The organism is Gilliamella sp. BG7, from assembly GCF_046635565.1.
GTDB classification, from domain to species: domain Bacteria; phylum Pseudomonadota; class Gammaproteobacteria; order Enterobacterales; family Orbaceae; genus Gilliamella; species Gilliamella apicola_P.
The window spans coordinates 57,672-115,342 of the sequence record NZ_JBIDFB010000006.1 but is presented as its reverse complement, the minus strand read 5'-3'; the positions used below and the strand labels follow the sequence as shown (position 1 = coordinate 115,342).

The following is a 57,671-nucleotide window of genomic DNA, read 5'->3' as shown; positions in this document are numbered from 1 at the left end:
GATGGTGTAATGCCACAAACTATAGAAGCAATCCAACATGCTAAAGCGGCAAATGTACCAATTGTTGTTGCTGTTAACAAAATTGATAAACCTGAAGCTGATCCAGAGCGTGTAAAAGGCGAACTTGCACAATATGGCGTGATGTCAGAAGATTGGGGTGGTGATACTCAGTTTGTTCATGTGTCTGCTAAAGCAGGTACTGGTATTGATCAACTACTTGAAGCCATCTTACTACAAGCTGAAGTGCTTGAATTAACCGCGTACGAAACAGGTATGGCAAGCGGCGTTGTGATTGAATCATTCCTTGATAAAGGTCGTGGTTCAGTTGCAACAGTACTTGTTCAATCAGGTACGTTGCGTAAAGGTGATATCGTACTTTGTGGATTTGAATACGGTCGTATCCGAGCGATGCGTAATGAACTAGGTAAAGAAGTGACTGAAGCTGGTCCATCAATACCAGTTGAAATTCTTGGCTTGTCTGGAGTGCCATCAGCTGGTGACGAAGCTACTGTTGTACGTGATGAAAAGAAAGCTCGTGAAGTTGCGCTTTATCGACAAGGTAAATTCCGTGATGTAAAACTTGCTCGTCAACAAAAAGCGAAGCTTGAAAACATGTTTACCAACATGACAGAAGGCGATGTTTCTGAACTCAATATTGTTCTAAAAGCAGATGTTCAAGGTTCTGCTGAGGCGATTTCTGATTCATTACTTAAACTATCAACAGATGAAGTTAAAGTTAAAATTATTGGATCAGGTGTGGGCGGTATAACCGAAACTGACGCATCGCTGGCTGCTGCATCAAATGCGATCATTTTAGGCTTTAACGTTCGTGCCGATGCTTCAGCACGTAAAGTGATTGAATCAGAAAATTTAGATCTACGTTATTACTCTGTTATTTATGATCTAATTGACGAAGTTAAACAAGCTATGAGCGGTATGCTTGCACCAGAATACAAACAAGAAATTATTGGTCTTGCTCAAGTGCGTGATGTGTTTAAATCACCTAAATTTGGTGCAATTGCAGGTTGTATGGTAACCGAAGGTGTTGTTAAACGTCACAACCCAATTCGTGTATTGCGTGATAACGTTGTTATCTATGAAGGCGAACTTGAATCATTACGTCGCTTTAAAGATGATGTTAACGAAGTACGTAATGGAACCGAATGTGGTATTGGTGTGCGTAACTACAACGATGTTCGTGTTGGCGACACGATTGAAGTTTTTGAAACTATCGAAATCAAACGTACGATCTAATTACAACGTATTTGATGTTATAAGCAAGGTATAGTCCTTGCTTATTCATTTATAAGGAAAATAGATATGGCAAAAGCATTTAATCGTTCATCTCGAGTTGGGCATGAATTACAAAAAGAAATTGCAATTATCTTACAACGAGAAATCAAAGACCCTCGTCTTGGTATGGTAACTGTTTCAGGCGTTGATATCTCGCGTGATCTTTCGTATGCCAAAGTTTTTGTGACTTTTTTGAATGACGATGATCCACAAGTTATTGAACAAGGATTAACGGTACTTAATGATGCTAAAGGTTACATTCGAACCTTAATTGGCAAAGCGATGCGTTTGCGAATCATTCCAGAGATAAAATTCTTTTACGATGAGTCGCTAGTTAAAGGTATGCAAATGTCGAGTTTGGTGGCGGATGTTATCAAACAAGATAATGAGCGTCATAAAGATTAATATTAAAAAATAGTCCTGAACTCTGTAAAAAAGTTTCCGGTAACTATGTGTTTCAGTATAAAAAATGATGAATATAAAAAAAACTCGCCGTGATCTTCACGGCGTTTTGTTGCTAGACAAAACGCAAGGCATGACATCAAACGATGCGTTGCAAAAAGTAAAATGGTTATTTAATGCTAAAAAGGCAGGGCATACGGGAGCTCTTGATCCACTAGCGACAGGGATGCTTCCTATCTGTTTTGGTGAAGCAACCAAATTTTCACAATATTTATTGGATTCAGATAAGCGTTATCGTGTGATCGCCAAACTAGGAGAACGAACCGATACATCTGATGCTGATGGTCAAATTATATGTACCAAACCTGTTAAAGTGACTGAATCACAAATCAACCAAGCTTTAACACATTTTCGCGGTGATATTTTACAAGTGCCAACTATGTTTTCGGCATTAAAATATCAAGGAAAACCGCTTTACCAATATGCTCGCCAAGGTATTGTGGTTGAACGTGAAGCTAGACCAATTACCGTTTACGAAAATCAATTTATCCAATTTGATGCCATAAAAAACGAATTAACGTTAGAAATACACTGCTCAAAAGGCACCTACATCCGAACCATTATTGATGATTTAGGTGAATTATTGGGTTGCGGAGCACATGTTATTTATTTAAGGCGTTTACAAGTTTCCAACTACCCGATTGAAAACATGGTCACCTTAGAACAGCTACAAAATATCGAACTTAAAGATGATCTACTAATGCCCGTTGACAGCCCATTGCAAGATCGCCCAAAAGTTACCCTTAGCGATACGCAAGGTAAAGATATATTATTAGGACGAACCATTGAACTTGAAAGCTCCACGCAAGTTGAAACCTTAGTGCGAATTTATCAAGGCAAGCAATTTATTGGCGCTGGTATAATGCATAATAATAAATTATTGCCAAAGCGTTTAATATCAACATTCATCAACTAGTTTTGCTTAGTTTAAACCCCACTGTAAAAAACAAGCAAATAGTACAGCAGAAGTTGTGATTCTAAATTAGGTTCAGAAAATCCTTGCCTGAATTATCTTTTAATATAAAGACGATTTGGTACTCTGTTATTTTTACCAAAGCGAATTTACTACTTTTTGCTGTACTATTTTAGAGGATAGTTACAAAAGAAATTCGATCATTGTTAGAATCTTCTTATAGCGAGAAAGAACTACAAAAGATTATATTAGATGACATTGATTGTAATTATTTTTATCCAAATGAATGGTCATCTTGTCGAAATTGGTTGTTAAATATGCTTTTAAAATTAAAAAATTCATGATACCAATTTAGATGCGAAAACGACGTATCAAGGAGAGTATGAACGCAAAAAATCAGGGTTAACCGTGGCGGTGATATCATGAGAAGCGAAAGACAAGAGTAAAAACAAAATGGAAAAATGTATTTTGGGATAGTATAAGTATTAGTAAAATATTGATTCAACATTGATAATTTTATTATGTTTAATAGACCTTGTTGTGTCTTTAATAATATCACATAGTAAAGTTGCTGATTTTTGCCCCATTTTAAATAATGGTTTATTAATTCTACATAAATTATCTAATTCATTATATTTAAGTTCTTTAGAAGCGCTAAAATACGAGATAGTGAGCGGTTTAGTTAGTTTGGATTTACTTTCATTGGCTTGATGTAACGCCCCTAAAACCATGCTATCAGGTGATTGATGGTGTAGGTCTTTGTAATAAATTTCATCTAAATAAGATAAGCTAAAATTGTCGGCGCAAATTACGGCTGATGGTGTTTTTCTGCCATTTATTAATTTTTTAATAGCTGATTTAGCATGCTGATAGGTAAAACATCCTTGAATAATATATCGAGGTTCAACAGTAATATTTGCGCGTAACAAAGCTTGCTTATAACCTTTTAACAAAAGTGCGGAATCCATTGATTGGTCATTATTAAGTAAAATAGCAACTTGGGTATGAGAATTGTCAGTTAAATATTTTGTCATTTGATATCCGATCAATAAATGATCAAAGTGAACACAGATAAAATCAAGCGAAAAGTGATTAACTAAAACAATGGGTGGTAATGTATTTTTATAAGAAATTAGTGTTTTTAAATACGGGGCGTCATTGATAATAATAATTCCGTCAAATGCATTTTGGGCTACATAACGAATAATATGATGGATATCGCTTTTATTGTTATAAGGAAACTGTAAATAAAACAGTTGATACTGCTCTTTTTTTAAAAATTGCTCTAAACCAAGGTTGATTAAACTTTTTGAAAAAAGTTGATTATCAATAATTAATATCTTTTTACTGTTGTGTATTGGTTGAAAGGATTTAAAATTTTTTGATGTATCCATGTTTAATTCCTCAATAGCTCGATAAACGCGTAGTTGAGTTTGAGGGGATGTTAAATGTGGTTTTTTTAATACTCTTGAAACCGAAGCAACTGAAATATTAGCTTTTGTAGCAATATCCGATAGAGTGATTTTTGTCATATTAACGAATAAATTTTGATTAAAGTGGCTTATTACTTTACGGATATTAAGCTAATTTGTAAGGGATCAGATTTTGTTTTGTCGATCTATGTTCCAAAATATTTATCAAAGATATTAAAATCAGCTTAGATAAATATGAGTTCTCAAAAAAATACTGAAACAAAAAAGTTGATTACTAGAAAATCAGGTAAAAATTTGTGTTTTATTATTAATAAAAAAGATAGAATTGAGTCCTTATGAGATAAGGAAAGAAAAAGGAACCTTATATGATAAAGAAATTTTTACTTAGTACAATTTTGTTTACATTTAGTTATTGTGCTTATGGTCAATTACTTGATATCAACCCTAAATATCGTGGTGATCCTTTTTTTATTAGTGTTAATATGCAGCAATTGAAGCAAGATTGTGCAAAAAATGAAGATGAATATAATCAATTAAATAAGCAAGACAAGTTAAGATATGATAATCGTTGTCCGTTGAATAATTTAAAATTTGATTTTAAACAGTTAGATAAATTGATTAATGATGATCCTTTTGTCTATAATGGTAATGATTTTCAACTAAAATTGAGCATTAACCCAATTAATCCTAAGATCAAAAATGAGGACAATTTACCTAATTTGGGGCGAGATATTACGTTATCTTTAATTAGCAAAAATCAGGTAATAGATAAACTTTTTTTAGCAAATAATTCTTTTTCTAATAATCCTAATCTTTGGAATGGCTATCAGCATTACTATATTGCTCCAAGTGGCGATATTTACACATTATTGACAATAAAAGCAGAACCTATTGAGGATGAGTCTGGGACTTTTTCTACATTATGGAAGCATTATAATATTGACGCTAGTAATATGAAATTTGAGCTTAAAGAGATGCTAATTGAAATGCCAGAAGCATCTTATCAAATTATCTATCCTAATCAATTTAATACTAATTCTCACGAAGGCGCTGTTGAATATGGTTTAACATTAGAAGAGTCCATTGCACTGTTTAATCAATCAGTTAAAAATGGCCTTTCTGATTATAGTCTTGATTTTAGAGTCTATCGTTATTATCAAGATCAACTAAAGGAAAAAATAAAATTATTTGATAATAAAAAACAACAGCAAGATTCATTGTTGTCATTACAACAAAATATAAATACAACGTGTTTAATTACATCCGCGCCGATTTATGAAAGTGATATTGAACCTTATTTAGACAAAGTTTTGACTTGCTTAATTGATCAATATCGACAGGCGATCAAACACGTGGAAGATGAGTTAGCCAATTAGTATTATTTGGAAATCAATATAATAAGCGAGAATAAATTTTATTAGTAAAAGAGAATTAATTATTGGTGAAAACTAAAAAATCATCTTATTAGTTGAATAGTCAAATAACCGGTGAAAATGTAAACTGATAAATTCATTTTCGAGTATTATCAAAAACTCAGTATCAAGCCATCTTAATGATGGCTTATCGTTTTAATGTTCAGAGTCACAGCCAAATAAAATCTATTCATCTAATGCTATTGTTATATATCTTTTTCCGCTATCTTTGACAATATAGTGATATAATTACCGTTAAATTTTTTATTTGGGTTTATAAATATGTCTGCATGGAATATTGCTATTGTGGGGGCGACAGGGCAAGTGGGTTCTGCGCTAGTTGAATTATTACAACAACGTAGTTTACAAGACAATAGTCTAAAAATTGAAAATCTCTATTTGGTCGGTAGTGACAATAGTGCTGGTGAAGTTGTTCGTTTTGCTGGTAAAAATTTAACTGTTACCGATAGTGCACAAATGGATTGGAGCCAGTGCCATTTTGCCTTTTTTGTTGCTGGTTATGAAACAAGTGAAAAATATGCACAAATTGCGGCAGAATCAGGTTGTGTAGTGATTGATGCAAGTGGCTATTTTGCTCAGCAGGATCATATTCCATTAGTAGTACCTAAAGTTAATAACAGTGTATTAACTGAATACCGTAATGAAAACATTATAGCTGTAGCTAGTGCCACAGTGTGCCAATTATTGCGTTGTGTTGCGTCTTTAACTGATATTGAGTTATTAACCAATTTACATGTCACCAGTTTTATTCCGGCCTCATTGTATGGTAAGCCAGGAGTAGATGAGCTGGCTGGACAGAGCGCTCGCTTATTAAATGGTATGCCAGTTGATAATCAGTTATTTGACAAGCAATTGGCATTTAACTTATTACCCGTATCGCACGAACATGATGATTCAATATTAGGTGAAAAGTCACAAGTTAATCAAATTCGTAAAATATTAAGTAATTATGAACTTCCTGTCTCTATTGAGTCAGTGATTGTGCCTGTGTTTTATGGGGTGTCACAAGCTATTAATGTATCAAGTAGCTTACCGATTGAGTTAGATATGACACGTTTTAGCGAGTTTGGGGTTGAAGTGCAAAGCGATAATATGCCAACTCCAGTGACCGAAGTTAGTATAGAGTCTGAAGGTCAGCTAACTATTAAATTGGCTAATTTGAGACACAGTTACGGCCATTATGAACAAATTCAATTTTGGTCAGTTGCTGATAATATTCGTTATTTAGGTGCATTAATGTTAATTGAGACACTTGAGATCCTCATTAATGACTATATATAAAATTGCCCTTGGTATTGAATATGATGGTAGTAATTACTTTGGCTGGCAACGACAGCAGCATGTTGATTCTATTCAAGAAAGACTAGAATCCGCACTATCGACAATTGCTAATTCACCAATAAACGTCTTTTGTGCTGGTCGCACAGATGCTGGTGTACACGCAACTGGTCAAGTTATTCATTTTGAAACCCAAGTCATGCGTTCAGCTAGTGCTTGGACAATGGGAGTGAATTCTCATTTACCTGATAATATTGCGGTGCGTTGGTCACAAGTAGTTGATGATAGTTTTCATGCGCGGTTTAGTGCGACTGCTCGGCGTTATCGTTATGTGATTTATAATCATCGTTATCGGACAGCAATTTTAGCTAAAGGAGTATCGCATTATTATTTACCTTTGGATGAAACCTTAATGCATCAAGCTGCACAGTATTTATTAGGTGAGAATGATTTTTCATCCTTTAGAGCAGCGCAGTGCCAATCAAGAACACCTTGGCGTAATATTCATCATATCGAAGTTTGGCGACAAGGTGAATTTATTATTGTTGATATTAAAGCTAACGCGTTTGTTCACCATATGGTACGTAACATTGTGGGCAGTTTACTTGAAGTTGGTGCGGGTAATCGACATCCAGAATGGATTAGCGAACTTTTGCAGGCTAAAGACAGAACGAAAGCTGCTGCAACAGCAAAACCTGAAGGATTATATTTAGTTCAGGTGGATTATCCATCAGAATATCAAATACCAACCCAAGCATTAGGCCCATTATTTTTAAAATAAGTTGGATAATAAGCAAACAATAAAAAGTTAATTAAATTAGAAAGATAAATGTAATGAAAACTGATCGAACAAGCACAAATAAAGATTCTAGAAATCAAGAAGCGAAAAAATCAAACTTGCATAATATCAAGCTTCCACCACACTCAATTGAAGCTGAACAAGCAGTACTTGGTAGCTTGATGCTTGATAATCAACGTTGGGATGCTGTATCTGAAATGATCACTGATCGCGATTTTTATTCGCGCCATCATCAACTAATTTTTTCTGAAATGCATACATTGGTCAGTAAAGGTACACCAATTGATTTAATTACCCTTTCTGAAAGCCTTGAAAGTAAAGATGTTTTAGCTGATGTCGGTGGTTTTGCTTATTTGGCTGAACTTTCAAAAAACACACCAAGTGCGATTAATGTTGTTGCTTATAGTGATATTATTCGCCAACAAGCGATTTTACGTGAATTAATTAGTGCATCAAATGATATTGCTGATAACTGTTATGCAACAGAAGGGCGAGATAGTACCGAAATTTTAGATTTGGCGGAAAGTAAAATATTTCAAATCGCTGAAAGCCGAACTAAACAAGGTGAAGGTCCAAAAAGTATTACCGAAGTGCTAGAAGCAACGGTAGCTAAAATCGAAGAGTTGTTTCAACGTCCACATGATGGTGTGACAGGAGTTTCAACAGGTTATATCGATTTAGATAAAAAAACGGCTGGTTTGCAGCGTTCCGATTTAATTATCATTGCGGCAAGGCCATCAATGGGTAAAACCACTTTTGCTATGAATTTGTGCGAAAATGCTGCGCTAGAACAAGAAAAACCAGTATTAATATTCAGTTTAGAAATGCCTTCAGAACAAATCATGATGCGTATGCTAGCTTCGCTTTCACGTGTTGACCAAACAAAAATTCGAACAGGACAACTGCAAGACGATGATTGGGCAAGAATCTCAAGCACAATGGGGCTATTGCTCGAAAAGAAAAACATCTATATCGATGACTCATCAGGTTTAACGCCAATGGAATTACGCTCAAGAGCAAGACGCATTTATCGGGAACATAAAGGCTTAAGTATGATAATGGTTGATTACTTACAGCTTATGCGTGTACCGAATATTTCTGAAAATCGTACTTTAGAAATTGCCGAAATATCGCGTTCACTAAAAGCCTTGGCTAAAGAATTACAAGTTCCTGTTGTTGCACTATCTCAGCTTAATCGTAGTTTGGAGCAACGAGCCGATAAAAGGCCAGTTAACTCTGATTTACGTGAATCAGGCTCTATCGAACAAGATGCTGATGTGATTATGTTTATCTATCGTGATGAGGTTTATAACGAAGCCTCAGAACATAAAGGCATTGCTGAAATTATTCTAGGAAAACAGCGAAACGGACCAATTGGGAAAGTTCGATTAAAATTCCAAGGTCAGTTTTCACGTTTTGATAATTATGCAGATAATAGTAAATATTTGGATGATGAATAACAATTAAATTAATAATAACAGCGTAAAATGGCTTAAAAATATCATTACGCTGTTTTTTTATAGCTGTAAAAAAGTATTTCTAAAAACGGCTTCTTTGCAATAGTTACAAGAATAATTTTAGTGGCGTAATTTTTTGCTAGTAATAAACTGATAAACCTGAGCAAATAAAAATATGGTTGCCTGCAAAATAACAATACAAGCACTGGTTGATGCATCTGCATAATAACTTATCAAGGTGCCCGCCACCGTTGAAATTGTGGAAACCAACACAGCAATTACTAACATCCATTCAAAACGTTTAGTTAACGAAAAAGCAGTTATACCTGGAGCTATCAGCATAGCAATAACTAAAATCATACCCGCTATTTTTAACGAACCTACAATGGTTAAAGCTAACACACTTAATAAACCATAATGTAATAGTTTAATTGGTAGTCCAACCACTTTGGCTTGCAGCGGATCAAAGCAGTAAAGCATAAGATCGCGGCGTTTTATAATAACTAAGATTGATACAATTGTAGCAATAAATATGATCTTTTTAAGCTCGTCATAACTAGTGCCAAGTACACTACCAAATAGGATATGATTTAAATGCTGTGAAGTATCTACTTTTGAAAATAATACTAAACCAAAAGCAAACATACCCGAAAATACAATCCCCATTACGGTATCTTCTTTCAATCGGCTGTTTTCTTTGATGTAACCTGTTGCAACCGAGCAAAATAGGCCTGAAGCAAAAGCACCAATTATAATGGGAATACCTGCTAAATAGGCCAGCACAATTCCAGGTAAAACCGCATGCGAAATTGCATCCCCCATTAATGACCAGCCTTTTAAAACTAAAAAGCAAGAAAGCAAAGCACAAACTATACCAGTTGCTAGTGCAGCTAAAATTGCTCGCTGAATAAGAGGAAGGGTCAGAGGATAGTAGATAAATTCCCAAAACTCTGTCATACCTTTCTCCCTTTATTTAAACGGCTTTTACGGATCTGAAGATGATTGGCAATAAGTCCTTGCTTTGGAGCAAATAAAAATGCGGCAATAAAAATTAGCGTTTGTAGCGTTACAATAACGCCACCAGTTTCTCCATTTAAAAAGTAGCTAATCCAAGCACCTACAGCACTAGTTACAGTGCCAATAAGAACCGAGATAATCAATAGCCGAGAAAATCGATTAGTAAGTAAGTAAGCGGTTGCCCCAGGGGTAACAACCATAGCTATTACTAAAATAGCCCCAACTGTTTGTAATGCTGCAACGGTACATGCGCTTAAAATAGTAAAAAATAGGATTTTTAGTTTTAATGGTTTTAATCCAATCGATCTGGCATGAGTTTCATCAAAAAAGACAACTAACAAATCCTTCCAAAAAAAGAAAAGTAGTATAAATGATACCAAAATAATGATTTGCACTTGCCACATATCGCTATCATCAATTCCAAGAATATTACCAAATATAATAGTTTGTGCGTTAACAGATGTTGGATTGAGCGAAATAATTAACAAACCGACGGCAAAAAAAGTTGAAAAAATAAAACCGATAGTGGCGTCTTCTTTTAAGCGTGTAAAGGCACGAACCAACGTAATTGCGAGTGCCGCCAGTAATCCAGTAAAAAATGCTCCAATTGAATAAGGTAGTCCAAGTGCATACGCACCAGCAACGCCAGGTACAACAGAGTGCGATAGCGCATCGCCCATTAGTGACCAACCTTTTAACATTAAAAAAGCCGATAAAAAAGCACAAGCAGCGCCAACAATACTACTTACCCAAATTGCTTTAAGCATAAAATCGTAGGTAAATGGTTCAAGTAAAAGTTCCATTTATTGTTACTCCTTGGGTTTATTATCGTGATGGTCAATCAATAAATCTCGATGGGGGGAATCATGCTTACCTTCGCCATAAAAAATAGCCGCACGCTCATCGTCAGTTAATATGGATACTTTACGAGGATCTTGGTCATCATGCAGTTTCTCGCCTGATAAACTAAGGTAACGTAGTGCACCACCAAAGGTGGTCATTAAATTTTGCGGTGTAAAAGTTGTTTTAGTTGGACCAAAGGCCAGTACGGTTTGATTAATTAATACCACTTGATCACAAAATTCAGGAACACTACCTAAGTTATGGGTTGAAACTAAAATTAAATGGCCTTCTTCACGCAGATCTTTCAATAAATCAATAATGGCATTTTCGGTTTTAACATCAACTCCAGTAAAGGGCTCATCTAGCAACAACACTTTACCTTGTTGAGCTAATGCTCGAGCTAAAAATACTCGTTTTTTTTGCCCACCAGAAAGTTCGCCAATTTGACGATGCTTAAAATCAAGCATGTTCACACGTTCAAGAGCAATATCAACTTGTTTTTTGTCTTCTTTGCTTGGAATACGTAAAAAAGACATATGCCCGTATCGTCCCATCATTACTACATCCGACACCAGAACAGGAAAATCCCAATCGACTTCTTCGGTTTGTGGCACATAGGCAATGATATTTTGCTTTAAAGCTTGCTTTACTGAGAGATTATTAAAAGTTACACGTCCACGGGTTGGACGAACCATTCCCATAATGCTTTTAAATAACGTTGACTTGCCACTACCATTAATACCAACTAAAGCACAAATAGTACCACCGTTTAAGTTAAAGCTAGCATCATAAATTGCAGTATGGCCATTATTATAAGTCACCGTGATATCATCAACTTTCAAGCAAATTTGAGTCATTATTTTTCAAATCCTTTAGCAATAGTTTCAACGGTCACTTTTAACAAATCAATATAAGTTGGAACAGGACCATTTTTAGTTGAAAGCGAATCGACATACAAAACGCCACCATATTTAATATCGGTTTCTTTGCTCACTTGTTTAGCGGGTTTATCTGAAATAGTACTCTCACTAAAAATGACAGGAATATCATTTGCTCGCACTAAATCAATTAATTGCCTAACTTGCTGAGGTGTGCCTTGTTGTTCAGCGTTTATTGGCCATAAGTAAGCTTCTTTCAAATTATAGTCGCGAGCTAGATAACTAAAAGCTCCTTCGCTGGTCACAAGCCAACGTTTTGCCTCAGGGATTTTGGCCAACCGTTCGCGTAATGGTGCATCAAGCGCTTTAATTTTAGCAATATAATCAGCAGCATTTTTATTATAAGTAGCCGTATTTTTAGGATCATATTTGACAAATGCCGCGCGAATATTTTCAATATAAATTAAGGCTAGTGTTGGCGACATCCAAGCATGTGGATTAGGGTTACCTTTATAGCTTCCTTCGCGGATTGGCATCGGCTCAATACCTTCAGTCACAACAACGGATGGGACATCTTTTACATCTTCAAAAAAGCGTTTAAACCAAAGTTCTAAATTAAGGCCATTCCATAACACTAAATCTGCTGAAAGCACTTTGGTAATATCTTGCGGGGTGGGGTCGTATTCATGAATTTCCGCACCGACCTTGGTGATTGACTCTACTATAGCAGCATCACCAGCTACATTTTGCGCAATATCTTGAATAACCGTAAAGGTAGTAACGACTTTAAATTTCTTTTCTGAAGCTTGTGCAGATTTGTGCATACCTGTCAAAATAATTAACGAAGTTAAAATAACCTTTAATAATATTTTACGATTTTTCAAAAAATTGAACTTCATTAGCGACTCCTAGCGTTTGACTCATAAACAAATAGCAAAATTCAGTGATTGTTCCTAACAAATCTAACAAATATCTTTCAATTTAATTACTTGTAGTAGTGAAACTGCATTGCCAATTATTTATAGCAATAAAATAAATTTAAATGTTAATGAGAATTATTATCACTTAAAGTGTAAAAGTCAATTTTTTTTAAAGTGCACGGTTTCAATTAACTCATGACTTAACTTATGACATAGCTATGCTAATCATTCATTGTATATAAAACTAAATTAAATAGTAGCTAATTTCGTCTATTTAAATAATAGCTAAAGTAGAAAAGATAATATATTAAATCACACTGATCACGTTTTATACTATAGAAAACATTTGTTGTTTATCTTTATTTTTAATAAAGCGAGGTTTAATATGAAACTGCGAAAAGTGATGATTATCGGCGTGGGTAATGTGGGATCAACAACCGCTTATACACTGGTTAATCGAGGAATTTGCGAAGAAATTGCACTTGTTGATCTTAATAAAGAATTAGCCTATGGGCATGCACAAGATTTACTAGATGCGGCGGCCTATCGGCAAAATATGGTTAAAGTCAGTTTACGCGAATCGACCGATTGCGCCGATATTGATATTGCGATTATCACTGTAACTTCAGGCATAGCTCAAAAAAGCCGTGCAGAAGAGCTTGCAGGAACCTCTAAAATCATTACCAACATAGTGCCTGATATGATTAACAATGGTTTTAAAGGCATATTTTTAATTGCCACCAATCCTTGCGATGCCATTACATATCAAGTCTGGAAATTATCTGGCTTGCCTCGTCATCGAGTGATTGGTACAGGGGTATGGCTTGATACGGTACGTTTGCGTCGATTATTGGGCGAAAAAATGGATATTGGTCCACAAAGCATTGATGCCTTTATTGTAGGTGAACATGGTGATTCACAGTTTCCAGTTTGGTCTCATTCATCGGTTTATGGGATTAATCTCAATAATTTAGAAAAAAATAGAATCGATTTTGAAGAAATTGGCACCCAAGCTCGAGAGATGGGCTTTGAAATTGCTAACCGTAAGCACTGTACTGAATATGGAATAGCTAGCACCATAACCGAAATTTGCCAACATATATTTACTAATAGCCACCGAGCATTAGCGCTTAGTTGTATTTTAGACGGAGAGTATGGCTATAAAAATGTTGCAATTGGTGTTCCTGCAATATTAGATCAACATGGTATTAAAAAAGTGATCAAGCTCGACTTTAACGAAAATGAAAAACAACTCTTTGAAAAAAGTATCAATATTGTAAAAGGATATATCAATCAAATTAGATGATTTTTAGTAAAAACGTTTCATACTTTCTATTAGAAGGTACCAAATAGTTTAGGAGTTGGTTTGTTTTCATATTTTAGTCTTTTGACACCAAAATTCCTTTCCGTCAAAAGGCTAAAATACGAAACCATCACAACCTGACTAAATCTATCCACCTTATAGGCGGATAGTAATTACTAATTTTAACCTTAATTAGTTAAAAACAGTTTAAGCGAAGGATTATGTGTTTCGTTGTGGAAACCATAATCGAGTTCAGTTAGGTGTTGATTAAACTGGTTAAGGGTTGATTCGTCGATTTCAAACGCGGCAAGTACACGACCATAATCGGTACCGTGGCTACGATAGTGGAACATTGATATATTCCAATTAGTCCCTAACGTTTGTAAGAATTTAAGCAACGCTCCTTGCGATTCAGGGAACTCAAAACTGTATACTTGTTCTTGAAGCGGTTTGCAAGGTTTGCCACCAATCATGTAGCGTACATGTAGTTTTGCCATTTCGTCTTCGGTTAGATCCACGACAGGGTATTTTGCAGCAGCAAATTCTTGTATAATTTCATCTTTTTCTTCACTTTTCGAAATTTTTATTCCCACAAAAATACAAGCAGATTTTTCATCATGATAGCGGTAATTAAATTCGGTTACTGCGCGTCCACCTAATAGCTGACAGAAACTTAAAAAACTGCCTTTCTTCTCTGGGATGGTGACTGCTAATAGCGCTTCACGTTTTTCGCCTAATTCACAGCGTTCTGATACATAGCGCAAGCTGTGGAAGTTTAAATTAGCGCCTGACAGTATATGAGCAAGTTTTTCACCACAGATGTTATGCTGATCGACATATTTTTTTAGTCCAGCTAATGCTACTGCGCCAGATGGTTCAGCTATTGCACGTACATCGTCAAATAAGTCTTTCACTGCAGAGCAAATTTCGTCGCTATTCACGGTAATAATATCATCAATATATTGTCGGCAAAGTCTGAATGTTTCATCGCCAATTCGTTTGACAGCAACGCCTTCAGCAAAGAGTCCGACACGCTCTAAATCAACAGGGTGACCTGCATCTAATGCAGCTTTTAAGCAAGCTGAGTCTTTAGGCTCAACAGCAATAACTTTGATTGATGGCATGATTTGTTTGATTAACACTGCAATGCCTGCGGCAAGCCCACCACCACCAACAGGTACAAAGATTCGGTCAAGTTTTGCATTTTGTTGTAATAGTTCCATAGCAATACTACCTTGCCCAGCAATTACTAGCGGATGATCAAATGGTGGAATAAAGATGCGATTTTGTTCTTTAGCTAGTTCCATTGCTTTGGTTTTGGCTTCGTCAAAGTTAGCGCCATAAAGCAATACTTCACCACCAAAACTTTTTACAGCTTCAACTTTGATATCGGCAGTTGTTAGTGGCATAACGATTAAAGAACTGATGCCTAATTTTGTAGCCGAAAAAGCCACTCCTTGCGCATGGTTGCCAGCCGACGCGGCAATAACGCCGCATTTGCGTTCTTCTTCACTTAAGCTGGCTATCATGGCTTGTGCTCCACGGATTTTGAAACTGTGGACGAGTTGGCGGTCTTCGCGTTTGACAAAAACTTGATTGTGTATTCTTGCTGAGATCTTTTCCATTTTTTCAAGTGGAGTTACTTCTGCCACATCGTATACGGCGCTACAAAGCGTTGCTTTTAAATAATCTGCACCGGTAAGTTGAGTATTTTCTTGTTTCACAATTAGCCACCTAATTTACTTTTATCTCGTACGGCACCTTTGTCTGCGCTTGTTGCTAAACTGGCGTAAGCTTTAAGCGCAAATGAGACGTAACGAACTCGATTATGAGGCGTAAATGCTTTTTCACCTCGTTCTAGTTCTGCAACTCGTCGACGTTCAAGTTCAGAAGTTGGTACATCTAGTACTAATTTACGATTTGGGATATCAATATCAATAATATCACCATCACGAACAAGGCTTATAATGCCGCCATTTGCTGCTTCTGGAGAAATATGACCAATCGATAAGCCAGAGGAACCACCAGAAAATCGTCCATCTGTTATCAATGCACATTTTTTGCCTAGACCCATGGATTTTAAATAACTGGTTGGGTAGAGCATCTCTTGCATACCCGGTCCGCCTTTTGGTCCTTCATAAATGATGACAACGACATCACCTTCAACCACCTTGCCTCCTAATATGCCATCAACAGCATCTTCTTGGCTTTCAAATACTTTTGCTGGGCCTCGGAAAATTAAATTTTCAGCAGCAACGCCTGCGGTCTTAACAATTGCGCCATCTTGTGCAACATTACCATAAAGTATTGCAAGTCCACCGTCTTGACTATAGGCGTGAGCTTTATCACGAATACAACCATTTACACGGTCATCGTCAAGTGAATCCCAATAGCAATCTTGTGAAAAAGCTTTAGTGGTGCGAATGCCTGCAGGTCCACTACGATACATTTTTTTTACTGCTTCGTCGGTAGTTTGAGTTATGTCGTATTTGGTGAAAGTTTCTTGTAATGTTAGTCCTAGAACGTTGTGTACATTGCGATTTAGTAATCCTGCTTTATCTAGTTCTGACATAATTGACACAACCCCACCAGCTCGGTGAACATCTTCCATATGATATTGCGCTGTACTTGGCGCTACTTTACATAAATGTGGGACTTTTCGCGATAATCTATCTATATCTGACATGGTAAAGTCGATTTCACCTTCTTGTGCAGTAGCTAACAAATGTAATACGGTGTTGGTCGAGCCACCCATAGCAATGTCTAATGACATAGCATTTTCATATGCCGCTTTTGTTGCAATTGAACGAGGCAGGTAAGATACATCATCATGTTCATAATAACGTTTGGTGATTTCAACAATGCGTTTAGCTGCGTTTAAAAAGAGTTGTTCACGTTGTTTGTGAGTGGCAATAAGTGAACCATTGCCCGGTAATGAAAGTCCTAATGCTTCAGTTAAGCAGTTCATGGAGTTAGCCGTAAACATACCTGAGCAAGAACCACAAGTAGGGCAAGCTGATTCTTCGATGGCTTTGCTATCTGCGTCGCTAACATTTGGGTTAGCGCTTTGAATCATTGCGTCAACTAAGTCTAATTTAATGATTTGGTCAGATAGTTTTGTTTTGCCTGCTTCCATCGGTCCACCTGAAACAAAAATGGTTGGGATATTTAAACGAAGCGAAGCCATTAACATTCCTGGTGTGATTTTGTCGCAGTTAGAAATACAGATCATGGCGTCGGCACAGTGTGCATTAACCATATACTCGACAGAATCAGCAATGAGTTCTCTTGAAGGAAGTGAGTAAAGCATTCCACCATGTCCCATAGCAATACCATCATCAACTGCGATTGTATTGAACTCTTTGGCAATGCCACCCGATGCTTCAATTTGTTTGGCGACTAGCTGTCCAATGTTTTTTAGGTGGACATGTCCTGGTACAAATTGTGTGAATGAGTTAACCACCGCAATGATGGGTTTACCAAAGTCTTCATTTTTAACGCCAGTTGCACGCCATAGTGCGCGGGCTCCAGCCATATTTCGGCCCTCGACCGAGGTTGCTGAACGATATTTCGGCATTTCCTGCTCCCAATTTTTATGCAAGTAACCGTGTTTAACGGTTTGTAGTTTTTAAAATTAATCACAAGTTAAAAAGTCATCCGCCAGCACACTTGGCGGATTTTTGATTTTGTTTGTTATTTAACAGGATCTAACCAACCATATTTATCTTCAGTTTTACCATTAAATAAACCAAAGAATGTTTGTTGGATTTGTTTGGTAATTGGACCACAACGGCCAATGCCAACTTGGATGCGGTCAACACTACGAACTGGTGTAATTTCCGCTGCTGTACCTGTCATAAAGACTTCATCTGCCAGATAAAGTGATTCGCGTGATAGTGTTTGTTCTCGCACTTCAATATCAATATCACGTGCTAGCGTTAATACTGCATCACGTGTAATACCGGGTAGTGCCGATGACGATAAAACCGGAGTGTATAAAATGCCATCTTTAATAATAAAGAGATTTTCACCAGCACCTTCAGATAAGTGTCCATGAACATCTAACGCAATACCTTCTTGGAAGCCATTTGCTCTCGCTTCAGAACCAATTAATAATGATGATAAATAGTTACCACCTGCTTTAGCAGCGGCTGGAATTGTATTTGATGCAACGCGATGCCAAGATGAGACCATTGCATCAATACCTTCGTCTAATGCTTCTTCGCCTAGATAAGCCCCCCATGGAAATGCCGCTATCATGACATCAGTTTTATAACCAGCAGGTGGGTTTACTCCCATACCCACATCACCCACAAAAACTAACGGACGTATATAAGCACTTTTTAAATTATTTTTTTTGATGATTTGTCGTGTAGCTTCCATGATTTCATCAAGAGAATAAGGTACTGGGAAACGATAAATTTTTGCTGAATTTAACAGCCGTTGTGCATGTTCTTTATGGCGAAAAATGGCAGGACCTTTATGGGTATCGTAACAACGTACACCTTCAAATACCGAAGTTCCATAATGTAAAGCATGTGACATTACATGAACTTTTGCATCTGCCCATGGAACCATTTCACCATTAAACCAAATATAATCAGATTTCGCTGTAGAGCCCATTTTGTTTTCCTCTTTAATTTTAATTTTAATTTGTTAAATATGTACCTTGCTTTAGATGTTTTTGATTTAACGGTCAAACATTGTACTATACTTAATTGCTAATTTAGCTGTTAAAAAAGTTTACTATTTTGAATTTAATATGTTATTTAATAATAAGTTGTTTACTATTGTTATTATTCAATCACTATTACATCTTCTAATTTTGCTACTTGATTTTGTAGTGTCGAAAACGATCTTTCAGTGGTTAATATTAATGTCATAATTAGTATGTTGTTTTCAATTGTTTGCGTTTGCATTGATTCAATATGTCCACCCCGATGACGGATAACCCGTAATATACGTTCAAGTGCTCCCAATTTGTCATAAGCTTTTATGACTATTTGGTATTGAGTTTGTTCTTTCATTGCTTACTCCCTACAACTTCTATCTAGCATGTTTTCGTTTGCGGCTCCGGGTGGTACCAGTGGCCATACGTTTGCTAATTCATCTATGCATACATGTAAAAGATAAGCTCCTTTTGTATTGAATAGGTTATCGAGCGCAGTATCGATTTGTGATTTTTTGTTGATAGTTTGCCCAGGTATATCAAATGCTTTAGCTAGCATTAAAAAGTCGGGATTATCTGATAAATTTGTTTCGCTGTATCTTTCGTTAAAAAATAATTCTTGCCATTGGCGAACCATACCTAGGCGTTGGTTATCAATTAATACGATTTTTATTGGCAATTTTTTACGTTTTATAGTGGCTAATTCTTGGACATTCATCATGAAAGATCCATCACCTGATACACAAATTACACAGTCATTGGGTCTTGCCATCTGTGCGCCAACGGCCGATGGTAAACCAAATCCCATTGTGCCAAGTCCACTTGATGTAATAAAGTTTTGAGGGTGGTTAAAGCGCATATGTTGTGCTGTCCACATTTGATGTTGTCCAACATCAGTAGTGACAATAGTATTGGCTGATTTTCGCTCAGAGATAGTTTTTAATAAAGTTGGCGCATAAATAGCTTCACCGGGGTGATCATAACGAGTTGGATGTTGTGCTTTTAATTGATTAATTTTTTTATGCCATTTATCAATTGAAACTGATTGATTTATTCGTGGTAAAACTTGCTTTATATCGCCTTGTAATCCTAAATGGCTTTGGCGTAATTTGTTGATTTCAGCTTGATCGATATCAATATGAAGTACTTTAGCATGTCGTGCAAATTCATTAAGATTGCCGGTAACCCTGTCATCAAATCGTACTCCTAGGGCAATTAGTAGGTCACACTCTTGCACTGCTAAATTGGCTGCTTTTGCTCCATGCATGCCCACTAATCCTAAATAATAGGGATTATTAATATCGGCAACACCAAGCCCTTTTAATGTTGATACACTTGGAATTTGTGTTAATTCCATAAAGTTTCTAAGTTCGGATATTGCGCCTGAAAGCCCAACACCTCCACCAATGTAAAGCATTGGTTTTTGGGCTTGGGTGATCATTTGTTTGGCTTGTTTTATATCATCAGGCAAGATTGGGTATAGTTGAGTTTTATTCTGTGTAATTTTTAATGAGGATGGTGTTAAATAGTTATGATAATCTAGGTTTGCAAGCTGTATATCTTTGGGAACATCAATTAATATTGGTCCAGGTCTTCCCGAATTAGCTAAGTTAAACGCCTCTTCTAATATATTGGGTAAATCGTGTGCATCATCGATTAAATAACTGTGTTTGGTGCAAGCTAGAGATAATCCCAAAACATCAACTTCTTGAAAAGCATCTGTACCAATAAGCTTGGTTGGTACTTGACCAGTTATAGCAACAATCGGCACTGAATCAATCAAAGCATCAGCAAGACCTGTAATGATATTTGTTGCACCAGGACCCGAGGTGGCAATGCAAACACCAGTTTTTCCTGTTGCACGAGCATAACCAATAGCCGCTATGGCAGCACCTTGTTCATGACGACATAGTACATGTTCAATACCCCCGTCATAAAGTGCATCGTATAGAGGCATAATTTGTCCACCAGGATATCCAAAAACGATGGTTACGCCTTTTTCTTTTAAGGTTTTTACTATCCACTGTGTTCCTAACATTTATTCCTCGCTTGTACTTTACCTATCCATTAACCATAAAAAAAACCCCGCTTTTTGGGAGCGGGGGTTTTCTAATTTATGTATAAACATATTTTTTATTCAAAAACGCCCCCGCGCAGGAATAATGACCACGCTGACAATAATATTGATGAGGACGATTTTGAGTGAAAATTTCATAATGTTGGATGATTAACTTTTTATCATTTTTTAAAATATTTTTAACAAAATACTCGTTTTTTAAAAAAGTGCAATAGTTTTTTATTGATTTTGTTATTTTGGTATAAGTAACTTGTAAAAAAGTTTCAGGAAACGCTATGTTTTAGTATAAAATATTGTAATTAATTATTTTTTGTTTTAAATATAGCTTTAATTAATCGCGATAATGTTAAAAAGCTTTGCAAGATGAGTATGTCGGAATTGGAAAATAGTGATCTTAATGATTCTCAAAATTCGGTTATTTAACCAATAAAAATGAGTCACTAATTGATATTGATGAGTTCACTATCTTATTCAATATATCGAAAAATCATAATACTATTAGTTATAGCGTTAAAAACATGACTGTGAACATGCTTTAATTATTGTCGAGAAAAATAATTCTATCCTTTAAGTTTTTTATAACTAGCTTCGTATATGTTAATTTGATACACTTAAACAGGTGCAAATTTATGCAGCATTCAATGTTTTGACTTTACAAATTTTGAGTATCTCACCGAGCCAATCATGGAAAGTCATCTTTGTTAATTATTAGCCTCAGTTTGTTGTTTTTTATTTTGGGGATGATATTGAGCAATACTATTAAGTTTTAAAAAAGATTATTCTAATTTTTTGTCAGTAAAATATAATTTATTGAATTAGTTAGTTATTTTAAAGATTAAAATATGTTGATCAATAGGATTTTGTGATTATTAATTGATTTCATTTAAGTTATATTGAATTTGTTTTCAAATACATGTTTAACTTAGGAGAAAATTATGAGCAAACAGATCTACAATCCACTTACTAAATATCATCACGATAAGTTCCCAAAACAAACACAAATTGCACCAGCTTTACAGTGCGAAATGAAACCAATTCCTGATTGTGGCGAAAAAAGCTATCAAGGGCATGGTCGCTTAGAAGGGCGTAAAATGCTTGTTACTGGTGGCGATTCAGGTATCGGTAGGGCAGCAGCAATAGCTTATGCTAAAGAAGGTGCTGATGTGGCAATAAATTATCTTCCTTTCGAACAAAAAGATGCTGAGGAAGTGGCTAAGGTTATTCAAGCTGTAGGGCGCAAAGCTGTATTGATCCCAGGTGATTTGAGTGACGAGGCTTTTTGTAAAAAATTAGTTGAAGAAGCGCACCATCAATTAGGTGGATTAGACAATTTGACATTGGTTGCTGGCAAGCAAGTTGCCGTTGAAGATATTATGAAACTTACTACCAAGCAAATTAAAGAAACTTTTGAAGTTAATGTATTTTCGCTTTTTTGGGTCACTAAAGCGGCTTTGGGTTATTTAAAACCAGGTTCAACAATTATTACAACTTCATCTCTCCAAGCATATCAACCTAGCAGTAATTTATTAGATTACGCCGCAACCAAAACAGCTATCATTGCATTTACGCGTGGATTAGCTAAACAATTAGGACATAAAGGTATTCGCGTAAACTCAGTAGCACCAGGTCCAGTTTGGACTCCATTACAAATTTGTGGTGGTCAGCCAAGTGATGCCATTCCTGATTTTGGTAAACAAACTCCATTGCAACGCGCTGGTCAACCAGTTGAACTTGCTAGTGTTTATGTGCACTTAGCGTCTGAAGAATCAAGTTATACAACTGGCGAAACTTATGGTGTTACAGGAGGTATGCATATTAACTAGTTGATATTTGTTATAGTAAAAGAGCTTATTTAAGCTCTTTTACTATTTATGTTATATAGAATTAATTTTTTAAACCAATAGACTATTATGAGTTAATTTATAATGGCCAAAAATTCAGTAGAAACAGAAAGGAAAAAAAATGAAACTTTTTAAAGTGATCACTATGATCGTGTTAGGGCTTTTTTTAATCAATTGTGATAATTCGAAATCAAAAACTGATGATATGAAACAGCAGGTCGAGCAAACAAGTTCAGATATAAGTGACAAAGCTAATCAATTAGGCTCAGAAATTGGAGATAAGGCTAGTCAATTAGGCGCAGATATAAGTGACAAGGCTAGTCAGTTAGGTTCAAAAATTGAAGACCAAGTTAAGCAAGTAAGTTCAGCAGTTAGTGATAAAGCTAAAGATTTGTATGAACAAACAAAATCGGAAAAAGAATATATGCTTAATAAGGTAGAAGAAGGTAATTATAGTGTGGCTCAAGATATGATGATTAAGGCGATTAAAACAAAATTGCCTGTAACCATTGATCCGAGCACCACTTTAGTTGATGTATCGACAAATAGCAATGAAATTAATTATAAATATATAGTGAATAATCTGACTAAAGATGCATTACAGGCTGAAAGCAATCAAAAAAATTTAAAAAACAAATTGGTTGCGTTTTATTGTGGTGATGACTCTAGTATGAAGACACTAAGATTAGTATTCCCTAGAGGAGCTAATTATAATTATTATATCAATGATGATAAAGTCTTTTCAGTGGACGTAAAACCGAGTGATTGTGATAATAATGATTAAATATATTTTAGTTTAATCTGAATAAAATAAATAAGTTAAAATTTATTGGTAAAAAAGGGCTTATCAAAGCCCTTTTTTATTGTTTCTTTAGTTTGAAACTGTAAAATATTATATTGTTCTGACGTCAGTATTTTAAATAATTGGTAAAAATGAAACTTGCAGAATCAATAAAAAGGAATAGCGATGCGAGACTAAAAACCAGTATTTGCAAGTTTAGTGAGTTTAGTCCTTTTCAGTTGCGTTAATTTAAAATTCAATGCCAATTTAAAAAGTTGTGATTTTTTTAAAATATAGGCATCAATTTTTTGCAAAATACCATTATTAATAAAGAATAAAAAATGTTTCCAGTTAAAATTGATGTAAAAACTAATTTAGTTGAAATAGCAAAAGATAATAGATTACTTAATTATAAATATGTTATTAATGCTTCAATAGATAACGGAAATATCGAAAAAATCTTTACCGTAGTAATAACCCACAACTTAAACGGTATAGGGACGTGCTTCTAAATGATGTCAGTTATAATTACTATATCAATGATGAAAAGTTTTTAGTGTGCAATTGGCGCCAGCTTCCTGTACTGCTAATTAAAATAATTTAATTTTTTGATATAATTTTAATCAAAATAATATAAAAACAGGGCGTTCACCCTGTTTTAGTTATTTTATTCTAGTTCTTTACCTTTTGTTTCAGGTATTAAAAATACGAATGCAGCTGCTGATAATAAATAAGCAGCTGACAGTAAAGCTAATGCGTAGCTAATTGAGTAAACAGTAGCTAAATATGCAATTAGAACTTGCGATACTCCAGCAATTCCTCGACCCACATTAAAAATAATATTTTCAGCACTTGAGCGAGCATCTGTCGGGTAGTGTTCAGCAAGTAATGCTCCGTAGCCACCCATCATCCCATTGACAAAAAAGCCAATTGCTGAACCAAATATGATTAATATAAACATATCAGTTTGATGAAAATAAAACCAAATTGAAACTGCTGAAACGAATAAAAATAGGATATAAGAAGGGCGGCGACCAAATTTATCACATAACCAACCAAAAATTAAGATCCCTAGTGACATACCAATTGTTGTTGAAATGGTCCAGAACATTGTATTTTTAAATGGTAATTTGAGTTCAGTTGCAATCATATTGGGCATCCAAACCATGAGTCCATAAAAACCAAAATTTTGTACTGCACAAGCAATAGTTAACCCTGTTGTAGTTGCTATAGTTCGAGGATTTTTAAATAATTTGCCAATGGCTATTTTATTTTTGTTTTGATCTTTTAAATTTTGCCAGATTTCTGGTTCTTTTAGACCTTTACGTGTCCAAGCAACAAATAGAGCTGGCAGCACCCCTATGGCAAAAGCCCAACGCCAACCATAAATTTCACCAATAAAATTGACGGTTAATGCAGCTAAAATGATACCAGCTTGAAAGCCTAATGCAACAATGGATGTTGCTCTTGAACGTTTATTTTTAGGCCAGCTTTCAGAAACTAGAGTCATACCAATTCCAAATTCACCACCAAGACCAAGTCCACTTAAAAAGCGAAAAATTAAAAAGCATTCATAGTTAGGTGAAATTGCACATAACCCAGTGAAAAGGGAAAATATTAAAATAGTCCATGAAAAGACTCTTACTCGACCATATTTATCGGCAAGGATACCAAATAAAATACCGCCTAATACGGCACCAAGTAAGGTTACTGATGTTAAGGTTCCTAAATCAGCTTTAGTTAGGTTAAAGCTGGTCGAGATTAGACTAAAACATACACCTAAAATCATCATATCCATGCCATCAAGTGCGTAACCGACAGTGGATGCAAAAAGGGTTCTTTTTTGATACGGGGTTGTGTGTTCGTTTTCACTTTCTGCTTGCAAGGCTGTGTTTGCTTCAGTTTTCATGCATACCTCTAGTTTTTAAAAATAGATGTCACTTAAAATTTGCGTTTTATGATGTTTAATTTGTGATTAAACGGAGGGTAAATTAAAGCGGGGGCAAGTATATACTTAAAACTAATAAAAAGCCAAGCTTAATGCCCTAAACAGTCGTTTTATCTGTCGATTTTATTATCGGTAGTTGATTTATTTAATCTTCAGCAAAGTACCAATAACCTTTGTTGACAAGATCAAGCATAACTTTAAGCGTGTTTTTATCCTGTAACTGTTCGTAATATAGTGTTTCAGTTTCACAAAGTAGATCAATGATAGGCATTGGTAAGTCAATTTTTTCACCATGAATATAGCCAAAATCACCTACTTTAAAGATTCGAATACTTTGTACACGGCGTAGCTCTGCACTCGTTTTTAGTAATGATTCAAATTCTTCATAATTGTATGGTGGTTCAACTGGTACAATATTTAGATCGTGCATTGGTAAAGTAATGTGTCTACCGAACCAATCGTTAAATAATGAAGGTGTTTTGATTAGGTCAATAATTTGATCTTGTACCTTTTTTAATTCATAAGGTTGAACGCGGTGAGAATCGTTAGGTAGCTTTAAATCTGGATCTTGATAATAAACACTAATTGGTAGGTTATCAATGACATAATCAGCAAAACTACTTAGTAGTTGTTGTGATGTTTGTGTCATAAAACCGACAGAATAACTTAATGATTCTCCAATTGATGTACCATTATGCGGACAACCTGTAGGGATATATAGAATATCGCCTGTGGCGATATCTTCGTCAATGATTGGTTGATATTCTTTTACATGCAATAATGCTTTGTGTGCATTAAATTGTTTATAATTTGGATCGCGATCGCCAACTTGCCAGCGCCTGCTCCCCATCCCTTGGATAATAAATACATCATAATTATCAATATGAGGTCCAACTCCGGCGCCTTGTGTTGCGTAAGAAACCATTAGATCATCAAATTGCCATTGTGGAAGGCATTTAAACGGCTTAAGTAAAGTCGCTGCTTGTTCATGCCAATGGTCAACAGCTTGTACTAGCAAACTCCAATGATCTACGCCTAAATTATTATATTGAGTAAATGGCCCAAATTTAGCATCCCAAACACCATCTTTATTAGAAACAATTCGGCTATCAATTTCTTCTTCCATCGCTAAACCAGCTAGTTCGTCTGGAGTTATGGGATCAATAAAATTAACAAATGCTTTGCGTAAGATTACCGGTTTTTTTTGCCAATAGTTTGTTAAAAAATCATCCCAATCAATAGTTAATTTATAATTCATTTAATTTTCCTTGAAGATTGAATAACTGGCAAAAATTATGGGTGGTTTTTTGGGCTATATCCTCTAAAGAAACACCTTTTAAAGCAGATAAATATTGCGCAACTACACGAACATACGCGGGTTTGTTTTCTTTCCCTCGATATGGTACGGGAGCAAGATAGGGTGAGTCTGTTTCGACCAAGATACGATCAAGCGGAACATATTTAGCAACTTCGCGTAGGGTCTCGGCATTTTTAAAGGTGATAATCCCTGAAAAGGAAATATAAAAACCAAGATCCAATAGTTGTTTTGCTGTTTCGATATCTTCTGTAAAACAGTGCAAAACACCAGAGTGGACATGCTCATCTTTTAAAATTCTTAAAGTGTCTTCTTTAGCATTACGTGTATGGACAATAACGGGTTTGCTTAGTTTTCGTCCTAATCGAATATGTTCTTTAAATATAGTTTGCTGTAGTTCTAGATTATCTTGTTGGTAGTAATAATCAAGCCCCGTTTCACCAAGTGCAATGACGTTGTCTTCTTGTGCTAAAGTTTGAAAGCGTTTGGCATCGTAGGTTTCTTCATCAAGATTAAGTGGATGAATCCCACACGAGAAAGAGCATTGAGTTTGATAAGGCGTAAGTCTATGTTTCATCGATTCATAGCCCGACAGAGTTGTTGCCACGCTTAGGCAATGTTTAACGTCATTGTTGGTAGCTTCTTGTAAAATATCTTTTATAGATTTAGTACTAAAGTCTAAACTATCTAAATGGCAGTGTGAATCAATTAAAAACATAAAAATCTCTTTTTTATTTATCTTAATGTTGTTCAAAATCACGAACAGGTTTTATTGTTGACCATGAACGGCAAGCAGGGCATAACCAGTAAAGCGAGTTAACTGTGAACCCACATTTTTGGCATCGATAATTGGGTACCGTTTTTATTTGTTCGCCAACCATGTTGCGTAAAAGTAAAAGGCTTTCTCTGGCTTTACCTTTTTCTGCATCAGCAACATGATAATTCATTAGTCGGTAAAATCCTTTTAAATTAGGATGTTTAATTAATTCGCGATACATGTAGTATTGTGCAGCATCTAGGCCTTTTTCTTTTTCTATAATATCAGCAAGCATTAATTCGGCTACATTACCGGTATCTTGATCGACACATAATTGTAAAAATTCTTGAAATTCATGTTGATTATTTAGCTTTAGGTAGCAATCTTTTAATAAAGGTAATGCTTCGCCAATAAAAGTTTTGTCTTGTTGTAATATTTGTTTAAAAGATTTGACAGCTTGCTCTGTTTTGTTTTGTACCATAAGAACTTGCCCCAACATGAGTGAAGTACGAGCACATTTAGTGTCTGCCATTGCTGATTTTTGTAATAGGCTATTGGCTTTATCGAGATCATCATTAGCAATAGCCAGTGATGCCAATTCACAATAAAATTGTGCAATATCGGTTTTATATTTTTCATTGCCAAGTTTGACCAATTTAGTTGCTATGTTGATGGCATTTATCCATTCACTGGTTGATTGATATATTATAATAAGTTGCTGTAATGCATGTTGCTGAAAATCTTCTTCATCAATTAATTGCAAAAACGTCTTTTCAGCACGATCATAAAGACCGGCAACCATATAATCACGACCTAGTTGTTGAATAGCTAATAGTCTCTGTTCGAATGTTAAAGATGAGCTCTCTAATAGTGCTTGATGAATACGGATCGCTCTATCAACTTCACCCCGAGAGCGAAATAAGTTACCTAATGTTAAATGCGCCTCAAGTGTGCCATCGTCTTCTTTTAGCATGTCTAAAAAAAGATCGACAGCTTTATCTTTTTGATTAGATAAAAGAAAATTCAAACCATCAACATATTCACGAGATAGACGGTTAGATTCATTTAGATATTTTTGTTTTGCATTTCTGTCACCCATATACCAACCGTATGCGGCGGCAATAGGGAGCAACAAAAATAACAGTTCAAACATAATAACCTATTCTTAATTAGCTTTAGTTGTGTTTATTTGCTTATTAGTCATGCCTTCATCGTATTTTTTTTGTAATTTATTTAGTTTACGTTTTGTTGATGAGTGCTGTAATTTAGATTTTAGAAAGAAAATACCGGTTAATACCCAACCAAATATAAAGCCTGAACCAAATAAAATTGCTATTAATCCAGATAGGTGAATTTCAGTTTTAGCTACCAAATAATTGAATGTTACTATCTGATTGTTAGCTGAACTCATTGCTATTGAGATGGCAAAAATGATGATTATAAATAAAATTGATATAACAAATTTCATTATGTTGACCTTTCTTTTTGATTTTTAATTAAACTTTTTGTTTTTTCTCGTCTATTTTTGTAAATTCTTTATATGTTTGGCTTGTTAGGCTGTTAATTATAACTTTCTAAAATAAAAGTAGTTCGTTGTAAATGACACTTTATCAAAGTATTTAACAATTATTTGTCTACTATATGCCATTTTTTAGCATAAAAATAGCAGATTAATGAAATAATCCATGAGATTAATATACTTGTTATTATGTCAATTGGGCTGTGCATTCCTAATAATAATCTGCTTAATTCAATAAATATTGTCCAAATAATGATAAATGATATTATCGCATAGTGTTGTTTAAATTTTAGCAATGTTAAAGCTAATAATGCCCAAGTTACAGCTAATAAGGTATGTCCAGAGGGTAAAGCGTATCCAGTTTCATTTTGCCAGTGGTTTGATAGCCAACTTGGAATTGTTAATGAATTTTTAAATAATTGATGGATAAATTCTTTTCTTTCTGATAGAGATTTCGAATAAAATTGTTGATCACTAATATTATATTCCTGAGCCATCCAAAGTACATAAGGCCGTGATTCAGCTATTTGTGATTTTAAAAGGCTTTTAATTATTTGCCCACTTAATATTGCGCTAACAAGAAGTAACCATAATAATATAATTCTTTTTTTTGTTTTTTTTTGTAATAACAGACAAAATGCAATAAATAAGATTGTTGAGGTGATTATTCCCCAGGGGAAACTTGCTGTTTCAGTTATTAAGAATAAATATTTAGATGTATTATTTAAGGACACTGGTTGCCAATGCCAATTTATGGCTATAATAGTAAAAGGAACAGCTAGGAAAATAGCCAATAAGACTATTGTTTTTTTTATTACTAACCTCATTTATAAACTCAATTAAGTATAAATTGCTTTTGCTTAATATTTTAGCATAGAAGATAAATTTATTTTTATAAAATCTTATTTATGCTTATTAAAAATGGAGATAATAATGCAATTAAAACGTGTTGCACAAGCAAAATTACCAACGCCTTGGGGATGTTTTATTATTGTTGGATTTGAAGAAATTGCAACAAAAAAGGATCATGTCGCATTAGTATTTGGTGATATATCTGGCGATACGCCAGTTCTTACAAGAATTCATTCTGAATGCTTAACAGGTGATGCACTTTTTAGTCTACGCTGCGATTGTGGCTTTCAGTTAAAAGCAGCATTAAAACAAATTGCAAAGGAAGGTAAAGGGATTTTAATTTATCACCGGCAAGAGGGCCGCAATATTGGTTTATTGAATAAAATCAGAGCTTATGCGCTACAAGATCAAGGTTTAGATACGGTTGAAGCTAATGAACAATTGGGGTTTGCAGCAGACGAACGCGATTTCACTCTATGCGCAGATATGCTAACTTTATTAGGTGTATCACAAATTCGCCTACTAACTAATAATCCAGAAAAAATACGAGTACTTGAACAGTGTGGCATTAAAATTATGCAACGGGTGCCATTAGAAGTTGGCGAAAATCCAAATAACGAACATTATTTAGAAACAAAAGTAAATAAAATGGGACACTTGCTTCATCTTAATCATTACAATTGTAAGCATTAAAGAGTTAGGTAAATCAAGACAATTTGTTGGTTTGCGATTGAATTTATCTTGAATAATAAAAATAATTTGGTAATAAAAACTCAAAATACAAAATATTATTTTGAGTTTTGTAGTTAATTGGTATAAAAGATGGATTTTAATTTAGGTTTATGTGGTGTTCTGCCAATTATTTAGCCCGTTTCATATCAATCTTTATCAATGTGTAGTACACCACCATTAGCAATTTGATCTTTAGATAATTCGTGCATAATGATTTGAACTGCTTCTGGTTTACAGTTAAGGGTTTCAACGATGGCATTAGTTACCCGTTTTGCCATTTCTCTTTTTTGCTCTACAGTGCGACCTTCTAAAAAGTCTATAACGACATTAGGCATAGATACCTCCTAGTGATTATTAATTTGGGCAAGTTGCTCATCAGTTAATGCGATTTCATCATTATGGCATATGCTAATGCCAGATTTTATAATTTGTTCGGCAATGGTTTGAGCTTCATATAATGAGTGCATTTTATAGGTACCACATTGATACTCGTTTAATTCAGGAATCTGGTTTTGCGATTTAACATTTAATACGTTATGCATTGATTTTAACCATGCATCGACAACTAATGCCTCATTCGGATTACCAATTAAGCTCATATAAAAACCTGTGCGGCATCCCATTGGTGAAATATCGATTATTTCAACTTTATCACTGTTAAGATGATCACGCATAAAACCAGCAAATAAATGTTCTAATGTATGAATTCCTTTTTCTGGAAGGTTGTCTTTGTTTGGAATGGTAAAGCGTAGATCAAACACAGTAATGTTGTCACCTTTTGGGGTTGCCATTGTTTTTGCAATTCTCACAAAGGGCGCTTTCATTTTTTTGTGATCAACTTTAAAACTGTCTAGTAAAGGCATAATGTCCTCCTTGTTATTTGATAATTGTTATTCTAATCAATTTGCTAATAAGTATCAGTAAATTTTATATTTACTGATCAAGTAAATTTATCAATTCTTGCTCGTCAATAACTTTAATTCCTAGTTCTTGAGCCTTATTAAGTTTAGAGCCTGCTGCTCCTCCTGCAATGACTAGATCAGTATTTTTCGAAACACTGCCTGTTACTTTGGCGCCTAGTTGCTTTAATTTATCTTTGGCTTTATCTCGAGTTAAAACCGATAATGTACCAGTTAATACCACGGTTTTTCCTGAAAAAGGTGAATTAGTGGCAATTTCTTGTATTTGTGGAATAACATATTGCCAGTGAATGCCTACATCATTACTTGTTAATTGTTCAATTACATTGCGATTATGTGGTTCTTGGAAAAAGTCGATAATGCTTTCTGCAATCACGGCACCAATTTCGTTTACTGATTGTAGTTTTTCTAGTGAGGCGTTCTCAATTGCTGATAAACTACCAAGTTGGTTAACAAGATTTTCGGCAGTAACTTCACCAACATTCGGGATTCCAAGCGCAAATATAAAGCGGCTTAATGTCGTATTTTTAGATACCTCTAGTGCATTTAATAAGTTATTAGCAGATTTTTCCCCAATTTTATCTAAACTACATAGCGTTGGTAGATTTAGTTTATATAAATCTGCTGGCGTTTTGACATATTCTTTATCAACTAGTTGTTCAATGACTTTATCTCCCATGCCATCTACATTCATTGCTCGCCGTGAAACAAAATGCTTTAAAGCTTCTTTTCGTTGTGCAGGGCAAATTAAACCTCCGGCACAGCGTGATATCGCCGCACCTTCGTCTCGAACTATTTGTGAGCCACAAATAGGGCAGTGTGTCGGAAAGATGATTTCTTTTGTGTTAGCGGGTCTTCTATCTACTATGACGGCTACTATTTTAGGAATAACGTCACCAGCTCGGCGTATTGTTACATAGTCACCCTCACGAATACCTAATCGGATTATTTCATCGCTATTATGTAATGTCGCATTGCTTACAATAACACCAGCAACTGATACAGGTTCAAGCCTTGCTACAGGGGTAATTGCACCTGTTCGCCCAACTTGAAAGTCTACTTTATTTAATTTTGTAACTTCTTCTTGTGCTGGAAATTTAAATGCTATAGCCCATCTCGGCGCTCGAGTAACAAAACCAAGCTCGTTTTGTAGTTCAATACTATTAACTTTAATTACTACACCATCGATATCAAAATCTAATGACATACGTTGTTCGCCAATTAGTTTAAAATAATCCAAAGCGGCCTGCGCTCCTTGGCGTTTTTGTATTTTATTACTAACTGGTAACCCCCAAGCTTTAAATTGCATCAAACGATCGTAATGTGTGTCAGGTAATGTGGCACCTTCGAAAATACCAACACCATAACAAAAGAATGCTAATGGTCTTTTTGCTGTAATTTTAGGATCTAATTGTCTTAATGAACCAGCGGCTGCATTACGTGGATTGGCGAATACTTTTTCGTTTCGCTTTTCTGCATCTACATTGAGTTTTTCAAAGCCTTTATGTGTCATAAATACTTCCCCTCGAACTTCTAATCTAGTTGGGATATTATCGCCTATTAGAATTAGTGGAATGGTTTTGATGGTTTTTACATTGGCTGTTATGTCTTCCCCTGTTGTACCATCTCCTCGTGTTGCAGCTTGTATAAAGCGACCATTTTCATAAAGGAGGCTGACAGCAAGCCCATCAAGTTTTAGCTCACAACAATATTCGACCTGTTCAGAATCACTCAAATGAAGACGATCTTTAACTCGTTTGTTAAATGCAATAAAGCTAACATCATCAAATACATTATCAAGTGATAACATGGGCATTTCATGTTTGATGGATGCAAATTGTGTTAATGGGGAACCACCAACTCGTTGGGTTGGTGAGTCGGGCGTAATAAGATCTGGGTTTTGATGTTCTAATGTTTGTAGTTGTTTTATTAATTTATCATATTCAGCATCGGGAATTTCTGGTGTATCAAGGACATAATAACAGTATTCATGATGTCTGATTAGGCTGCGTAGTGAGGTCAATTGCTTTGCTATGTCTTTATTCTGTTCAGATGAATTTACTGAATTTTCGGTTTCATTAGATAGCGACATGATTATATGCTCTTAAATTAAAATGTAGGTTTTGGAAAAATCATTACAAATAGATTAATTTAACTATAAATCATTCCTAGCTAAATTAACTCATTCAAATGAATAGGTTATATCGATATTAATTTTTAGCCACCAACCTAAGTTGGTGGCATTTTATAAAAGATTTGCTGAAAAGACGACAGTTAAATTTCGTTACAGGCCTTTTTAATGCGTTCTTTATAACTGTCTATTTTTTGTGGAGTTAACATGTGATGTTCGTCATCTAATACTACACCGTTAACATCATCGGCTATGCGTTGCGCTGTTTGCAACATTAATTTGAAGTTATGCTGATTGTTACCTTCTGTAGGAGCAACCATAAAAATAGACACACCAGGTGTGGTAAATTCATGCATTGTTTCAGGATCCAAATATCCAGGTGTAACCATATTGGCTAAACTAAATAATATTGCTCCATTGCCCGCAGGATCTACATGACGGTGAAAAATTCTCATATCACCGAACTGGAAACCCGATTGCATAATGCTAGCGAGTAGCACATCGCCTTGTAATAATTTTCCGTTAAGACCGGTGATATTTAATACAATAATTTCGGTTGTAGATTGTTCATTGTTAATATTTATTTTTTTAGATTTGTTATTATAGTTTACTTCGTCATTACTATTTGATGGCTTTTCTTTTGTTGTTTGAATTAAATCAGATTGTTGCTCATCTTCAAAAAGATCAAGCTCAACATTACCTGCTGCCTCTTTTGGTGTGTCAGCATTATTTTTTGGTTCATCGTCTTTATCAACAAATAATTCTTCTTGTTGTGGCATGTTTTCTTGTTCAGTTGTGAATAAATTAGTAATTATATCGTTTTCAACCGTTTTACTACTTTTTGTTATTTCAGGAATGAGTGAGGTAACATTTTTATCTTCTCCTATGTCATGCATAGAGAAATTTTGATGTTGTTGAGTGTTTTGTTCAAATTGCCTTTTTTTATTTGAACAAAAAAGTGAAGAACGTTCTTTTTTGTTGATCCAAAATCCATGGATAAGCAATGCAATAATGACTAAGGATGCAACAACAATTAGAACAATACGTAAATTATCCATAATAACCATCTCTGTATTAAATTAAATATAGACTTAAATTATTCAATCATATTTTGAAAAAATGATTGCGGAGTACAGTAAAGTAAATTTTTACTTTTTTATTTAGCAATATGAATTAATCTTCATTAGAGCAACTATATTTGATATTCGTAGTATAACATTTTATTTAAGATAGTTTATAGCACAAAAAATCAATTAGCCTATATTACTTTATTTCTAACAATAATCATAATTAACTATGTTATATTTTTATTCTCATAATCTAATCAGCCATTTTTTAGAACTCTGTGCTATTAACCTGTAAAGATACTTACAATTTATGCTTATTTTTTGTAAAATCGCCGATTAATTTTAAATAAGATCTATTATTAAAAAATAAAAGAATTAATAAGTTTATTGAGGTCATTTATATATGAGATTTAACAAGTTATTATTAGCCTTGCCTGTGGTGTGTATCAGCCTACTTTTATTAACAAGCTGTGATAGCGGAAATTCAAAAAAAGTTAATAATCAATTACCTAAGGTAACCGTGTTTAAAGTTGAACCATTAAACTACAGATTAAAAATTAGTCTGCCAGGTAGGGTTGTTGCATCTCAAATTGCTGAAATTAGACCTCAAGTAGGTGGTATTGTTTTAAAACGAGAGTTTGATGAAAGTTCGAATGTTAAAGCTGGACAATCTCTTTATCAAATAGATCCAGCTATTTATCAAGCTAATTATGATAGTGCGGTAGCAAGTGTTGCTAGCGCTAAAGCGAATGCCAATATTGCTCAACTCACTCTTAAACGTTACGCCGGATTATTAAATACTAAATCCATTAGTCAACAAGATTATGATAAAGCAGCTGCAGACGCTAAACAAGCTGAAGCTGCGGTATTAGTTGCACAAGCAGCTAAACATACAGCTAAAGTCAATTTAGATTATACAAAAGTATATTCGCCAATTGATGGATATATTGGTAAATCAAGTGTGACTGAAGGGGCATTAGTGGCGGCAGGTCAATCGACACCACTTGCACTAGTCCAGCAACTGGATCCAATTTATGTCGATATGACTGAAGCGGCTACTCGTTATAATAAGTATCTTCAGGATGAAAATGTAATTTATGAACCAGTAAAAGACAATAATGTTGAATTATATTTTAATGATGGTTCTAAATACCCTTATCCGGGTAGTATTAAATTTTCTGATATGACTGTTAATGAAACAACAGGTACTGTTACTTTGCGGTCGCAGTTTACAAATACTGAAAGCAAAATTTTGCCAGGTATGTTTGTTAAACCGCAAGTCACATTAGGTTATATCAAAAATGCTGTACTTGTTCCACAGCAAGGAATTACCAGTAATAAGTTAGGGCAATACACTGCGAAAATATTAAGACCGGATAGTACTGTGGAATATCGGCAAGATATCCAAGTATACACTGGAATAGGTGGTTATTGGGTTGTAACAAAAGGAATTGATGTTGGTGAAGAGGTTATTATTACAGGATTACTTAATTTAACTTCTGTTGAAAATCCACAAAGAGATGCTCCACCTATGAAAGCAAAAAAAGTTGGAGATCCTAATACACTTTCACAAGAACAATTAGATAGTATCATCAAAAATAGCGTGAAATAAAACAGGGGTAGATTGAATTATGGCTAAGTTTTTTATTGATAGACCTGTTTTCGCTTGGGTAATTGCAATCATGATGATGCTAGGAGGTGCTTTATGCATAAAGCTACTAGCCGTTGAGCAGTATCCTGACATTGCTCCTCCTGCTGTAACTGTTAGTGCTGTTTACCCAGGTGCTGATGCACAGACTATCGAAAATACTGTTACTCAATTGATTGAACAGAATTTAACTGGATTAGATAATTTAATTTATATGAAATCAACCAGTAGTGCACAAGGTGTTGTTCAAACAACGTTAACCTTTGCTCCTGGGACTAATCCTGATTTTGCTCAAGTACAAGTGTTAAATAAAGTTGAAAGTATTAAATCACGGCTACCTGAAAGTGTGCAAAAAAATGGTGTCTCTGTTGCAAAAAATAATACCAACTTTTTAAAGGTTGTAGGCTTTTATTCAACAAATCCTCAAAAAACACAAGCAGATATTGCTGACTTTGTTTATTCAACTGTGCAAGATCAGATTCGACGTGTACAAGGTGTTGGCGATACTCAATTATTTGGTTCTGAATATGCAATGCGTATTTGGCTTGATCCAAATAAATTGACCTATTTTAATTTATCAATTGAAGAAATCATTGCAGCTATTCAAGCGCAAAATGCGCAAGTAACAGCAGGGCAATTAGGTGCCTTACCAGCAACTGATGGACAAGAACTCAATGCGACAATTACTGCTCAATCACGTTTAAAAACACCCGAACAATTCCAAAATATTTTAGTGCGTGTGAATACCGATGGTTCTAATCTTTTATTAAAAGATGTTGCAACAGTTGAAATTGGCGCATCTGATTATAATTTTATTTCTTATTATGATGGTAAAGCATCAGCAGGTCTTGGTATTTATTTGGCAACAGGAGCTAACCAATTAGAAACTTCTGATCAGGTAGATAAAAAATTAACTGAATTATCAAAAATCTTTCCTGAAGATATTCACTATGCTTATCCGTATGACACAACACCATTTGTAAAATTATCAATTAATAACGTAGTACATACATTGATTGAAGCTATTATTTTAGTTGTTATTGTAATGTATGTGTTTTTACAAAATCTTCGTTCAACACTTATACCGACCATTACAGTACCCGTGGTATTGTTAGGTACTTTTGCTGTTTTATATATCTGCGGTTTTACGATTAATACATTATCTATGTTTGCAATGGTGCTTGCTATTGGCTTGTTGGTAGATGATGCAATAGTTGTTATTGAGAACGTTGAACGTATTATGCATGATGAAGGTTTATCACCTTATGATGCAACCGTTAAATCGATGGAACAAATTACTTCAGCGTTGGTTGGTATTGCAGTTGTGTTATCTGCAGTATTCGTTCCTATGGCATTTTATGGTGGTGCAGCGGGTGGAATTTACCGACAGTTTTCAATTACCATTGTAACAGCGATGGCATTATCTGTGTTGATGGCAATTGTATTAACTCCAGCGCTCTGTGTCCAAATTTTAAAAGCACCAACTAAAAGTAAATTAAAAAGGAATTCGTTAGGTGAACAGTTAGAATCTATACCTCCATTTTGTTGGTGTTCTGTTGGTACAAAAAAATTCTTTAAATGGTTTAATGGATTTTATGAAAAGAGTTTACGTCATTATGAAAAAGGTGTAATAAAAGTTGTTCGTTATCCATTAATAGCTTTTGCTTGTTATACTTTAATCTTAGTTGGATTAATCTTTGGTTTTAATCGGTTACCTACTGGTTTTTTACCTAATGAAGATCAGGGTGTGCTTTTAGTTATGGTTGAGCTACCGCCAGGATCAACTTTAGAGCAAACTATGTCAGTTTTAAATAAAACGGCAAAATTTTATACTGAGCAAAAAGCTGATTCAGTTGAGGAAATATTTACTGTAGCTGGATTTAGTATGGTTGGTCGTGGGCAAAATATGGGGCTAGGCTTTGTTCGATTAAAAAATTGGGAACAACGTAAACGCGCTGATCAAAAAGTTAATGCTTTAGTCGCTAGCGGTTGGGGATTTGCTTCTACTATAACCGAGGGGAGGGTAATTGTTACCAACTTACCAGCTGTTCCAGCATTAGGTATGGCTAATGGTTTTTCTTATGTGCTGAAAGATACGGCTAGTTATGGTCATGATGCTTTGGTAGGCGCATTTTTCCAAATGTTGGGTCAAGCTTCTCATCATCCTAAACTGCAACAAGTTAGACCGGGAAGTATGCTAGATGTTCCACAGTACAAAATTAATGTTGATTTTGAAGCCGCACAAGCATTGGGCGTTTCGGTGAATTCAGTAAATACTGTATTGTCGACAGCTTTAGGTTCTGCTTATATTGACGATTTTGTTTATAATAACCGAGTTAAAAAAGTATACTTACAATCTGATGCACCATATCGTATGCTACCAGATGATTTTAGCTATTGGCATGTTAAAAATAAAAATGGTGAGATGGTTCCATATGATGCATTTGCTACTACGACAAAAACTTATGGCTCTCCTTCACTGGTTCGTTATGATGGTGTGGCAGCAATGGAGATAAGCGGTTCAGCCGCTCCAGGTCTAAGCTCTGGACAAGCAATGGCTGTGATGGAAGAGTTGTCCAAAAATTTGCCAAAAGGATTTACTTTTGACTGGACAGGTATATCTTATCAAGAACGTCAGACAGGATCACAAACAACAACACTTTATATTATTTCGATTATTGTTGTGTTTTTATCATTAGCTGCATTGTATGAAAGTTGGACAGTGCCAATTTCGATCTTATTTGTTATTCCTCTTGGGATTTTAGGTACTGTTTTTGCAACTATGTTTAGAGGGCTTGATAACGATATTTACTTTATTGTAGGACTATTAACAACAATGGGGTTATCTGCAAAAAACGCTATATTGATTGTAGAATTTGCCAAAGATGCCTTGGAAAAAGAGGGGAAATCATTGATCGATGCTACACTTGAAGCTTGTCGTTTGCGTTTACGTCCGATTTTAATGACTTCGTTTGCCTTTATTTTAGGGGTATTACCACTAGCATTAAATAGCGGTGCTGGTTCTGCTAGCCAAAATGCGGTAGGTACCGGTGTAATCGGTGGTATGTTAACAGCAACATTTTTAGCAATATTTTATGTTCCCTTATTCTTCATATTTATAACAAAATTATTTACAAAACATAAAAATAAAGTAGTGTTACCTGTTAACCGTTCTTAAAAGCAGTAACTAAATAGCTAGTTTTGGTACATATATGGTCTTGATGTATAGTTCTATAGGTCATATATAACTTAAGCGAGCTATTAAAATAACGAAATGCGCCGTTTTTTGGCGCATTTTTTATTTATATAGATGTGTATACGTAAATTGAATTTTGTTATATTTACTTGCGATGCTTTAGTAACTGCTGACTGGTATGGGCGTGGGTAATTGCTATAGCTAAGGCATCAGCGGCATCAGCTTGAGGGCTAGCTGGTAACTTTAATAATAATTTCACCATATGTTGCACTTGCTTTTTATCAGCTGCGCCGGTTCCTACTACACTTTGCTTAACTAAACGAGCTGCGTATTCAAAAACGGGTAGATTATTATTTACAGCCGCAACAATTGCAGCTCCCCTTGCTTGACCTAACTTTAATGCGGAGTCGGCATTATGAGCCATGAAAACTTGTTCAATAGCAAACATATCAGGTTGGAATTGTAAAATAATTTCACTAACACCAGCGTATACGCGTTTTAAACGAGTAGGCAAATCATCAACAGCAGTACGGATACATCCACTACCAAGGTAGGTAAGTTGTCGTCCCGTTTGATGGATTACGCCGTAACCCGTCAAACGAGATCCAGGATCGATGCCAAGAATAATGGCCATTAGAGCGTTGCAGCAACCTCGTCAGAAACTTCACCATTATGATAAACTTCTTGAACATCATCACAATCTTCAAGCATATCAATTAAACGTAATAATTTTGGCGCAGATTCAATATCAAGATCGACTTTTGTTGCTGGAATCATTGATACTTCAGCGACTTCGGCAACTAGCCCTGCAGCATCAAGCGCATCTTTTACTTCACCAAATGATTCAGGTGTAGTAAATACATCAATTGCTCCATCATCATAAGTCACGACGTCGTCAGCCCCTGCTTCAAGCACTGCATCCATAACTTGGTCTTCATCAGTACCAGTTGGGTATGAAATAACGCCTTTTTTAGTGAACAAATATGAAACTGAACCATCAGTACCTAAGTTACCACCTGTTTTAGTAAACGCATGGCGTACTTCAGACACAGTTCGATTACGATTATCACTCAGACATTCAACCATTACAGCTGTACCAGCAGGACCATAACCTTCATAGATGATCGTTTCCATGTTGCTATCATCTTCCCCACCAACACCCCGCGCAACAGCTCGGTTCATGGTATCACGGGTCATATTATTAGATAACGCTTTATCCATTGCAGCTCGTAATCGAGGATTTGACGCTGGATCGCCACCACCCAATTTTGCCGCAGTTACTAACTCACGAATAATTTTGGTAAAGATTTTACCCCGTTTTGCATCTTGTGCAGCTTTGCGGTGTTTCGTATTGGCCCATTTACTATGACCTGCCATAAAATTCTCCAGATAATAATTTAAAAAATCGCTACATTCTAGCAAATATTTACTTAAAATTCATTACCAATATACTGATAAGTTTTTATGTTCTGTAAAATTATTTTTATCAAAAATGATTTAATTTTTGTTTATATGTAGGAATCGCGTTGTTTACAGTTGTTAGATAAGCTACTGTAATGAATATACATAAAAGAACAAACGTTGTATCACAGATATGTAATATGGGGCCTATATCATAAATAAAATTAATCGTCATCGATTTAGCTAAGCATTTATAATCAGTTGTCTAACTATTCTTATTGCACTAAAAAAAGCAGATTGATTCTATTTATCCTTTTAACTTGTAATAAATTTATAAAGCAATCAGTTATACAATAAGATCTATATGAAATTAAAAATCTATTGAATATAAAGCAGACAGCGTAATTTTCTTCGTGAGTTTTGTCTCTCTGAGGTATTTATACAACTGTTCACGTTTTAACTTATATTTTTGTAAAAAATATTCAGGAGTCTATACCGTTTTGTTATTGATTGAGTCTTCGTAGTATTTATTTGTTAAAACGTCTGATAACCATTGTATATCAATTAAAATGTACGGAACCAAATTACCTTCAAATAAAAGCTTAAACAAAAAGATATATGTACTTTAATAGAGATGTAGCATAATCACTAAATAGTTAGCGATTCAGCAAATAAAATGTCTTATGAGTTTTTATAGGATTATTAATTATGAGTCGTAAAAACTTAGTGTTTTTTTATCTATATCTTAAGGAAAGAGGAGCATTGAATGAATTTTGTAATTGTGTTCTAAAAATAGAAAAAAGCACCTTATATCAAGGCGCCTTTTTATATTATAACATATTAAATAATAGACGATTAACTCATTCCATATTGTTTTAATTTTTTGCGAAGTGTACCGCGGTTGATACCAAGCATATTTGCTGCTCGAGTTTGATTGCCACGTGTATATTGCATAACCATATCAAGGAATGGATGTTCAACTTCAGCTAACACTAATTCATAAAGGTCTGTAGGATCTTCACCATTTAATTGTGATAAATAGTTTTTTAAAGCTTGCTTTACTGAATCACGCAATGGTTTTTGTGTTATTTGGTCTTGAGAATTTACAGTTGTAAATTTAAGTGCTGCAGCTGTAACGCGTTGTTCTGACATAGTATTCTTAACTCTTTGGGTTGTTTCTAATTTTACTAAAAAATGCTTTTAGAGTGTTTACTTGCTCACTTGTATTGCTAAGTACACTAAATAAGCGCCTGAATTGATCGCTATCAGCATAATTCTTGGTGTACCAATTTACATGCTTTCTGGCAATCCTTAATCCTTTGTATTCTCCATAAAATTGATAAAGCTCATCAAGATGTGATAGTACAACTTGTTCTACTTCATCAATGCTTTTATTTTTCTGTAACTGTCCATGTGTTAAATAGAATGCAATTTCTTCAAATATCCAAGGTCGCCCTTGTGCCGCTCGCCCGATCATTATAGCATCAGCCTGCGTATATTGAAAAACATCTTTTGCCTGTTCAGGTGTGCAAATATCTCCATTGGCAATTACAGGAATTGTAACGTTTTCTTTAACTGCTTTAATAGAGTCATATTCAGCAACACCGTTGAATAAGCAAGCACGTGTTCGTCCATGAATAGTAATTGCCTTTATGCCACAATCCTGTGCAATTTGTGCAATTTCTATGCAATTTCTATTTTCTTTATTCCATCCAGTCCGCGTTTTTAATGTTACCGGAACATCAACTGCACCGACAACTTTCTGCAAAATTTTTTTAATAAGTTCTGGATACTGCATTAAGACAGATCCTGCTAATTTTTTATTGACCTTTTTAGCTGGGCATCCCATATTAATATCAATCAACTGAGCTCCGTGTTTGACATTAAATTCAGCAGCTTTTACCATTTCGTCGGGATCAGAACCAACAATTTGTACGGCACGAATACCAACATCATCACTTGCTATCATTCGCAAAGCTGATTTATCGGTATGCCAAACATCAGAATTTGCTAAAAACATTTCTGAAACAGTCATACCAGCACCAAATCGATGACATAGATTACGAAATGGCTTATCACTTATTCCAGCCATTGGCGCAGCAATTAAATTATTCTTTAATTTTAGTTCACCAATGCTAAGTAAATTAAGGTCGGCTATATTACGCATTTTTTTTCAAACTTAAAAGGGGGTAGCGTTAATTTTTTTATTTTTTTTACCAGTGATCCGACACCACTCATCGAGATCAACAACTGGATCTAATTCAAAATTAAGTTGGTAAGCCATGCAAACACTTGATGATTGGGTAGCCAAAATACCGGATAAACCTAGTTTACCTTCGGGTTTTACTAATTTACTTATATGTGGTTCAAGTTCTTTTAACGGTCCAGCTAAAATATTGGCAACAACTATATCTGCTTGTAAATTTTCAGGGATCTCTTTTGATAAATAAAGATCTAGCTTTTCGCTGACATCATTACGCTGTGCATTATCACGGCTAGCTTGAATGGCTTGAGGATCGATATCAATGCCGATTACACGCTTTGCACCTAATTTTAGCGCTGCAATTGCCAAAATACCAGAGCCACAACCATAATCGATAACTAATTTGTCTTTAAGATCTAAACTATCAAGCCAAGTTAAGCATAATACCGTGGTTGGATGAGTACCTGTGCCAAATGCTAATCCAGGATCTAACATAACATTAACTGCATTATCATCGGGCACGTCACACCAACTAGGACAAATCCAAAGTCGCTCACCAAATTTCATAGGATGAAAGTTGTCCATCCATTCACGTTCCCAGTCTTTATCTTCTAATTGTTCAATCTTATAAGAATATTGTTCAAGATTTAGCATTGCTTTTAATTCATCGATATCTGTTTGAGCATCATAAAGCCCAATCACATCGGTATTACCCCAAAGTTTAGTTTCGCCAGGTAATGGTTCAAAAACAGGTGTGTCAAAGGTATCTTGAAAAGTGACTGATACAGCACCAGACTCCTCTAATTGTTCGCTAATTTGTTCAGCAAGATCGTTGGTTGTATTAATTTTGAGTTGAATCCAAGGCATAATTTTTTCCTGTGTTACCAAACATATTGGCAATAATAAATACTACCAATCCAATAATTAAGGATGGGATAATCGGGTTAAAAGCATAAAGCTTTATATTGTAAACAGATAAAAGAGTATAGCTTATCGCACCGGCAAACATAGAACATAAAGCGCCAGTTGAATTTGCTTTTTTCCAATAAAGTCCAAGTACCAATGGCCATAAAAATACGGCTTCAAGCCCACCAAATGCAAGTAAATTTAACCAAATAATCATATCTGGTGGATTCCAAGCCGCTAGGATGAGTAATCCACCAAAACTAAAAGTTATGATAATAGATGTGCGAGTTAATGTTTTATCGCTATAGTTTTTTGCATGATTCATACTTAAAAATAGATCTTTAATAATAACTGATGAAATTTGTAGCAGTTGGGCGTTAATTGTTGACATAATTGCAGCAAGTGGAGCGGCCAAAAAGATACCAGCCACTAATGGTGGCATAATGTTAATTATTAACGTTGGAACAATTTGATCTGGAACAGTTAAATCACTAATAATAGCTCGACCAAGAACGCCAGATAAATGCATGGTTAACATAATGATTGTGACAACAATAGTACCAATTATAATGCCTTTGTGTACAGCCTTGCTGTCTTTGTATGCCATACAGCGAACCGCTGTATGAGGTAAACCAACCACAGCAAAACAGACTAAAACCCAAAATGATGCCATAAACGGAAAGTCCATAAAATTGCTAGGACCTTGTGGTGTTAGTAGTGCAGGATCGATTTCATTCAAACGGTGAATAATAGCTGTTATACCACCACCAGCATAAATAATTGCTGTTAATAGCAAGATAGCGCCAATTATCATTACTAAACCTTGAAAAGCATCATTAAGTATACTTGCTCTAAATCCTCCAAAAGCAGTATATATAACGGTACCAACACCAAAAATTAATAATCCGATATCGTAAGAAATGCCAACTGATGATTCCAATAATCGTGCACCACCAACAAACTGTACCGTCATAGCACCAATAAAAGCCACAACTAATGAAATGCTTGCAAACCAAACTATGACTTTACTTTTATAGTGAGCATAAAGCATATCACTTAAAGTTATAGCATTATATTTACGAGCCAAAATGGCAAATTTTTTGCCTAGAATACCAAGCGAGAGTAATACAGTTGGGACTTGGATCATCGATAATAGCACCCAACCAAGGCCAAATTTATAAGCAGCACCGGGACCACCAATAAATGAGCTAGCACTAATATAAGTTGCGGCTAGTGTCATGGCGAGTAAAAATCCTCCCATGGTTCTATTGCCGATAAAATAATCAGTGAATTGATTTACTTTTTTACGTTTTACATAAGCATAAATTGATAATGCAAACACAAAAATAAGATAGATGACAAGCGGTACAATAATATCTAAATGCATGTTAAATCACTTAGTTTGTTCTAATGAGAAATTTTTAAATTGAAATTTTACAACTACCCAACAAAGCAATATAAAACCGATAGGCACCATAATGCAAGATAGTTCAAACCACAATGGAAGACCTAAAAATCCTATTTTGTCGTTAATACAGTATGCACAAACGATCCATCCAAGAAGATAAATAAAAGTTAGCAATAAAGAAAGTTTAGCCTCTTTATTTGCTTGTTTATATCGAGTATCCATATTGATTTATTCAGAATTGAGGGTGATTTAGATTAAAAGAAAGCATTGAACTTAGCAAGTTTATTGCAATTTATGCAATATTATATTTTAAATATATCAATTTTAGCAATATTAAAAGTATTATATAGTGTTTTATTGTTGATTGTGAATACTTAACTCTTGGAGAGAAAAATGTCAAACTATTTTAATACATTGAATTTGCGTGAAAAATTAGAACAATTAGGTCAATGTCGTTTTATGGCTCGTGATGAATTTGCATCAGAAGCTAATTTTTTGAAAGGTAAAAAAATTGTAATTGTTGGTTGTGGAGCACAAGGCTTTAACCAAGGTCTGAATATGCGAGATTCAGGTTTAGATATATCTTATGCATTACGTAAAGAAGCTATTGCTGAAAAACGTGCATCATGGAAGAAAGCAACTGAAAATGGTTTTAAAGTAGGAAGTTACGAAGAATTAATTCCAACAGCTGATCTTGTTATTAATTTAACTCCTGACAAACAACATTCTGTTGTTGTTCAGGCTATTCAACCGTTGATGAAAGAAGGCTCTGCGCTTGGCTATTCTCACGGATTTAATATTGTTGAAGTAGGAGAAAAGATTCGCTCTGATATTACAGTAGTGATGGTAGCACCTAAATGCCCTGGTACTGAAGTTCGTGAAGAATATAAACGAGGTTTTGGTGTGCCAACATTAATTGCAGTTCATCCTGAAAACGATCCAAAAGGTGAAGGGCTAGCCATCGCTAAAGCATGGGCTGCGGCAACAGGCGGACATCGTGCAGGTGTTTTACAGTCGTCATTTGTTGCCGAAGTTAAGTCAGATTTAATGGGCGAACAAACAATCCTTTGTGGTATGTTACAAACAGGATCATTACTTTGTTTTGATAAGCTAGTGGCAGATGGTGTTGATCCTGCTTATGCATGTAAATTACTCCAATTTGGTTGGGAAACGATCACTGAGGCGCTAAAACAAGGTGGAATTACTTTAATGATGGATCGCTTATCAAATCCAGCAAAATTGAGAGCAAATATTTTAGCAAAAGAATTAAAAGTGATCATGACGGATCTTTATCGTAAACATATGGATGACATTATATCAGGCGAGTTTTCATCAACTATGATGAAAGACTGGGAAAATGATGATGCGAACCTTCTTAAATGGCGTAGAGAAACAGGTGAAACCGCCTTTGAAAAAACTGCTGACTATCAGGGTAAAATTGATGAACAAGCTTATTTTGATCAAGGCGTCGTTATGGTTGCAATGGTTAAAGCTGGTGTTGAACTTGCCTTCGAAACTATGCTTGAATCCGGTATTTTAGCTGAATCAGCTTATTATGAATCATTACATGAGTTACCACTTATTGCTAATACTATTGCGCGTAAACGTTTGTATGAAATGAATGTTGTTATTTCTGATACAGCTGAGTATGGTAACTATCTATTTGCTAATGCCGCTGTACCACTATTGAAAGAAAAATTCATGCCAATGTTACAGGCTGGAGATCTAGGTAAAACGATCCCTGAAGGTAGTGTTGATAATGCACAATTGCGCGATGTGAATGAAGAAATCCGTAATCATCCGATTGAAACAATCGGTCGTAAATTACGTAGTTATATGACTGATATGAAACGTATCAATGTTGCAAGCTAAATAGCTATTTATAGTTATAAATAAGGTGCTGAAAGCACCTTATTTGTATCTAAAAATGTTCATTTATTGTAAAAACTTTTCAGGTAACTATATGTTTCAGTATAAAATATTTTGATTCAAAGGGATCTGATTGTTTATAATTTAGGTTCAGTTTATATTTTTTTGATCCTTTCAATTTATTGCTAAATTTTTTAAAAATTATACAATTAAATGATTTTTATTTTAAGTTTTTATTTATTTTTTATGTAATTTATGTTATCTTTTTGACTAATTTTAAATCAAATAAGAAGGATGACATATTAATGAAAATGGCTTTTCGACCAACAGATTGTTGGCGATGGTATTTTGATAGCGAATATGATAGTTTAATGCTTGAAGTTTCATCTGAAATGTTATTTCGTTCTTGTTATCCAAGTAAAATGTTAGTTCCTGATGTTTTTGGTGAATTTCCATTTTCTGTTAGTGACGCAACGTCTTATTATCAATTTTATAATAGTTGTCAGTTACTTAATTTGACAGATTCACAAAAAATTGAACTATCAATTAATGCTATTGTGGCGGCAAATTTTTTAAAACCTCAAATGCCTAAAAGTTGGTATTTTTCACAACAGCCTATGCTATACTTTCCAAAAATCGCAGATGTTGTCGAGGTGAGTTTGCAAGAAGGTGCTCACAAGGTTTGTTTGATGGTTGTCGAAGCGGGTGAGAATGCTTCTCTTTGTATTATTGCACAACCTTCGTTTAATGCAATGAACAAAACGTTTGTGTTTTCTGAAGCAATTAAAGTAATGAATGACAGATTGGTACCTGTAGAGAAAAATTTAATTGTGCAAACGTCTGCTTTAGATAATTTTGGACTTAAGGCTATTTCTTAAGTAATTTAATTGTAATATCTCCTTTAGGGATACAGCTACAAGCTAAAATTTTATTATTTCGTCTAATAGCAGCTTGTGTTAATGCATCTACTTCACCTTGTTTTAATTCAACTAGGCAACGCCCGCAAATACCAGCATGGCAAGAATAAGGTAATGCTATTTTATGTTGTTCTAGCTGCTCTAAAATAGTTTGCTTATTATTTCCTTTAATTATTTGATTTTCAAAATTTATTGTACAAAATTTTGCTTCAGTTTTTATTTCTGTTGGAAAGGTTTTAATATAGTTTTTAGCTGGTTGCCGTTCCAATACCTCAATTTTATCGTGAACTGAAATAGTTCCATGATTTCGGGCTATCATATTCATACCAAAATCAATTTCACCTTGCTTATCGGCTCTAAAGTAACGTAAGGTTTTAATTGGTTCATTATCAGCTAAAAATGTTGCAGATTTTATGTTCATTGTCGTTATAACACAGCGACTACAGGGTTTAACAATATCAAAAATCACATTGCCAATTTTTATTGTTTTCCAGCCATCTTCCGCAAAAGGTAGTGCCCCATGAATAATAATATTTCCACGAAATTGTCTAATATCGAGTCTTTCAGGGCATTGCTGTTGTAAATAATCAAATGAAGCTTTATTTAATAACAAATAAGGGTAACCATCAGCAAAACTAACAGGAATTTCAGGATAGCGTTTGGTTCGACGAATTAATTGTTGGCCAACCCATCTTAATTGCACATCTTTATGCAAAATTTGACTGAAAAATTGATTGACTCTTATAGGGGCAATTAATGAAGTAAAATGATTACCCCAAATTTCAGTAGGCTCATAACTCAACGAAAACTCATCAAGATTAAATTTTATCATTTCAGTTGGAGATAGTGAAATATGTATTTCGTTTTTTACTATGGATGTTTTGAATTTCAGAAGCTCAGGGTGTTGTCTTGCCGTAATGAAGGTGCCATCGGGTTCACTAAGCATCAATATACGGTCATGCTCAAAGCCTCCATCGACAGTATTTGCCTTTGTTAATTGTATCCCTTGCATTGATTTGATTGGGTAGATGTATAGTTGATTGACGAAAATCATAATATCTTAAATAGATTATAAATGTTCTGATGATTATATACTTAATTACCCATATCTTATAGTTTTTAGGTTTAACAAATGGAATGAATAAGTTAAGGTATATTAGCATAACTCGGTATAGCTTATTTTAGTAATGTAATACAATACTTTGCCATTAGGGGTGATAACGGCTATTTCGTCATCAACTTTATGACCTATTAAGGCTTTTGCTACTGGACTATTAATCGATATCCAATTTTTTTTAGGATCAAATTCATCGCTACCAACAATACGGTAAATATGTACGTTATCATTTTCGTCTTCCAATTTTACCCATGCGCCAAAAAATACTTTACCTTCTTGCTTTGGATGTGGTTCGACAATTGTCAATGTTTCTAATCGTTTGGTGAGAAAACGTACACGTCGATCAATTTCGCGTAACCTGCGTTTTCCATAAATATACTCTGCATTCTCACTACGATCGCCAAGGGCTGCTGCATCTGATACAGCTTGTGTAACGCGAGGCCTTTCTTCTTTCCATAAATATTTCAATTCATGATTAAGATTTAAATAGCCTTCTCTTGTTATATAGTTTTTTTTTTGCATATTTTTAGTGCCTATAATTATTTTTATTTTTCGAGTAAAAGTTCTATATTTCTTTATTAAAATTCATTATTTCGAATAAAAATCAGACATGCCTTTAATAAAATTTATTCAATTATTTAATTTTTATTAAATTAAAATTAAATAATCTTTAAAAATCAACAATGAAATGTTATGATGACTTTATTGTTTGTATTGCTTTTTTTCTGCTTTTTTGTCTGGATATCTATTGCTTAGTAACTAAGTAAGTATATCGTATAAATAAGTTAAATTTTGTAACTACACAACAATAAAATAAATAAGTTGTTATTGTTTATATCACCATTAGGAATGAATATGACTACACGGAAACAGTTAATTTTTAGCTTATTTTGTCTTATTAGTTTTTTTTCAACTAAATCTATAGCATTATCGGCCGTTACAGCAAATACTATTAAGGGAAATAGTCCTCGTTTTATTAGTTCAATAGAAAATAGTATTCAATCCAATAAAGCATTTAATTATTTTGGTGTTATCTATAATGGAAATACCTATTTTTACACAGGTGATTTGAACACTGCATTAGGCTTAGACATTTCAACTAGAACTCCTGAAAGTTTAGGTCTATCAGCCGCAATTAGGCAACCAGAAAGCTTTGAGGTTATAGATGTTGATGGTGATGGAGATATTAAATTATTAGAAGACACGGATGCCCCAATTTCTCTAGAATGGTATTATGAAGATGCAAGTAATAAAGAAGTTAAATTAACAGTTGATCAAACAAAAACTGCATTTGAAACATTAGTAAAAAGTGGTATTTATCCTTATATTAAAGTTAGTGGTGGGATTGCTTTAACTACGAAATACGGAGATCCAAATTTTCAGGCTTATCCAGATGATAAAATTGCTATAACTAAAATACCTTATCGAAATTTTAATATCAAAGTGGGTGGTGAAGCCGTCAAATATGCTAGCCCGCATATGCTTTATAGTGCTCCAGCTTATTCTTGGGGGGATAGATCTATTTTTGATTGGGTAGATTGGAATGGCTTTGTACCACAAGATGATTATTTAAATAACTTCCCTTCAGTTGGTGCAAATGACCTCTTTTTCTATTTAATTACTGAGAATATTGACAATTCATTAGATACAACAAAATGGATTGTAAGAACATCGGATCCTAATAAAGGATCTCCTAGCGCAATTACAGCGATAGTTACAAAATCTGAAGCTTCAAGAGCCCAGATTGTAGGTGGTTTTAAGGCTTATGATGCGAAAAATATGGTACTGGTTACATTAAAAGGTCCTGATTCATCATCTAAAGGTGATAATCATGCTACAGCACCCAAAGCGAATTTACCAGTTGATATTGAAATAATAGGTGAAACCAAACAAGGAATAACACTTAGTTACAGATTCCGAATAACTAGATGGTTTATCAATAGAGGAGAATATACTGATACTCATCAAAAACAAAACGATTGGTGCAATAATTTAGGTGATTATAAATTAGCATCTCTTAGAGAGCTGAGTAATGCAAACTTTCTGCTTCATCAAGATAAATATGGTAATAATCCTGATAACTACTATAAAAGAGCTGTACATGGGGGATTAATTACTGAATGGGGGGGATTAGCGTATTATCAAGGCGATAATTTTTATAATCCAACCTATGGTTGGACTAGTGATATTTCTAATTCTACGGGTGAGCCTATTTATATCAATATGAATGATGCTGCACTAAATGGCGATAGAGATGATCAGCATCCGTATTACGCATTATGTAGTTCTAAATAAAGAAGTTAAATTTGTGGTTAGCTCTATTTAATGTTAGCCAAGCTGAAAATATCCCAATAACTAGCAGTTATATTTTTTAGGGAGGAGATAAAAGGCTCAGAATTGCAACAGAAACAAGGATAGGTATATAATCACTACTTTGCTTAAAATTGTTAAAAATACCATGATGAATAAACAAATTAGCCATATTATAGCCAGTCAGTTAGCCGTAAAGTCAGAACAAGTTCAAGCGACGATTCAATTATTAGATGAGGGTAGTACCGTTCCTTTTATTGCTCGTTATCGAAAAGAGGTGACAGGTGGGCTTGATGATACCCAATTACGTACTTTTGATAGTCGATTGAGCTATTTGCGAGAACTTGAAGATCGTAAGCAAACAATTTTAAAGTCTATTGAAGAACAAGGTAAATTGACATTAGAATTAAGTAACAGTATTGCACAAATGCTTAGTAAAACTGAACTCGAAGATCTCTATTTACCATATAAACCTAAACGCCGTACTCGAGGTCAAATTGCCATTGAAGCAGAGCTTGAGTCATTGGCGGATGGCTTATGGCAGAATCCCATGCTTGATCCTGTAATTGAAGCCGAAAAATATATCAATTCCGATAAAGGTATTACTGATACAAAATCAGCAATGGATGGAGCTCGTTACATTTTGATGGAGCGTTTTGCAGAAGATACAGCTTGTGTAACGCTGTAACGCGGGGCCTTTCTTCTTTCCATAAATATTACAATTCACAATTAAGATTTAAATAGCCTTCCCTTGTTATATAATTTTTTTGCATATTATCCAATACCTATAATTTATTTGTTTTTTTATGATAAAAATCAATAATTTTTAAAATTTTCATTTGTATTTATTTTTTTACATTTATCAAATTAAATACAAATAATGTTTTAAAATTATAATTAAGATGATATGATATTATACGTTATTAATTGTATTGCGGTATTTTCCTCTATTTTTGATTGAATATGACTTATTTTTTAAGTTATATCTATAATCTAAAATAGATTCAATTTCGCAATTACAAATGAATAATTTGTTATTGTTTTTACATGATCAATTAGGAATGAATATGGCTACACGGGAAAGATTAATTTTTAGCTTGGTTTGTCTTATTAGTTTTTATTCAACTGAATCTTTAGCGTTATCGTCCGTTACAGCAAATACTATTAAAGGAAATAGTCCTCGTTTCATAAGTTCAATTGAAAGTGATATTGAATCCAATAAAGCATTTAACTATTTTGGTGTTATCTATAATGGAAAGTCCTATTTTGATACAGTTGATTTGAATAAGGCCTTAGGAAAAAATGTTTCGACTGAAACTCCTAAAACTTTAGGTTTATCAGCCGCAATTAAGCAACCAGGCAGTTCAGAGGTTATAGATGTTGATGGTGATGGAGATATTAAATTATTAGAAGATCCGGATACTCCAATTTCTCTAGAATGGTATTATGAAGATGCAAGTAATAAAGAAGTTAAATTAACAGACAAACAAACACAAACTACATTTGAAACATTAATAAATAGTGGTATTTATCCTTATGTTAAAGTAAGCGGTGAGATAGCTTTAACTTCTAACTATGGGGCTCCAAAATCTCAAACTTATCCGGATAGTAAAATTGCTGTAACAAAAACACCTTATCGAAATTTTGTTGTTCAAGTAGCTGGTGAAGCAATCAAATATGCTAGCCCACATATGCTTTACTCTCATGGTATTTATACTTGGGGAGACACAGCAGTTTTTGAACCGACAGACTGGAATGGCTATGTACCACAGGAAAATTATTTCAATAATTTTCCTTCAGTTGGTGCAAATGGTCTCTATTTTTATTTAGTTACTCATGGTATTGATAATTCATTAAATACGACAACATGGAGTGTCAAAACATCGAATACTAATGATGGATCGCCTAGTGCAATTACTGCGATAGTTACGAAGTCAGAGGGGTCAAAAGCACAAGACTCAATCGGTGGTTTTAAGCACTATGATGCGAAAAATATGGTTCTGGTCACATTAAAAGGCCCTGATTCATCATCTAAAAGTTCTAGCCAGGCTACAGCACCAAAAGCGAATTTACCTGTTGATATTGAAGTGATAGGCCAAACAAAACAAGGAGTAACACTTAGTTACAAATTTAGAATAAATAAATGGTTTATTAATAGAGGTAAAATTATTGATGAATTTGATAAGCAAAAAGCTTGGTGTGACGGTTTAGGTGATTATCGATCGGCGACAGCTAGGGAATTGAGTAATGCAAAATTAATCAGTTTGCCAGATAATGGTAATAATATGTTCAACTATAAAAGATCTGTACATCAGGGATTGATTACTGAATGGGGTGGATTATCCTATTTTGGTGGTGCTAATTTTTATAATCCAACTTATGGATGGACTGGCACTATTTCACCAGTTACTCATAATCCTATTTATGTCAATATGAATGATGCTGCATTAGAAGATGGTAGAGATAAGCATCATCATTATTATGCATTATGTATTTCTAAATAAAGAAACAGACTAATTTATGGTAAACTTTATTTAATATGAGTCTAATCAAAAAATATCTCTACAATAAGTAGTGATATTTTTTAGGAAGGAGTTCAAAGGTTCAGAATTGCAACAGAAACAAAGATAAGTATATAATCACCACTTTGCTTAAAATTGTTAAAAATACCATGATGAATAAACAAATTAGCCATATTATAGCTGGTGAGCTGACCGTAAAATCAGAACAAATTCTAGCGGCGATTCAATTATTAGATGATGGCAGTACTGTTCCTTTTATTGCTCGTTATCGAAAAGAAGTGACAGGTGGGCTTGATGATATCCAATTACGTACTGTTGATAATCGATTGAGCTATTTGCGTGAACTTGAAGATCGCAAGCAAACAATTTTAAAGTCGATTGAGGAACAAGGTAAATTGACATTAGAATTAAGTAACAGTATTACACAAACGCTTAGTAAAACAGAACTTGAAGATCTCTATTTACCATATAAGCCTAAACGCCGAACTCGAGGTCAAATTGCCATTGAAGCAGGGCTTGAACCATTAGCTGACGACTTATGGCAAAATCCCATACTTGACCCAGTAATTGAAGCAGAAAAATATATCGATTCTGACAAAGGTATTACTGATACTAAATCAGCAATGGATGGTGCTCGTTACATTTTGATGGAGCGCTTTGCCGAAGATGCTGCGTTATTAGCAAGAGTGCGTCAATATCTCTGGAATAATGCTCATTTAGTTTCGCAAGTGGTGAGTGGTAAAGAAGAAGAAGGTGCTAAATTTCGAGATTATTTTGCACAAAGTGAATTGATTTCTAAAATACCATCTCATCGTGCATTAGCAATGTTTCGAGGGCGAAATGAAGGCTTTTTACAACTCTCCTTAAATGCTGACCCGCAATTTGAACAAGCGACTAAAGAGAGTTATTGTGAACAAATTATCACTGAATATCTAGGTGTTCATTTTAATGAACAACCAGCAGATAAATGGCGCAAAGCTGTGATTAATTGGACATGGCGCATTAAAATTCTGATGCACATGGAAACCGAATTAATGACAACATTACGTGAGCGAGCAGAGGAAGAAGCGATTAATGTATTTGCTGCCAACTTGCATGATATGTTAATGGCTGCTCCAGCAGGTATGAAAGTTACTATGGGCATGGATCCCGGTTTAAGAACAGGTGTAAAAATAGCTGTTGTTGATGCAACAGGTAAATTAGTTGCGACTGAAACGATTTATCCTCATACAGGGCAGGCAGATAAAGCAGCTATGGTTATTGCCGCACTTTGTATTAAATATCAAGTTGAATTAGTGGCCATTGGTAATGGTACAGCTTCACGCGAAACTGAACGTTTTTATCTTGATGTTCAAAAGAAATATCCAGAAGTGAAAGCACAAAAAGTGATTGTAAGCGAAGCAGGTGCCTCGGTTTATTCTGCATCAGAACTAGCAGCGCAAGAATTTCCTGATTTAGATGTATCTATTCGTGGCGCAGTATCAATTGCACGTCGTTTACAAGATCCATTAGCAGAGCTTGTTAAAATTGATCCTAAATCGATTGGGGTGGGGCAATATCAGCACGATGTTAGCCAAACACAGTTAGCAAAAAAACTTGATGCTGTTGTTGAAGATGGTGTTAATGCGGTTGGTGTTAATTTAAATACTGCTTCGATGATGTTACTTGCTCGTATTGCTGGACTTAATAAAGTAATAGCCCAAAATATAATTAATTGGCGTAATGAAAATGGACAATTTACGGATCGTCAACAATTATTAAAAGTGGCACGCTTAGGTCCTAAAGCATTTGAACAGTGCGCTGGATTTTTACGTATAATGGATGGTAAAAATCCCCTTGACGCATCGGCCGTTCATCCAGAGGCTTACCCTGTTGTAGAGCGCATTTTAGAAAAAAATTATAAATCTCTAAAAGAAATTTTAGGTGATACAAACTATTTAAAATCACTTAAGGCAATCGATTACGTAGATGATCATTTTGGTGTACCAACAGTTACAGATATTATCAAAGAGCTTGATAAACCAGGTCGTGATCCAAGACCTGAATTTAAAACTGCGCAATTTGCTGATGATATAGAAACGATGGAAGACTTAAAAATAGGTATGATTATGGAAGGATCTGTTACTAATGTAACTAATTTTGGCGCGTTTGTTGATATTGGTGTGCATCAAGATGGTTTAGTACATATTTCTGCTTTATCAGATAAGTTTGTTGATGATCCAAGAACTGTGGTAAAAGCTGGTGATATAGTCAAAGTTAAAGTGATAGAAGTTGACATTCCTCGAAAACGTATCGCTTTATCAATGCGATTAGATGATCCTGCAGCGCCAAAAACTGATAATCGAAAATTCATTAATGAACGTTCGGTTAACAATACTAAAAAACAACACTCTTCTTCAATGACTAATAATGTCATGGGAAATGCATTTGCAACTGCATTTAAAAAGAATAAATAATATTTTTCTAATTTAAGGGACAATTGTCCCTTTTCTGCATTTAAAACCATTTAGTTAAAGCCATGTAATAGCAATTTATTCAATATAGATCTGAACCATATCAGTAAAAGCAAATCAAGTTTATCTTTTTTCGATCTTAATGTAATAGTATTATTGGTTATGATATAACGTATTATTAATATTAAATAACTCTATTGTAAATCTCCTTAAACAAGCAGCATAATTTTCTACTTGAATATTGACTAAGTTTGGGGTATTTACACATCAATATAAATTATCTACCATTTATTGATGCTTAAAATTAACAAGAAAGCATTTCTGACAAATTAGGTACTAATTTTTTCTGAAATAAACATTAGGTAATATAATATGTTTTAAGCTATGCTGTTTTAATTGTTCTGCAAACAGTTCTATTTTGAGTCTACTGGCGGATGGCCAGTTTTTAGCGATACCATGTACACCATGATTATGAAAAGCATTAATTCTTATTTGAATATTGGGATCTAAATCAATTAAAAATTTGGCAATATTTTTAGCATTATCCTGTAGATCCGTTTGTTTAGGAATAATTAAAAGTCTTACCTCATATAGTTTTTTTATTTTTGCCAGATATTTAATCGTTTCTTTTACTCGTTGATTGTATCTTCCCGTTAACTTTTTATGCACATCATTATCCCAAGCTTTGAGATCAATCATTGCGCCATCCATCACATTTTCTACTTTTTGCCACCCTGTTTTAGTTAAATAACCATTGCTATCAATAAAACAGGTAAGGTGCTTTAAATCGTTAGATTGTTTGATAACATTGAATAGCTCTTTAATAAAGGGTAACTGCATTGTTGCTTCTCCACCACTTATGGTAATACCATTTAAAAATGGTAGATATTTCCGGATAGCGATTAAAATATCATCTACACTATATCTATAAGTCATTGGTGATGAAGAATGCTTACAAGTATTAATACAAGTATCGCATTGCTGACAATTTGAAGTTTGCCATATAACTTTATTGTTACTAAAACTTAATGCTTTATGTGGACAAGTATCAACACATTGACCACAATCCTTGCACAATGATAT

At 34.5% G+C, this 57,671-nt stretch carries 48 protein-coding genes and 1 pseudogene (2 of these 49 cut by a window edge); 19 read left to right on the top strand and 30 right to left on the bottom strand.

What is annotated here, in order from left to right; genetic code table 11:
• From infB to truB, 3 genes are all read left to right on the top strand, one after another.
• On the top strand, window positions 1-1,254 hold the 3' end of the coding sequence (gene infB / locus ACGH49_RS05845) for a translation initiation factor IF-2 (protein ID WP_411588588.1). 1,410 nt of this gene lie to the left of the window's left edge; 1,254 of the gene's 2,664 nt are visible here — the last part of the coding sequence; its start codon lies beyond the left edge, outside the window; it ends in the stop codon at window positions 1,252-1,254.
• A 66-nt stretch (window positions 1,255-1,320) separates the two neighbouring features.
• A complete protein-coding gene (gene rbfA / locus ACGH49_RS05840; RefSeq protein ID WP_065560170.1) occupies window positions 1,321-1,698 on the top strand; it encodes a 30S ribosome-binding factor RbfA in 378 nt (125 codons plus the stop codon).
• Between the two features lie 67 nt (window positions 1,699-1,765).
• Window positions 1,766-2,671: a tRNA pseudouridine(55) synthase TruB gene (gene truB, locus ACGH49_RS05835; RefSeq protein WP_366940240.1), complete on the top strand. Its 906-nt coding sequence runs from the start codon at window positions 1,766-1,768 to the stop codon at window positions 2,669-2,671.
• A gap of 482 nt (window positions 2,672-3,153) precedes the next feature.
• Here the strand turns inward: truB and ACGH49_RS05830 are convergent, their stop codons facing one another.
• Complete coding sequence (locus ACGH49_RS05830) at window positions 3,154-4,200, bottom strand: LacI family DNA-binding transcriptional regulator (RefSeq protein WP_065560166.1); 1,047 nt, start codon at window positions 4,198-4,200, stop codon at window positions 3,154-3,156.
• A gap of 266 nt (window positions 4,201-4,466) precedes the next feature.
• Between ACGH49_RS05830 and ACGH49_RS05825 the strand changes: the two genes are divergently transcribed.
• The 4 genes from ACGH49_RS05825 to dnaB all read left to right on the top strand — a co-directional run bounded on the left by ACGH49_RS05825 (window position 4,467) and on the right by dnaB (window position 9,071).
• A complete protein-coding gene (locus tag ACGH49_RS05825) occupies window positions 4,467-5,477 on the top strand; it encodes a hypothetical protein (RefSeq protein WP_411588587.1) in 1,011 nt (336 codons plus the stop codon).
• 318 nt (window positions 5,478-5,795) lie between these two features.
• Window positions 5,796-6,815: an aspartate-semialdehyde dehydrogenase gene (locus ACGH49_RS05820; protein ID WP_297223887.1), complete on the top strand. Its 1,020-nt coding sequence runs from the start codon at window positions 5,796-5,798 to the stop codon at window positions 6,813-6,815.
• Window positions 6,802-7,593: a tRNA pseudouridine(38-40) synthase TruA gene (gene truA, locus ACGH49_RS05815; RefSeq protein ID WP_296210562.1), complete on the top strand. Its 792-nt coding sequence runs from the start codon at window positions 6,802-6,804 to the stop codon at window positions 7,591-7,593. Before ACGH49_RS05820 ends, truA begins: the two co-directional genes overlap by 14 nt.
• 53 nt (window positions 7,594-7,646) lie before the next feature.
• Window positions 7,647-9,071, top strand: a complete 1,425-nt coding sequence (gene dnaB / locus ACGH49_RS05810) for a replicative DNA helicase (RefSeq protein WP_034909856.1) — start codon at window positions 7,647-7,649, stop codon at window positions 9,069-9,071.
• A gap of 117 nt (window positions 9,072-9,188) precedes the next feature.
• Here the strand turns inward: dnaB and ACGH49_RS05805 are convergent, their stop codons facing one another.
• The 4 genes from ACGH49_RS05805 to ACGH49_RS05790 are packed head-to-tail and all read right to left on the bottom strand — an operon-like array spanning window position 9,189 to window position 12,630.
• Window positions 9,189-10,025, bottom strand: a complete 837-nt coding sequence (locus tag ACGH49_RS05805) for a metal ABC transporter permease (RefSeq protein WP_411588586.1) — start codon at window positions 10,023-10,025, stop codon at window positions 9,189-9,191.
• Window positions 10,022-10,888 carry a metal ABC transporter permease gene (locus tag ACGH49_RS05800; protein WP_065560161.1) on the bottom strand — a complete coding sequence of 289 codons (867 nt, stop codon included), beginning with the start codon at window positions 10,886-10,888 and terminating at the stop codon, window positions 10,022-10,024. Before ACGH49_RS05800 ends, ACGH49_RS05805 begins: the two co-directional genes overlap by 4 nt.
• A gap of 6 nt (window positions 10,889-10,894) precedes the next feature.
• Window positions 10,895-11,785: a manganese/iron ABC transporter ATP-binding protein gene (locus tag ACGH49_RS05795; RefSeq protein ID WP_411588584.1), complete on the bottom strand. Its 891-nt coding sequence runs from the start codon at window positions 11,783-11,785 to the stop codon at window positions 10,895-10,897.
• Complete coding sequence (locus tag ACGH49_RS05790) at window positions 11,785-12,630, bottom strand: metal ABC transporter substrate-binding protein (protein ID WP_411588597.1); 846 nt, start codon at window positions 12,628-12,630, stop codon at window positions 11,785-11,787. Before ACGH49_RS05790 ends, ACGH49_RS05795 begins: the two co-directional genes overlap by 1 nt.
• Before the next feature lie 481 nt (window positions 12,631-13,111).
• On the opposite strand from ACGH49_RS05790, the gene ACGH49_RS05785 reads away from it, so the two are divergent.
• Window positions 13,112-14,032 (top strand): L-lactate dehydrogenase, encoded by a 921-nt coding sequence (locus tag ACGH49_RS05785; RefSeq protein ID WP_411588582.1) that lies wholly within the window; start codon window positions 13,112-13,114, stop codon window positions 14,030-14,032.
• 185 nt (window positions 14,033-14,217) lie between these two features.
• On the opposite strand, the gene ilvA is transcribed toward ACGH49_RS05785, so the two are convergent.
• The 5 genes from ilvA to ilvG all read right to left on the bottom strand — a co-directional run bounded on the left by ilvA (window position 14,218) and on the right by ilvG (window position 20,736).
• Complete coding sequence (gene ilvA / locus ACGH49_RS05780; protein WP_411588580.1) at window positions 14,218-15,753, bottom strand: threonine ammonia-lyase, biosynthetic; 1,536 nt, start codon at window positions 15,751-15,753, stop codon at window positions 14,218-14,220.
• Between the two features lie 2 nt (window positions 15,754-15,755).
• Window positions 15,756-17,606, bottom strand: a complete 1,851-nt coding sequence (gene ilvD, locus ACGH49_RS05775) for a dihydroxy-acid dehydratase (protein ID WP_411588579.1) — start codon at window positions 17,604-17,606, stop codon at window positions 15,756-15,758.
• Window positions 17,607-17,722: 116 nt separating this feature from the next.
• A complete protein-coding gene (locus tag ACGH49_RS05770) occupies window positions 17,723-18,652 on the bottom strand; it encodes a branched-chain amino acid transaminase (RefSeq protein ID WP_065606767.1) in 930 nt (309 codons plus the stop codon).
• A 173-nt stretch (window positions 18,653-18,825) separates the two neighbouring features.
• Window positions 18,826-19,056, bottom strand: a complete 231-nt coding sequence (locus ACGH49_RS05765) for an ACT domain-containing protein (RefSeq protein ID WP_065606769.1) — start codon at window positions 19,054-19,056, stop codon at window positions 18,826-18,828.
• A gap of 3 nt (window positions 19,057-19,059) precedes the next feature.
• Window positions 19,060-20,736, bottom strand: a complete 1,677-nt coding sequence (ilvG, locus tag ACGH49_RS05760) for an acetolactate synthase 2 catalytic subunit (protein ID WP_411588578.1) — start codon at window positions 20,734-20,736, stop codon at window positions 19,060-19,062.
• A 974-nt stretch (window positions 20,737-21,710) separates the two neighbouring features.
• On the opposite strand from ilvG, the gene ACGH49_RS05755 reads away from it, so the two are divergent.
• Both ACGH49_RS05755 and ACGH49_RS05750 read left to right on the top strand, forming a co-directional pair.
• Window positions 21,711-22,598: an SDR family oxidoreductase gene (locus ACGH49_RS05755; RefSeq protein ID WP_296208165.1), complete on the top strand. Its 888-nt coding sequence runs from the start codon at window positions 21,711-21,713 to the stop codon at window positions 22,596-22,598.
• 139 nt (window positions 22,599-22,737) lie between these two features.
• Complete coding sequence (locus ACGH49_RS05750) at window positions 22,738-23,400, top strand: hypothetical protein (protein ID WP_296208163.1); 663 nt, start codon at window positions 22,738-22,740, stop codon at window positions 23,398-23,400.
• A gap of 664 nt (window positions 23,401-24,064) precedes the next feature.
• Here ACGH49_RS05750 and ACGH49_RS05745 read toward each other — a convergent pair.
• The 6 genes from ACGH49_RS05745 to ACGH49_RS05720 form a co-directional block, all read right to left on the bottom strand.
• A complete protein-coding gene (locus ACGH49_RS05745; RefSeq protein ID WP_411588577.1) occupies window positions 24,065-25,306 on the bottom strand; it encodes an MFS transporter in 1,242 nt (413 codons plus the stop codon).
• A gap of 184 nt (window positions 25,307-25,490) precedes the next feature.
• Window positions 25,491-26,603: a JmjC domain-containing protein gene (locus tag ACGH49_RS05740; protein WP_411588576.1), complete on the bottom strand. Its 1,113-nt coding sequence runs from the start codon at window positions 26,601-26,603 to the stop codon at window positions 25,491-25,493.
• Entirely contained in the window at window positions 26,593-27,378 is a 786-nt protein-coding gene (locus tag ACGH49_RS05735; RefSeq protein ID WP_411588575.1) for a YchF/TatD family DNA exonuclease, read from the bottom strand. The genes ACGH49_RS05740 and ACGH49_RS05735 overlap by 11 nt, the downstream gene beginning before the upstream one ends.
• Window positions 27,379-27,400: 22 nt before the next feature.
• Complete coding sequence (gene lapB, locus ACGH49_RS05730; RefSeq protein ID WP_065606782.1) at window positions 27,401-28,570, bottom strand: lipopolysaccharide assembly protein LapB; 1,170 nt, start codon at window positions 28,568-28,570, stop codon at window positions 27,401-27,403.
• 12 nt (window positions 28,571-28,582) lie between these two features.
• Window positions 28,583-28,885, bottom strand: coding sequence for a LapA family protein (locus ACGH49_RS05725; protein WP_411588573.1), 303 nt, complete (start codon window positions 28,883-28,885; stop codon window positions 28,583-28,585).
• Window positions 28,886-29,043: 158 nt separating this feature from the next.
• Window positions 29,044-29,763, bottom strand: coding sequence for a phosphatase PAP2 family protein (locus tag ACGH49_RS05720; RefSeq protein WP_065606786.1), 720 nt, complete (start codon window positions 29,761-29,763; stop codon window positions 29,044-29,046).
• 106 nt (window positions 29,764-29,869) lie between these two features.
• Here ACGH49_RS05720 and ribA point away from each other — a divergent pair, with 106 nt between their 5' ends.
• The gene (gene ribA, locus ACGH49_RS05715; protein ID WP_411588572.1) at window positions 29,870-30,481 is read left to right on the top strand and encodes a GTP cyclohydrolase II; all 612 of its coding nucleotides are present in this window, start codon (window positions 29,870-29,872) and stop codon (window positions 30,479-30,481) included.
• A 185-nt stretch (window positions 30,482-30,666) separates the two neighbouring features.
• Here ribA and ACGH49_RS05710 read toward each other — a convergent pair whose 3' ends face one another.
• The 4 genes from ACGH49_RS05710 to zipA form a co-directional block, all read right to left on the bottom strand.
• Window positions 30,667-30,855 carry a 2-hydroxymuconate tautomerase gene (locus ACGH49_RS05710; protein WP_411588570.1) on the bottom strand — a complete coding sequence of 63 codons (189 nt, stop codon included), beginning with the start codon at window positions 30,853-30,855 and terminating at the stop codon, window positions 30,667-30,669.
• A gap of 9 nt (window positions 30,856-30,864) precedes the next feature.
• The gene (luxS, locus tag ACGH49_RS05705) at window positions 30,865-31,383 is read right to left on the bottom strand and encodes an S-ribosylhomocysteine lyase (protein WP_411588569.1); all 519 of its coding nucleotides are present in this window, start codon (window positions 31,381-31,383) and stop codon (window positions 30,865-30,867) included.
• A 70-nt stretch (window positions 31,384-31,453) separates the two neighbouring features.
• Window positions 31,454-33,532 (bottom strand): NAD-dependent DNA ligase LigA, encoded by a 2,079-nt coding sequence (ligA, locus tag ACGH49_RS05700; protein WP_411588568.1) that lies wholly within the window; start codon window positions 33,530-33,532, stop codon window positions 31,454-31,456.
• 182 nt (window positions 33,533-33,714) lie between these two features.
• Entirely contained in the window at window positions 33,715-34,632 is a 918-nt protein-coding gene (zipA, locus tag ACGH49_RS05695) for a cell division protein ZipA (protein WP_411588596.1), read from the bottom strand.
• A gap of 409 nt (window positions 34,633-35,041) precedes the next feature.
• On the opposite strand from zipA, the gene ACGH49_RS05690 reads away from it, so the two are divergent.
• Entirely contained in the window at window positions 35,042-36,250 is a 1,209-nt protein-coding gene (locus ACGH49_RS05690; protein ID WP_411588567.1) for an efflux RND transporter periplasmic adaptor subunit, read from the top strand.
• Between the two features lie 19 nt (window positions 36,251-36,269).
• Complete coding sequence (locus tag ACGH49_RS05685) at window positions 36,270-39,464, top strand: efflux RND transporter permease subunit (RefSeq protein ID WP_065606800.1); 3,195 nt, start codon at window positions 36,270-36,272, stop codon at window positions 39,462-39,464.
• Between the two features lie 163 nt (window positions 39,465-39,627).
• Here ACGH49_RS05685 and ruvC read toward each other — a convergent pair whose 3' ends face one another.
• From ruvC to ACGH49_RS05650, 7 genes are all read right to left on the bottom strand, one after another.
• Complete coding sequence (gene ruvC / locus ACGH49_RS05680) at window positions 39,628-40,116, bottom strand: crossover junction endodeoxyribonuclease RuvC (protein ID WP_034914152.1); 489 nt, start codon at window positions 40,114-40,116, stop codon at window positions 39,628-39,630.
• On the bottom strand, window positions 40,116-40,859 hold the full coding sequence (locus ACGH49_RS05675; RefSeq protein WP_411588566.1) for a YebC/PmpR family DNA-binding transcriptional regulator: 744 nt from the start codon (window positions 40,857-40,859) through the stop codon (window positions 40,116-40,118). Before ACGH49_RS05675 ends, ruvC begins: the two co-directional genes overlap by 1 nt.
• Before the next feature lie 879 nt (window positions 40,860-41,738).
• Complete coding sequence (fis, locus tag ACGH49_RS05670) at window positions 41,739-42,035, bottom strand: DNA-binding transcriptional regulator Fis (RefSeq protein WP_034883623.1); 297 nt, start codon at window positions 42,033-42,035, stop codon at window positions 41,739-41,741.
• A 7-nt stretch (window positions 42,036-42,042) separates the two neighbouring features.
• Entirely contained in the window at window positions 42,043-43,050 is a 1,008-nt protein-coding gene (gene dusB / locus ACGH49_RS05665) for a tRNA dihydrouridine synthase DusB (protein ID WP_411588564.1), read from the bottom strand.
• Window positions 43,051-43,062: 12 nt separating this feature from the next.
• Window positions 43,063-43,953, bottom strand: coding sequence for a 50S ribosomal protein L11 methyltransferase (gene prmA / locus ACGH49_RS05660; protein ID WP_411588563.1), 891 nt, complete (start codon window positions 43,951-43,953; stop codon window positions 43,063-43,065).
• Window positions 43,928-45,379 carry a sodium/pantothenate symporter gene (panF, locus tag ACGH49_RS05655; RefSeq protein WP_411588562.1) on the bottom strand — a complete coding sequence of 484 codons (1,452 nt, stop codon included), beginning with the start codon at window positions 45,377-45,379 and terminating at the stop codon, window positions 43,928-43,930. The genes prmA and panF overlap by 26 nt, the downstream gene beginning before the upstream one ends.
• Window positions 45,380-45,385: 6 nt before the next feature.
• Window positions 45,386-45,622 carry a YhdT family protein gene (locus tag ACGH49_RS05650; RefSeq protein ID WP_411588561.1) on the bottom strand — a complete coding sequence of 79 codons (237 nt, stop codon included), beginning with the start codon at window positions 45,620-45,622 and terminating at the stop codon, window positions 45,386-45,388.
• 171 nt (window positions 45,623-45,793) lie between these two features.
• Between ACGH49_RS05650 and ilvC the strand changes: the two genes are divergently transcribed.
• Window positions 45,794-47,272 carry a ketol-acid reductoisomerase gene (gene ilvC / locus ACGH49_RS05645; protein ID WP_411588559.1) on the top strand — a complete coding sequence of 493 codons (1,479 nt, stop codon included), beginning with the start codon at window positions 45,794-45,796 and terminating at the stop codon, window positions 47,270-47,272.
• A 302-nt stretch (window positions 47,273-47,574) separates the two neighbouring features.
• Window positions 47,575-48,147 (top strand): cell division protein ZapC, encoded by a 573-nt coding sequence (locus ACGH49_RS05640; RefSeq protein ID WP_411588558.1) that lies wholly within the window; start codon window positions 47,575-47,577, stop codon window positions 48,145-48,147.
• Here ACGH49_RS05640 and ACGH49_RS05635 read toward each other — a convergent pair.
• Together ACGH49_RS05635 and greB are read right to left on the bottom strand one after the other, a co-directional pair.
• Complete coding sequence (locus ACGH49_RS05635; RefSeq protein ID WP_411588557.1) at window positions 48,137-49,240, bottom strand: YcbX family protein; 1,104 nt, start codon at window positions 49,238-49,240, stop codon at window positions 48,137-48,139. The genes ACGH49_RS05640 and ACGH49_RS05635 overlap by 11 nt on opposite strands.
• A gap of 102 nt (window positions 49,241-49,342) precedes the next feature.
• A complete protein-coding gene (gene greB, locus ACGH49_RS05630) occupies window positions 49,343-49,825 on the bottom strand; it encodes a transcription elongation factor GreB (RefSeq protein ID WP_411588556.1) in 483 nt (160 codons plus the stop codon).
• A gap of 333 nt (window positions 49,826-50,158) precedes the next feature.
• Between greB and ACGH49_RS05625 the strand changes: the two genes are divergently transcribed.
• The 4 genes and pseudogenes from ACGH49_RS05625 (at window position 50,159) to ACGH49_RS05610 (ending at window position 56,591) form a co-directional block, all read left to right on the top strand.
• Window positions 50,159-51,598: a hypothetical protein gene (locus ACGH49_RS05625; RefSeq protein ID WP_411588555.1), complete on the top strand. Its 1,440-nt coding sequence runs from the start codon at window positions 50,159-50,161 to the stop codon at window positions 51,596-51,598.
• A 166-nt stretch (window positions 51,599-51,764) separates the two neighbouring features.
• Window positions 51,765-52,286 (top strand): annotated as a pseudogene (locus tag ACGH49_RS05620) (Tex-like N-terminal domain-containing protein); the annotation flags it as partial.
• Between the two features lie 394 nt (window positions 52,287-52,680).
• Complete coding sequence (locus ACGH49_RS05615; protein WP_411588553.1) at window positions 52,681-54,117, top strand: hypothetical protein; 1,437 nt, start codon at window positions 52,681-52,683, stop codon at window positions 54,115-54,117.
• Window positions 54,118-54,284: 167 nt separating this feature from the next.
• Complete coding sequence (locus tag ACGH49_RS05610; protein ID WP_411588552.1) at window positions 54,285-56,591, top strand: Tex family protein; 2,307 nt, start codon at window positions 54,285-54,287, stop codon at window positions 56,589-56,591.
• A 333-nt stretch (window positions 56,592-56,924) separates the two neighbouring features.
• On the opposite strand, the gene ACGH49_RS05605 is transcribed toward ACGH49_RS05610, so the two are convergent.
• Window positions 56,925-57,671, bottom strand: the 3' portion of a protein-coding gene (locus ACGH49_RS05605; RefSeq protein WP_065606817.1) for a YjjW family glycine radical enzyme activase. It continues 129 nt past the right edge of the window; 747 of the gene's 876 nt are visible here — the last part of the coding sequence; its start codon lies off the right edge, out of view; it ends in the stop codon at window positions 56,925-56,927.

Excerpts from the sequence above, each read along its gene's own strand:
- rbfA (WP_065560170.1), top strand. The coding sequence starts at position 1,321 with ATGGCAAAAGCATTTAATCGTTCATCTCGAGTTGGGCATGAATTACAA.
- truB (WP_366940240.1), top strand. The coding sequence starts at position 1,766 with ATGAATATAAAAAAAACTCGCCGTGATCTTCACGGCGTTTTGTTGCTA.
- ACGH49_RS05830 (WP_065560166.1), bottom strand. The coding sequence starts at position 4,200 with ATGACAAAAATCACTCTATCGGATATTGCTACAAAAGCTAATATTTCA.
- ACGH49_RS05825 (WP_411588587.1), top strand. The coding sequence starts at position 4,467 with ATGATAAAGAAATTTTTACTTAGTACAATTTTGTTTACATTTAGTTAT.
- ACGH49_RS05820 (WP_297223887.1), top strand. The coding sequence starts at position 5,796 with ATGTCTGCATGGAATATTGCTATTGTGGGGGCGACAGGGCAAGTGGGT.
- truA (WP_296210562.1), top strand. The coding sequence starts at position 6,802 with ATGACTATATATAAAATTGCCCTTGGTATTGAATATGATGGTAGTAAT.
- dnaB (WP_034909856.1), top strand. The coding sequence starts at position 7,647 with ATGAAAACTGATCGAACAAGCACAAATAAAGATTCTAGAAATCAAGAA.
- ACGH49_RS05805 (WP_411588586.1), bottom strand. The coding sequence starts at position 10,025 with ATGACAGAGTTTTGGGAATTTATCTACTATCCTCTGACCCTTCCTCTT.
- ACGH49_RS05800 (WP_065560161.1), bottom strand. The coding sequence starts at position 10,888 with ATGGAACTTTTACTTGAACCATTTACCTACGATTTTATGCTTAAAGCA.
- ACGH49_RS05795 (WP_411588584.1), bottom strand. The coding sequence starts at position 11,785 with ATGACTCAAATTTGCTTGAAAGTTGATGATATCACGGTGACTTATAAT.
- ACGH49_RS05790 (WP_411588597.1), bottom strand. The coding sequence starts at position 12,630 with ATGCACAAATCTGCACAAGCTTCAGAAAAGAAATTTAAAGTCGTTACT.
- ACGH49_RS05785 (WP_411588582.1), top strand. The coding sequence starts at position 13,112 with ATGAAACTGCGAAAAGTGATGATTATCGGCGTGGGTAATGTGGGATCA.
- ilvD (WP_411588579.1), bottom strand. The coding sequence starts at position 17,606 with ATGCCGAAATATCGTTCAGCAACCTCGGTCGAGGGCCGAAATATGGCT.
- ACGH49_RS05770 (WP_065606767.1), bottom strand. The coding sequence starts at position 18,652 with ATGGGCTCTACAGCGAAATCTGATTATATTTGGTTTAATGGTGAAATG.
- ACGH49_RS05765 (WP_065606769.1), bottom strand. The coding sequence starts at position 19,056 with ATGAAAGAACAAACTCAATACCAAATAGTCATAAAAGCTTATGACAAA.
- ilvG (WP_411588578.1), bottom strand. The coding sequence starts at position 20,736 with ATGTTAGGAACACAGTGGATAGTAAAAACCTTAAAAGAAAAAGGCGTA.
- ACGH49_RS05755 (WP_296208165.1), top strand. The coding sequence starts at position 21,711 with ATGAGCAAACAGATCTACAATCCACTTACTAAATATCATCACGATAAG.
- ACGH49_RS05750 (WP_296208163.1), top strand. The coding sequence starts at position 22,738 with ATGAAACTTTTTAAAGTGATCACTATGATCGTGTTAGGGCTTTTTTTA.
- ACGH49_RS05745 (WP_411588577.1), bottom strand. The coding sequence starts at position 25,306 with ATGAAAACTGAAGCAAACACAGCCTTGCAAGCAGAAAGTGAAAACGAA.
- ACGH49_RS05740 (WP_411588576.1), bottom strand. The coding sequence starts at position 26,603 with ATGAATTATAAATTAACTATTGATTGGGATGATTTTTTAACAAACTAT.
- ACGH49_RS05735 (WP_411588575.1), bottom strand. The coding sequence starts at position 27,378 with ATGTTTTTAATTGATTCACACTGCCATTTAGATAGTTTAGACTTTAGT.
- lapB (WP_065606782.1), bottom strand. The coding sequence starts at position 28,570 with ATGTTTGAACTGTTATTTTTGTTGCTCCCTATTGCCGCCGCATACGGT.
- ACGH49_RS05725 (WP_411588573.1), bottom strand. The coding sequence starts at position 28,885 with ATGAAATTTGTTATATCAATTTTATTTATAATCATCATTTTTGCCATC.
- ACGH49_RS05720 (WP_065606786.1), bottom strand. The coding sequence starts at position 29,763 with ATGAGGTTAGTAATAAAAAAAACAATAGTCTTATTGGCTATTTTCCTA.
- ribA (WP_411588572.1), top strand. The coding sequence starts at position 29,870 with ATGCAATTAAAACGTGTTGCACAAGCAAAATTACCAACGCCTTGGGGA.
- ACGH49_RS05710 (WP_411588570.1), bottom strand. The coding sequence starts at position 30,855 with ATGCCTAATGTCGTTATAGACTTTTTAGAAGGTCGCACTGTAGAGCAA.
- luxS (WP_411588569.1), bottom strand. The coding sequence starts at position 31,383 with ATGCCTTTACTAGACAGTTTTAAAGTTGATCACAAAAAAATGAAAGCG.
- ligA (WP_411588568.1), bottom strand. The coding sequence starts at position 33,532 with ATGTCGCTATCTAATGAAACCGAAAATTCAGTAAATTCATCTGAACAG.
- ACGH49_RS05690 (WP_411588567.1), top strand. The coding sequence starts at position 35,042 with ATGAGATTTAACAAGTTATTATTAGCCTTGCCTGTGGTGTGTATCAGC.
- ACGH49_RS05685 (WP_065606800.1), top strand. The coding sequence starts at position 36,270 with ATGGCTAAGTTTTTTATTGATAGACCTGTTTTCGCTTGGGTAATTGCA.
- ruvC (WP_034914152.1), bottom strand. The coding sequence starts at position 40,116 with ATGGCCATTATTCTTGGCATCGATCCTGGATCTCGTTTGACGGGTTAC.
- ACGH49_RS05675 (WP_411588566.1), bottom strand. The coding sequence starts at position 40,859 with ATGGCAGGTCATAGTAAATGGGCCAATACGAAACACCGCAAAGCTGCA.
- fis (WP_034883623.1), bottom strand. The coding sequence starts at position 42,035 with ATGTCAGAACAACGCGTTACAGCTGCAGCACTTAAATTTACAACTGTA.
- dusB (WP_411588564.1), bottom strand. The coding sequence starts at position 43,050 with ATGCGTAATATAGCCGACCTTAATTTACTTAGCATTGGTGAACTAAAA.
- prmA (WP_411588563.1), bottom strand. The coding sequence starts at position 43,953 with ATGCCTTGGATTCAACTCAAAATTAATACAACCAACGATCTTGCTGAA.
- panF (WP_411588562.1), bottom strand. The coding sequence starts at position 45,379 with ATGCATTTAGATATTATTGTACCGCTTGTCATCTATCTTATTTTTGTG.
- ACGH49_RS05650 (WP_411588561.1), bottom strand. The coding sequence starts at position 45,622 with ATGGATACTCGATATAAACAAGCAAATAAAGAGGCTAAACTTTCTTTA.
- ilvC (WP_411588559.1), top strand. The coding sequence starts at position 45,794 with ATGTCAAACTATTTTAATACATTGAATTTGCGTGAAAAATTAGAACAA.
- ACGH49_RS05640 (WP_411588558.1), top strand. The coding sequence starts at position 47,575 with ATGAAAATGGCTTTTCGACCAACAGATTGTTGGCGATGGTATTTTGAT.
- ACGH49_RS05635 (WP_411588557.1), bottom strand. The coding sequence starts at position 49,240 with ATGATTTTCGTCAATCAACTATACATCTACCCAATCAAATCAATGCAA.
- greB (WP_411588556.1), bottom strand. The coding sequence starts at position 49,825 with ATGCAAAAAAAAAACTATATAACAAGAGAAGGCTATTTAAATCTTAAT.
- ACGH49_RS05625 (WP_411588555.1), top strand. The coding sequence starts at position 50,159 with ATGACTACACGGAAACAGTTAATTTTTAGCTTATTTTGTCTTATTAGT.
- ACGH49_RS05615 (WP_411588553.1), top strand. The coding sequence starts at position 52,681 with ATGGCTACACGGGAAAGATTAATTTTTAGCTTGGTTTGTCTTATTAGT.
- ACGH49_RS05610 (WP_411588552.1), top strand. The coding sequence starts at position 54,285 with ATGATGAATAAACAAATTAGCCATATTATAGCTGGTGAGCTGACCGTA.